Source organism: Pantoea jilinensis (genome assembly GCF_019104105.1).
GTDB lineage: Bacteria > Pseudomonadota > Gammaproteobacteria > Enterobacterales > Enterobacteriaceae > Pantoea > Pantoea eucalypti.
Map to the genome: position 1 here is coordinate 2,409,506 of NZ_CP077746.1, position 57,671 is coordinate 2,467,176.

Sequence of the window (57,671 nt, forward strand, 5' to 3'; positions counted from 1 at the left end):
ATCTTGGAGGATGTCTTTACCACTGCTATCCTGCCGACGCTGTTTGCTAGGATTTCCCAGACCAATCAGCTCCTGCGTACTCCATTCGTCCGCTACCCGCACAACCACCAGTTGCGGCGGGAGATCGTCCAGGAGGTTGGAGTGTCTTTGCTGATAAAGCTGAGCCGCCACATTACCTTTATCGCTCAGTGTTCCCCAATCCGGCAACGCGCATTTCTCCTGCGACGTCAAAGGAGAACCACCGTGCAGTTGCTGAAGACGATACGAGCAATTTCGCCGTAGTAGCCAAGCTCTGTATAGCGTATCAGGATTGATATTATCCAAAGGCTTATCACTATAATTAACGCGATTGCCCTTTCCTCGGTTATCTATCTCATACGGTCGCTTCTTACACCAATCACACCTCGCGACAAAACGCGCAATGCGCCGCTCAAGAAGCGGTAATACCGCCTGAGCAAGAGGCAACGAACCCGATAAAACCGTTGCATAGTGCCACTGCCAAACAAGATTATCTAAATGCTCATCCAGCGGAAGTATCATTTCTCCATGCCGCTGCGACCAAAGCGCAGGTTCAATTCCCAGCGCCAGAGCATGACCTAGTCTGTCTCCCTCCCGCATTTCACAAAAGCGCACCGTTTCATCGATATGACGCATCCCCGATGCCGGATGCGCGTAATCCTCCCCGGCATGGATGCTGAAATGAAAGCTTGTACTGGCGCGAAGCCCGTCGGGCACCGGATATAGCCCGCTGCGCAGCCATCGTAGCATCGGCGCAAAACCCGCAATTTTCAGGGCATTTTCATCCCCTGCAACATCCAGCCCCCGAAACCAGTTCGACGGTTGAAAATGAAAGTGCGGGTTCCGTTTTCCACCTAGAAAAACTGGGTGATTCCAGCCATTGTGGCTGTACAGCTTCTGCAGCAATTGCTCTGTTTGTGCCCAGTTATTCTGCAAATCAGCCGTTGGTCGCTTACCGCGGCTTGTGCTTTTAGATCGCGAAAAGTGTCCACAAAACTGCCAGCGCTCGAGCGCTTCAATGTAGCGCAGCGTGCGTTCGTCTGGCTTAATCTCATGTTCACCAAAAACATACGGCGGAGAAATAGGAGGCACACCGAGGGTGTTGAGCAATGTTGAGGAAAACCCTGTCATAATTTCATGGCTGAAAGCATTCGGGGTTGCCTTCACTTCAGCTACATCATCTTTGCCTGCAAACAGGTAACGCATATTGCTGCTGTCACTTTTCTTCCCCGAACGTAACGCGCTGCCAAAATAGCGTTCGGTAAAACGCGTAAGCCCCTGCCCGTCCGTAATAATGCGACGCCGTAGTGCATTAACTGTAAGCCAAAAACATAGTATTGCAGTGCGCTCAAGCGGATGGGTGTCTTTCAACTGATAAGAGTGACAAAGGTAAAGCTGCAGCCACAGCCAGCGTGAAGGATGTTTTCGGTCTGAGGCATGTGCAAGCTGACTTAATAGCCAACCAGGACTGACGTTTTCAGCTCCGCGATTTTTTTTTGCGAGGATTAGCCAATCCGGGAGATTTTGGCTTTTCTTCATCGGGTCACTTAAGGTCGCATACTTCACGGAAACTCTTTCACTATGCTCCGCAATATTTTGAGATTGTTCAGAAACTGTTTGGGGAGGACCTGAAAGTAACAATGCAAGCAAGGACTTCGCTCGATTTAACAGCGGCGTTAAATCATCATGCTCTTCATACGCCCACACCGATGTTTTATTGCTCTTTGGCAGTTCAATCTCTTCAAAAAGATAACCATCCAGGATGGTATCTCCCGCCGTCACTCCGCCCAGATGGACGTGCCCCTCCGCAAAAGGCTTGCCCGCACTGGCTGGCGGCGCGAAAAACGGATTCTGCGCCATCACCACCCGGGTGATGTCCGAGAATCGCGGAGGAGGGCTTTGCTGCAGCCAGTCGCCAAAACGCCAGCCTGCAAGGAGAGCCGGGTCCAGTTCTGCCGCTATCCGCACGTAATCCTGTACCTTATTTTCACGGTAGTAGAGCAAATCACCATTACGCAGCAGCAGCTGTTCTGCAATGACACCAAGCCAGGGCAGTTCCGGGCTGGTCAGCAAACCATTGTCACAGATGTTCCCCATTAGCTGATGCACGTCGGTCAACCGGTAAGTGCGAGGATATCGGTTGTCAATGCTCTTAACGAGCAGTTGGTAGCACTCCTCCTGCAATGATGACCACGACTCAAAATCCTTCGGCGGCGATAAAAGGATCGCCAAAAAACGCCTAGACAAGAGCTCATCGGTAAAAAAACACCCTGCTGCATGTTCACTCAGCGACCGGGTTAACATTATTGTTCACCATCGGGGTAAAGTTCTGCAAATGCTGCAAGTACGGTCTTCACCGCAGGATCGTTTTGAGGATATTGGGTTCTGATAGTATCAATAAATGAGCTAAGATCAATTTTACCTGAGAATACTTCACGGAGTTTAATTTTCACAATATTTTTAGTTAGTTTTTCGTGCTCATTTAATTTCAAGGACGATGTTATATAAATCCTAGCATCGCTGGCCTTTCGACCTATCACTTTTTTAACTATATTTTTTTCCTTTACTTCACTCATTTCAATGTCAGTGCTTAATATCTCTTCTATCCATTTTTTGAGTGGATGAGCTCCTAATATATAGCTGACCGTTCTAGTTTTCTCTCCATAAACTTTACGATTTTGATATGTTGAACGTTCTGTGTCTGCCTGTTGATTCTGACCTGGCGTAAATGGCCCCACATTCACACGGAAGTTATCATGACTATAGAAATTCTTAGCCGAATTAATATTCGTGGTAGCTACCACATCAGGCAAACCAAATAATTCACCTTTTTCAAAACTACCGAACGCTGACCATGTAGCGTAGAAAACCCTCCCTATAATATTGAGAGCAGTCTGACTACTTTGCATACCATTAGGCATATATATATTACTTGCAACTTGGCTGAATGTTTTATTAAAAACCTTATAAACTAACCAAGGTGATACATTCGTGTTTACTACATTATACAATTTTCGCCAATGATTTATTTCATCACATAGTTTTTTCCAAACCTCTTCATATTCATCCGGATTTGTGTCCATGGGATCATCAGCGACCTCCTTTTCTTGAGCGAATAAGCCGCTGAATGTCTTAGGATTTCTCTTAATCAAGTCATCTTCTAAATCTAATGTTTTCGTCGGGGCAAGTGCACTAGCAGAGTAAAAGGGTGAACGTTGTCTGATTCGCTGTAGGTCTGCAAGTTCTAAATCAGATACCAAGCTGATAATAATTAACTCAAATACCCTGCCAATATTTAGCAAAATTGATTGTTTCGTATTAGTATAAAAATTCCATTGCATTAATGTAGACACAAGAAAATTAGCTTTATTTTCTAAATCACTATCAAATCCATAGCCCTCAATTTCTTCCCAATACTTCCACTTCAAACTTGTATTAATACCCGCCTCTGCCACAGGATAGGGCAAGAGCGTTTTTTGCCCTTTAATAGCAGATAGCCAAGTCTCAGGTAGTCTTGATTTCAACTGAGACTCCCAGTCAGAAAGGTCGCCCCCTCTATCGAAGACATCATATTCTTGTGCATCTTGGTTTAAAGGTTGAAACAAAGGAGTAGCAAGCACAGATTGATTACGATTTTTTCCTTTTCTCCATTCAGCCCAGTATTTTTTGGCCTGAAGAGTTAAATATAATGCTCCTGCCTCGGGCTCAAAGCAAAAATAGTCAAGCAACCTTTTGAGCCAGACAAATTCCTTTTCTTCTTCTAGACAAACATTTTTCCCTTGTACGTGTTTATTAAGTTCATCGTTAAATAACTTATACGCTTCGCTGTAATCACGCTTAGCTTCATTACTTAGTTCACGATGCTTTTCGGTAAAATGCTCAAGCACTTCAAATGGAACATCGGGCATTTGCCATTGACGACGAACAGCCAGCGCGTCAGTAGCACTTTTGATTTCTTCTGGAAGACCAGGAATTAAATCACCGCAGTGACTAACGAATTGAGATAAGGCGCGTATCGACGGGATCGGTAGCGATAAATCACTACCTTCAAGGCCATTCACCGGACCGGTAATAAATATATTCAGCCACGCCATAAAATTACGTAGAGGAATACCATTCTTACCTAGAGTCACGTCGATATTACCTTGCATCCAATAGTTACTTACTGCTGGCATGCTCAATCTTCGCGGTAATGGTAGAATTTTACGCTGATACTCAATCGCTAAATCTCTGGCAATACCATAAGATTTGTTGCGTTCATAAGATGAGTCTTTATTCAACCGTCCATGGAAATCTCTCCAACAGACTTCGTCATACAGACGGCGATCGCCGCTCACAATCGGCAAAACATACGGAGAGGTAAGATAACGGCGTAATATTTCCAGGTTTTCAAATGCCCTATTAAGTGAGGTGTCCACATCGTCAATCGGCAGTATTAATAATTTCTTTCCTATCAAATCCAACGCTGATTTTAAAAATTCTTCGACGCAATTTGCCAAATGTTTGCTGCCATACAAGGATCGAATTTTGTCCATTCCACGTTGATTCTGCTGTAAATCAACGGATTCCAGCCCGTGTGCCAAATTCTCAAGTTTCTGAGTGAAAATCTTGGATTTATCGAGGTCTCTACCCTGCGCCGTTTTGATCTCTTTATCATGAAGCACGGCAGCAACAATAATATGCAAGAACAGTGACTCTCCATCTTCAAGCAGAGTCGGGTCGATAGGGTCAAGGATGTGAATCTCACCCGCCAACTGTTTAGCATTACTCTCCAGATAGTCGCTTAAATTCACCAGCACCGACGTCTTTCCCGTCCCCCTAGCACCATCAATTGATATAGCCTTATGGCTACGCGTTTCATTAAGCGCTTCATGTGGTTCAGGTACTTCGTTAACAGCTTTCGCAATAAATTGTGTGAGCTGTTCGTAAATATTCCGGGGAAGTAAGGTATCTGGATCCTTGAGGACCGCAGACTCTCCGCTGTCTAATGGTATGTATATCGTGTTCACAATAATCCCTTTATGGTCGTTTTTGATGTGGGAACAGATGATCAAACTGTGAATTTTGATACAAGTGTAAATAAAATCAAGATGGTAATTAGAATAATCTCAAAAACAATTCAACCTCTAATCATTTCAACCCGTGACAATAGTCAGCTCTAGAAGAGTGAATTTGGCCTGCATTTGGCTTATCACCATTAACAAACAAAAGCAATGATGTAATCAATCCTAATGCATAAGAATTGGTCGGTGCTGCAGTAACTAGCCCCAGATAACAACATCAATTAAAGTGAGTACAGTTATGAGTATAAAAACATAGGCTAAGAATTAATTCATTAAATAACATACAATTAAATCTTAAATCACAGCTCAACGTCTAAATAAGTTTTGTTGTCTTATGAGGTTTTATTGAATCTCATCAAGACGCGAACATCTTTAAAATCCACGCTTTTGCGTGGATTTTTCATTTGAGCGCTGTCTCAATAGTGTCTGTCAGCACATTCCCGCAACGCCGCAATCATGACCTAAAAGTTTACTGCTTTAGCTCCTCTCCTTCTTCTGCAAAACCCGCCAAAAGAATCTAAAGCTACCTGAGCGCACCCTCTTCCCCTTCTCTTCACCTGAAACGGCACCTGTTCAGCCACGGATAAACTGCGCCTCACACTGCCGGGCGATCTCCCACAGCCTGTTACGGATGACCTGCTTAAGTTGCAGAGTGGACTGCGACTGCGGCTGGTCACGGCGGCTGATCAGCATCACTTCAAACGGCAGAGGTTGTGCTATGGGCAGCAGCTTTAACTGTTCGGCATAGCGGCAGGCGGTGAAGAGATCCACGACGCCCGTGCCGCCGCCTGCCAGCACCATATCTGCAATGACCGAATAGGTTTTAATCGACAATGACACGGCGGGGTTCAGTTTCTTATCGCGCAGCGCACGGTGAAGTACGCGTCCAAGCGGATCCTGCGCCTGCATCATCAGTAAATTATTGTTGCACAACCACTCCAGCGTAACGGGTTCATGCCAGTGATGAGTGAGCGGTAGCAGCGCCACCATGGAGGACTGAAACAGAGGCTCGGCCAGAAGATCCGCATCGACCTGCTGACCGAAGACCAGCGCGAAATCGAGCTGATTATCCAGAATCATCTGGCATAAGGTACTGAAATGCTCGGTGACCAGTTCCACACTGACCGAGGCCATCTGTTGCCGCCAGGTGACCAGCGCGGGAGCCATCACCATCTGACCAAACGCGTGAGCGGCGCCAACGCGAACGAGTTGCCCTTCGCCACGCCTTAGCTGTTCGGTGAGCTGGGTAATGGATTGCAGACGCTGGCAGAGATCCTCTATTTCAGGCAGCAGACGTCGCCCTTCTGCCGTCACACTCATTCCCTGTAGCCGTCGCTCAAACAGCGCAAATCCCAGCTGCTGTTCAGCGTGATTCAGCACACGGCTGATATTCGGCTGCGACACATTCAGCAGGCGCGCCGCTGCGCTGATGCTGCCGGTCTGTACGATGGCCTGAAAGACTTCTATATGGCGGAGCCGCATGATGATTTACCCTGGATGGAATACCGGACACGGAGGCCTCTTCAACCAGCTGTACCGGCGGAGAGTGAGAGCAATCATTATCCTGCTGCAAAAACTGTACCGCAAAACCAGTGCAGCCCCGGCATAAAGTTGCTACGACTGCGTACTCGCCAGATAGGAGAATGCACTGAGTAAGCTGATCAACGTTTCCATTTTCTCCGCCTGATACGCCACGGTAACGGCATCAAGGCGCGTGACGCCGGGGATAAGACTGAACAGATCGGCCAGTACAGGTTTAGTGGCCTGAAGCCGCATCGTGTAAGGTGCCGTCAGGCGGGTTGTGCTCACCTGATGGAGATGTTGCAGTGCGGCACTTGCTGCGGCAGCGATCGCATGCTGTGCCGCCTGCGGACTGACCGATTCCGCGCAGGTATGCGAAATAGCGCGCTTTACACAGACGTAATCGACCGCTGGGTAATATTCCGCTATCCAGCTCTGTAACTGATCGTCACCCGTGACCAGCAGCAATGGCGTGCCCTGTTCAGCAGCGGCAGCCGCATAAATATCGGTTTCGCCCATCACCAGATCATTAATATGGATACGCCAGAATGCCCGACCGTTAATGGTATGCGCCAGTACGCCAGATTCACCTGCTGCGCTGTGAAATCCCACCAGAAACAGCCCGTCGAACGTCTGCTGTTCTATCCCCTCCACCATCGACAGGCAGCGGGGTTTGCCCTGCACCAGTCGGGCGCGGGGATCGATATTTTCCGCACGCAAATTGGTCATCTGAGCATGGCTGTCTGCAACCACCACTTCGGTTGCCCCACCCGCAAACGCACCCGCAATCGCGGCATTCACTTCCTGCTCCATCAGACCACGGGCGATCTGATGCTCCGGGTGGCCGGGTGAACATTGCTCCGGGCGCATGACCCCCGCGATACCTTCAATGTCGGCCGAGATAAAAATTTTCATGAGGTTAATTTATCCAGAATCTGCGTCAGTGAGGGACGATGATGACCGCGAAAGCCAGTAACAGCCTCTGCGCTCAACAAGGCATCGAGTACAGCCTGTTCCGTTGCATCCGCTGCGGCAGCAAACAGCGGCTCCAGCGTGTCGTCCTGTGGCGGCAGTGGCAGCGGTTGCGTGGAAAACGCCACGGCAATATCGCCCGAGCCGTGTCCCCAGTAACTGCCCAGCCTTCCAAGACCGGCACCGGCTCGCTTCGCGATGCGCTTTAGCTGCCGTGTGTCCAGCGGGGCATCTGTTGCCATGATGATGATGACAGAGCCGGCATCACGCTGCGGCGCCTCTCCGGCGAGCAGCGGCGCAATCATCTCGCCCGCCCGGACGCCATCCAGTGTGAGTGCCTCCAGCGCGCCGAAATTGGCCAATACCAGCACGCCAAGCGTGGCGTTGAGTGAAGGAATTACCCGTGAGGCGGTTCCGATGCCCCCTTTCAGACCGAAACAGCTCATCCCGCGTCCCGCGCCGACGCTGCCACGCGCGAAGTCTGCGGAGGCCGTCTGCAGCGCCGCCTTAGCCATATCCTCACTGATTGCCAGCGCCTGGATATCATTCAGCCAGCCATCGTTGCACTCCAGCACCAGTGGGTTCACCGTGGGCAACGTCCGGCCCAGTTCCGGATTATGACGGATGGCATCGCGCACCAGCGCCGTAAACAGCGTGCCAACCGCCAGCGTGTTACTGAGCAGAATCGGCGTCTGAAGCACGCCAAGTTCCTCTATCTGAACCAGTCCGACGGGTTTCGCAAAGCCGTTCAGCACCTCAGCCCCACACGGCAGCGGCGTGAGAAACAGATTATCGCCCGGCGGCAGGATAGTGGTGACGCCAGTCTGCTTTTCGCCTTCATTCAGCGTGTAATGTCCGACACGCACGCCCGCAACATCGCTGATGCGATTAGTGGGTCCGCAGGCGCTTCGTGGCTGCCCAAGCTGACGCAGGTTACGCCAGCGATCAAGCAGCAGATCGCGCTGTAGTTGTTGGTAATCCATCGTCAGCCCTTGAGTTTGGGATCGAGTGTATCGCGCAACGCGTCGCCAAGCAGATTGAATGCCAGCACGGTGATAAAAATCGCCAGCCCTGGAAATACGCTCATGTGCCAGGACCCGGCCATCATCATGCTGCGGCTCATCGCCAGAATATTTCCCCATTCCGGCACATCAGGCTCCGGACCCAGCCCGATAAAACTCAGGCCCGCCGCAGTCAGAATACTGGTACCAATGCGCATGGTAAAATAGACAATCACGCTGGAGAGCGTGCCGGGCAGAATATGCCGCAGAATAATCACGCGGTCTGGCGCACCGGCACAGCGCACAGCTTCAACATAGGCAGCCTGCTTCAGAGAGAGCGTCGACGCCCGCACGATGCGGGCAAATACCGGCACGCTGAATACCGCAACCGCGATAATGACATTATTCAGGCCCGTCCCCAGCAGCGCCACCACCGCAATGGCCAGCAACATGCCGGGAAACGCGAATAAGACGTCGGCACCGCGCATGATCAGCATATCGACCCAGCCGCCGTAATAGCCCGCCAGTAACCCGAGCATGACCCCGACCAGCATGCCGATCGTCACCGACAGCACGCCGATATAGAGCGAGATACGCGCGCCATAGATAATGCGACTGAGCAGGTCGCGTCCCAGTTCATCGGTCCCCATCCAGTGTGCCGCCGTTGGCGGCGACGACAGCGCCATCCAGTCCGGGGCCATAGGATCCCAGGGCGCCAGCCAGGGCGCAACGATCGCCACCACAATCAACAGCAGCACAAAGCCGCCTGAGACCAGTGCCAAAGGGTTACGCACGAAGGCATGCAGGAAATCGCGCCACGGCGAACGAATGATCTGAGGCGGGTTGTCAGTCAGCAATTGACTACTCATTTCGGCTCCTGTCGCAGGCGAATGGCTGGGTTAACTACCGCGTAAAGCAGATCGACCAGCAGATTAATCACAATAAATTCAAACACGAACAACATCACGAGTGCCTGAATCACCGGCTGATCCTGCGCTTTGATCGACTCAATCAATAACCAGCCTAACCCTGGCCAGTTGAAAACACTCTCGACGACGATGGAGCCACCCAGCAGAAAACCGAACTGCAGACCCAGCATGGTAATCACCGGAATGAGCGCATTGCGCATCACATGCTTCCACGTTACCAGCCGGTTACGCAGTCCTTTGGCTTTGGCGGTGCGCACGTAATCTTCCTGCGCCACCTCAAGAAAGGCCGAACGGGTGAAGCGCGCCATGACCGCCGCAACCGACGAACCCAGCGTGATGGCGGGCAGGACAATATCACTGGCCTGGTTAAAACCGCTGACCGAAAACAGCCCAAAAGGCATCGCGACGAACTGAATAAGCAACAGCCCCAGCCAGAAGGCGGGCATCGAAATACCGCCTACCGCCACGCTCATCAGCGTCCAGTCCTGCCATCTTCCCCGTTTCAGGGCCGCCATCACGCCGAATAACAACCCGAGAATAACGGACCAGGTAAAACCTGCTAAGGCCAGCCACAGCGTCGGCATAAAGCCCTGTCGAATCACCTCCCGCACCGGTTGCTGAGTGCGATAGGTGGTGCCCAGATCGCCCTGCAACAGGCTGCCGATCCAGTGGAGATACTGTTGCGGCAGCGGATCGTTAAGCCCGAGATGCTGACGCGCCGCCTCGATGGCCTCGATGGGCGCATCCGGTCCGGCATATGCGCGCGCCGGGTCGCCCGGCATGAGCTTGATAAAACCGAATACCAGCAACGAGACCACCAGCAAAACCGGGATCATCTCCAGTAATCGGCGAATGATGTATGCAAACATGCCATTCCCTGAAATGAGGTGTGACTGGCCTCCTCACGTCTCCGCCCCTTTCGGGAGGGGTGACGAGAGAAGAACCGTCTTATTTAAAGGACGCCTGAGTGAACAGGAAATTGCCATCAGGCAGCATTGAAACGCCGCTCAGGGTGCTACGCTTGCCCACCAGGTTGTCTGGCGTACCAAGGAACGCCACCGGCGCTTCTTTCCACAAGACCTTTTGCGCCTGTGCATAGGCAATGCCGCGCTTTGCCGGATCGGCCGTCGCCAGCCCGGCTGCAATCGCTTTGTCTGCGTCAGGATTACTGAAGTAGGAGACGTTATAGGAGGTCGGCACCCAGGATTCGGTGGCAAACAGCGGACGCAGCGCCCAGTCGGCATCGCCTGTTGAGGTCGACCAGCCACCATAATAGAGGTCAAACTCGGCCTTTTTCGGGTCCTGTACACCCCACAACTTAGCGTTGCGCGTGCCGGAATCCATCGGCGTCACCGTGGCCCGAATGCCTGCCGTGGCCAGTTGCGCTTTCAGCACCTGAGCGGCACGGACGCTGGCCGTGGCATTGGTCACCCAGAGCTTAAGATCCAGACCATTCGGATAGCCCGCCGCTTTCAGCAAGGCTTTGGCCTTATCCGGCGCATAACTGTACTCAGGATCGGTTTGTTTCTGGTAGAACTGTACGCCTTCCGGTATAGCGGATGTGGCAGGTTTACCCAGACCGGCAAACGCCACTTTCAGCCACAGATTACGGTCAATCGCATAGTTGATGGCCTGACGCACCCGAACATCCGCCAGCGGCTTGTGCTGCGTGTTGATCGCCATGTAATAGAGATAAATGCTCGGATCGCGCTGAATGGAGAGATGGCTGTCCTGTTTCACGGCGGCGATCAGGTCTGAAGGCAGTGGCCAGATGGCATCCACCTGCCCCGATTTTAATGCGGCGACGCGTGTCGCATCTTCCGGACTCGGCGAGAAGATGACATGGTCAACTTTAGGCCATCCCTTCTGCCAGTAACCGTCATACTTCGCCAGCGTGACCGCTTTGCCCGGTGTCCAGTTAACAAATTTAAACGGACCGGTGCCGACCGGATGCAGTCGCAACTGCGCTTCGTCCGGGTATTGCTTAAGAATGGATGGACTCCACATCACCGCCGAAGGATGCGCCAGCGTGTTGATAAAGGCCCCGAACGACTGATTCAGATCGATTTTTACCTGGTCGGGTGCCATTACCGTGACCTTATCGATCATTTTGTAGAGGCTATTACGCTTCAGCCCTTTTTTCTGATCTGCCAGACGATCAAGGTTTGCTTTGACCGCATCGGCATCAAACGGGGTACCGTCCTGGAAAGTGACACCTTTGCGCAGCGTCAGCGTAAATTCGGTGGCACTGTCATTAGAGGTATAACCGGTCGCCAGCCAGGGCTGCAGCTTCATCGCGGGATCAAACTGGAACAACCGCTCAAAGATGCCGCTCTGCACCGAGTAGCTGACATTATCTGAGGTGTCATGTGGATCCAGCCCCGTGATATCGGCATACATTGAAATGCGCAGATCCTGTGCCTGCGCAGTCATGACCAGCGTCGTCGTCAATGCGAGGGTTAGCGAAGTACGGCGAAACAGCGTTTTCATAGATTCTCCTGGTCGTTGAGGATAATTACAATGCAATGCCGTCAGCGACCCAATGCTGGGGCGCAACCTGGCGATAACGGGGTTTAGTGACCGTTTCACCCACCTTACGCAGCGGCGAGGGAATTTCGCTGTCATCGAAAAGACGGGGCTGACGGTTCTCTGGATCGGCGACTGGCACGGAAGCCAGCAGACGTTGGGTATAGGGATGTTGCGGCTGATTAAAGACCGACTGACGTGGTCCAAGCTCCACAATCTGGCCGAGGTACATCACCGCGACGCGATTCGCAATACGCTCGACGACCGCCATATCGTGAGAGATGAAAATCCATGCCACGCCCGTTTGCTGCTGCAGGTCCATCATCAGATTGACCACCTGTGCCTGAATTGAGACATCCAGCGCCGATACCGCCTCATCCGCAATAATGACTTTCGGTTTCAGCGCCATAGCGCGGGCAATGGCAATACGCTGACGCTGACCACCCGAAAATTCGTGCGGATAACGACGCGCATGCTCTGGCAGGAGACCGACGCTCTTCAGCAGCTCATCAATCTGTGGGGAAGCCTGTTCCAGTGAAGAGACCATGCCATGTAATAGCAATGGCTCGGCAATGGTAAAACCCACTGTCAGGCGGGGATTCAGTGAGGCATAAGGATCCTGAAACACCATCTGGATTTCACGGCGCAGCGGCTGGAACGCGGCCTCTTTCAGGTCAGAAATTTCCTTTCCTTCAAAATGAATGCTTTCAGCGTCACTGTTGATGAGGCGCATCAGCGCCCGTCCGGTGGTCGATTTGCCGCAGCCGCTTTCACCCACGATGGCCAGGGTTTCACCCGGCCACAGACTGAAATCAATCTGTTCCACTGCATGCACATGATGCGTAAGGCTTGAAAAGATACCGCTGCGGATCGGGTAATAGACTTTCAGGCCGCGCACATCCAGCAGCGGCGCGACATCATAGCGAGCGGTTTGCTGTTCGCTTTGCTCAGCCTCGCCCGCACCCGGCAGAGGAAAGCGTTGTGGCCACGCGTGTTCCCGCATATCGCCGAGTTTTGGCACTGCCGCCAGTAACGCCTGGGTATAAGCGTGCTTCGGGGCGGCAAAAATCTCAGATACGGTTCCCTGCTCGACCACTTCGCCTCGCAGCATGACCACCACGCGATCGGCGATTTCCGCTACCACGCCCATATCATGGGTGATAAACAGCACCGCCATCTGTTTCTCGCGTTGCAGGTCACGCAGAATATGGAGAATGCGCGCCTGAACGGTGACATCCAGCGCAGTGGTCGGCTCATCAGCAATCAGGAGTTGCGGGTCACAGGCAAGGGCCTGCGCAATCATCACACGCTGCCGCATGCCGCCTGACAGCGAGTGCGGATAGCTTTTCATGACGCGATCCACATCGGCGATTCGCACCTGTCGCAGCAGTTCACGCACGCGCGCATGGGCCTGCTTTTTGTCACACAGATGGTGATCGCGTAATGCCTCCGTAAGCTGATCATCAACGCGCAGCACCGGATTCAGCGACGTCATGGGCTCCTGAAAGATCATCGCCATTTCACGGCCACGCAGTGTGCGGCGCTGAGCGTCATCCAGCGTTTCTAACGCATGCACGTTTCCGCTCCGGTCGCAAAACTGCATACTGCCGTGATCGATACAGCCGTTATTTGCCAGCAGGCCCATCACAGCCAGCGACGTGACCGATTTACCGGAGCCGCTTTCGCCCACGACAGCGACAATTTCACCGGGATGAATGGCAAAACTGATGCCTTTGAGCGCCTGATTTTCACCGCTGCGTCCATGAAACGAGACGCTGAGATCCTGAATCGCCAGCACGGGGGATGACGAGGCAGCACCGGTTGCAGGGGAAGTACGTTCTGTGTCCGTCATCGTCGCCTCGCAGAGTTATAGCCAGATGCGGCCTTCGGAGTAGCTCAAAAAAGGAGAACTGTCGGCGGCAAGCCAGATGGGGCCATCCAGATCGACGAACTCTGCGTTAACCGCGACGGGCAATGCCGCATCCATGGCCAGTGACGAGCCCAGCATGCAACCGACCATGATGCGCATATTCAGCGTCCGGGCTTCATCCGCCATCGCCAGCGCTTCCGTCAGGCCACCGCACTTATCCAGCTTGATGTTGATCATTTCGTAACGATCGCGTAATCCGGCAATATCCACCCGTGTATGGCAGCTCTCATCGGCACAGACCGGTATGGGATGCTTAAAGCGTTGCAGGTCATGATCCTGTCCGGCGGGAAGCGGTTGCTCGACCATCGCAATATTGAAGGCCTTCAATGCCACCAGCAGGCTTTCAAGGTCCAGCCCCGACCACGCTTCATTGGCATCGATAATGAGCGTGGCATGCGGTGCCGCCGCACGAATCGCCGCCACTTTTTCCAGAATCTCACTGCGGTCGAGCTTAATTTTGAGCAGGATGGCGCCACGTAACACGGCATCCGCCGCCGCGAGAGCCATATTTTCCTGCGTATCCAGGCTAAGGGTTTCTGCCGTAATGACTGACTCATGCTGAGAGCACGCACTCATTTGCCACAGCGTCTGATTCGCCCGGGCGGCATCCAGTCGCCACAGCGCACAGTCCAGCACGTTGCGCGCAGAACCGGCGGGTAAACGCTGTTGCAGATCATGACGGCTCAGGCCCGACTCTACCTCAGTACGAACGGCTTCGAGCATAGTCTGAACGCTCTCCGGCGACTCATCGTAACGCGCCGTCGGGGTACATTCGCCCTGCCCGATGAAACCCTCCTGCTCCAGTGTGACCCGGATGACCGTCACGGCGGTACGTGTACCACGTGCGATAGCAAAGGGGCGGGCCAGCGGCAGCTCCACCACATCAATCTGCAACTGTCGCATTTCAGCCACGCTCCTGAAGCAGTGCGGCGATCCCATCAATACCAAAACGCACCGGATCCGTGGCCGGTAAGCCGAACTCAGCGCTGATTTCGGCGCAAAAAGCGAGCGCCTCTTCTTCACTGTAATTGGAGGTGTTGATAGCAAAGCCAGCAAGCTGAACGGACTCACTGGTCACCTGCGCGGCACGCAGATTGGCTTCCACGCACGCCTGCAGGCTGACCATGGGCTGGTGTGGCAAATGACGCATATGAGGACGTCCCATTTCGTGACACATCACCAGCCAGTGCGGTTGGGCACCGTGCATCAGGCCCATACTCACGCCCGCATAGGAGGGATGGAACAATGAGCCCTGCCCTTCAACGATATCCCAGTGGTCCTCGTCATTTGCCGGTGAGAGCGCCTCTGCTGCACCGGCAATAAAGTCAGCGATAACCGCATCCACAGCGATGCCCTCCCCTGCGACCAGAATGCCGGTCTGTCCCGTGGCACGAAAATCAGCTTTCATGCCGCGCGCACGCATCGCAGCTTCCAGCGCCAGAGAGGTGTACATCTTGCCCACAGAGCAGTCCGTACCCACGGTCAGGATGCGCTTACCTGAGCGCTTCTTACCGCTGCCCACACTGAGCGCCGGACGCATATGACGCAGGTCGAACAGCTCAACGCCAGCAACCTGCGCAAGCGCGACCAGTTCCGGTTCGTCCACCAGCCGGTGGTGCAGACCACTGGCCACATTCATACCTGCCTGAATGGCACTTTTAATCGTTTCCAGCCAGTGCGCTGGCAGATAGCCGCCGGCATTCGCCGTGCCCAGCACCAGCGTTTTTGCGCCGCGCACTTTAGCGCCGGGAATATCCAGTTCATCCAGACCCAGACTGACCGTGCAGCCCGGCAGTTTAATTTCGCCAACGCACTGGTCCGGCCGCCAGATATGAATACCGCGCGCCGTTTTTGCCGCGAGGGGATCGGTAACATCGCCAAGAAAGAGTAAATAGGGTTGTGGGATTAGCATGTTGTCTCTCGTTTCAGCCAAAAGATCAGGTTCTGAAACCACTATTTCATGCGTTCTGAAAGGTGACGAATGCTTGTTTAGCAGGAGGGTATAACGGCAGGTTATAGCCAGAGGGAATAGTGATGACAGGTGGGTTTTTCAGGGGGTTTGGCACAGGGAATGGGTTCAAGCAAGGGGTGGGTCATAGGAAAAAGATTGCGTTCGGGCAGGCAGGATGAATATGGGCAAGGGGAGGAAATGGCTTACGGAGTATCTAACGCCGGGCCGCTGGTGAGAGCATTCATAACGAATGCCAGCGACCCTTCCGGGTTATATCAGCGCAACAAAAGAATCCCCTACCTGAAATTAATCCGTTTCTTCCGGTGCAAGGTGAAACAGCTTTTCTGCCATCGAAAGGATTCTGTCTTTATCGACTATTTTATCAACCCATTCTGCAGGGATGCCTGACAGTCCATACAAAGCGCCTGCTAACTGGCCTGCGGTGGCTGCCACGCTATCAGCGTCATCAGCAAGATTTGCCGCCAGCAAAATGGCATCTTTGAAATTGTTTGTATGCCAGACAGCCCATAATGCTGCTTCCAGTGTGTCGATAACGTAACCGGAGGAGCGGATTTGGTCACGATGCTTTTCTTTATATTCACCGGCATTGATGATCAGAGGTCTTACCATTAAAGACATTTTATGAGGCGCGAAGGCTTCATTTTTACCTAAACCGTTTAAAAGGTAATGTAAAATGGAGTTTAAGTACTGACAGCTATTTATTGACTCTGGTGCTCGATGTGTTGCTGTACTTTGTCTTTTGGCATCACGCCAGCCATCAATGAATGATTTTCGCCTAAAAATTGCTACGGGTGCATGACGAATCAACGAGGCGTTCCCTGCTGTATCAGGGGCGGTGTTACCAATCCAATCAGTACCATGTTTAATTACTTGTTCGAGAGCATAGCGGGTCGCATTACCGATATCGAAACAAACTCCATTCGCGCTATTATGCCCCGTTTTGTACCACTGAATTAACTTTTTCCTGAATAAATCAGTGTCACAGCTTTCCTTTTCAATATACGTTTCTGCCAGACACAGTGCCATTGAGGTGTCATCGGTCCACTCTCCGGCCTTGAGATTGAAAGGACCACCGCCCACCATATCGTAAATGTGAGAACTGTCGCGAGTCTGGAATTCCAGAGTGGTCCCCACTGCATCACCAACAGCCAGTCCAATGAGTAAACCTTTGGCTTTATCTAAGGCTTCAACGTCAGAAATACTTTTTTTCAGCGTATGCATCCACTCAGGTTTCACTGGCTTTTCATCAGGCATTGGCTGATGTTCGTAAGCCATCCGGTTGATGAGTTGAGGCGATAGCTCAGGGAGTAGATGTGCATATTTTCTGGCGTATGTTCTGAGTTCAGACTCTGACAATCTTAGATCTATCATATAAATTCCTTTTCAATTGCGTGGTGGTAAAGCGCTACAACGTTTCTTAGTCGTGTCTCTTCGTTGTTCAGCAAACGCTAAGGACCAAAATAGTGCATTAACGTATCCATATCATGCCAGTCATCTTGTGTAAGTGGCTGTTTCTCCATGCTGTCAAATTTGTACCTGATGCCCTTCATTGGAATTGAGTACTCATTTTTTGTTGCTAAATCCATTAACAAGAATATATCATCCTTCATATTAAGCTCAGCCTGAACGATAGTGACAATTGATTGTAGCCGTTCTGTTATAAACATCATAAGCTACATCAATGCTGCCCCAGGCACCGCTTAAAGGTAATGAAGTTCTCGCCTGTTCCTTAAACCAACGTTTTAATCTTTGAGTTACGTCCCTAGTCAGGCTTTTCTGCTCACCCATCAACAATTTTTCTGGTGCAAAACTCCAGTGCGATATTAAAGCGGCTGAGTTCCCGGGCTCAATAAAATTGACAACCAAATAAATATCGCCACTGTTATTGCTTTTAAGTGGGAAAATACTTCTATATGAAACTGTGTCCCCGCCATTATCTGGCCATGGCTCCCAGATAAACCCAGGAATTACCATTAACTCATGCTTAGTTATTTTTGGGGTTACAATCAACGAGTCATTAAAAACCAGTTCTCCCGCTGCGTATTTTAAGCTCATATTTAAAAGATCGTCCTTGTTATTACAGATTGAGACACGATCATAACTCTGCCCTTACCTCTTCAACGACAGTCCACTAAAGAGATCCATCATAAAATCACTCTCCGTTTTAAATGAACCAGCTTCAGTTGCAGCAGGACCAGACAGTCTTCCATCACTGACCTGGTGTTGGTGTGGAATCCGGTCATCATCATGCAGCCGATTTCGCTCCAATACGTCTATAAAAAATAAGTCGCTGAAACGCACGATCTTTGCCGCTTTTTAGCAAAAATTAAAATAAATCTCTCTTAATAAATCTCCATCTTTTTCATCCATAGTGACATCTTTTACCCTGTTCAGGTCTGCAAGAATCCCTTTTACAGGAACATCATCTTTTAGAATACTTTCGAAGAAATCACTTCTATTGCTTTCCGGAACATATTTATTAATTAAATAAAACAGGTGCTCCCTTAACGCTTGCTGAGTCATCGTATCTACACCTAAGTGATAAATGAAATTCATAATGATAAACACGGCCTGTCTGATTCTTTATCTGATCTTGTAAGCATCATTTTCTATGGCGTTGAACATTTATAAGCATTGATTGCTGAAAGAGGTTTTGGCGGATTAATTAAGAGCAGAAGCACATAAAATGTTCCTGGCAAAACTCACATAATCAGGCCCGTATAGTACGCTTAAAATTTAGCAATGTTAATTCCATCTCTGATCTGGGTTAACAAAATGACTTCATTAGCATCAGCCGGGCTATGTTGAGCTTTGAGTGCTTCGTCCTTACTTATTTCAGACTCAATCTCTTTACTGACTAAACCGCCATCATCATATTGAATATAGAAAACTCCATCTCTTACTACGATATCAATCCCATAGTCACTAAATAGCATCTCGGTCATATAGTTCTCTTAAAATATTTATGTTCGAAGAATTAGGAAATGCCGCATTCAGCCCAGGCATTAGAAACAAACCGCGCTGCCTTAGAGGTTTTGGACTGGACGAGACCGAGCCATTACCCGGTGTAGCCGCTGTGAGGCTGTACGCTTCTGAAACGTATGGTGCTAAGCGTCATTATGCTGCAATTACTATCGTGCTGAATCGGAAATATGTTCAACATCACCAGCTTCACTCTTTAGCCGTGATGATCACTTTACTCAGGCAATCTGGATTTTTGACAGCAAAAGAAAATGTGATTACCTGACCATCCATATCCGGGGGAGATGAGTAGCTAGTTACTTCATTTTCAGATTGGCCACGAGGATAGTCACTCAACTTAACCTCCGGATAGTGTTTTCTGACATCATTAAGGGTTGTGCATTTACCATCGGGAGAAAAGCTCAGAAAAGGGGCGACGTCGCCGGATGATTTACTGACACGCAACTCAATATCAGTAATTTTCGCATCATCTTCCAGTTTTATCGAATTAGCCTGATAAATGTTGATGTAATCATTTTGGGTTTCTAATGTCAGTGCCAGCGGAAACTGAGTGAGATCTTTCACAGAGAGAGATTTAAGTGAAGCACTCAACTGAGGGATAAAGCTCCACATATCTTTATTTTGCATCTTCGCTTCTGCGAACCTGCTAAACAAAAAGAAACTCAGTATTAACAGAACACTTTTTCTTCGATGTGACGTTTTTTTCATACTAATCCGTATATTGATCATCATAATAGCTCCCGGTATCACACTCTCCAGCAGGGATAAGGGATTGATAACCTCTTCACGTTCTTGCCATCTTAATGGGGTTAACCGGGCTGGCGGAGGATCATCGTCCTTAAAGGCTGGTGTTGGTGCTAACACAGCAACATCATAGATGAGCCTGCATCAGTAGATAACAAGTCTCCCGGAAGGCCATTGCCCTTCCTATCCACAGGGTATGTATCCATTTTCATAAATCATCATCAGCCGACCAAAAAATTGCGAGTTAGGTAAATATGATTTATAAGCATCTTCAGCAAGAAAACTGACTAAATCCCACTTCACATTATTGAACAGGATATCATCATCTAATGAAGTGGGATTCTTCATGAAGGGTATGATTTCAATATCAATAATCTCTTTTGCTTCTTTGACAAGATCATTCCAGTTCTGATATTTCAAGCTTTGCTTTATGGCCAGATACCCGGTTATCGCATTACCCGCCTGAAGCGATACATTTTCCCAGTCGTCGCTAGTTATACGGCTGATAAAATCTGATTCAGCAGTTATCTTTTTTATGTTGTTCAAATAACCGCCTTTACCTGTATTAGTAAACCACGGAATATTCTGAAGACGCTTCACAGCTGTTCTGGAGATTTTCATTTAACCTCTATTTTGCATTGAGCGGAATAGGAATGCCTTAATAGTGGGTTAAGAGATCTGCAAAATTTAGATAGTCCGGCAATTGAATTTTTAAAAAACATATCATCATGTATGCTTCTGAAACCCGCTCTTTACTCTCTTCTGATGCGATAAATCGAGTGCCGAATCAGCAGGTCTTAATTTACCCTGACGTATTCAAATGAGTTTAGGAAAAATAATGCATCACAGATTAGATTTACTTGCTCTGGACTGAGAAATTAACATTATTTCATAGGCACCCTGTCCACTACAGCAAGCTTCTACAGCCTCCTTTTCATTTATTTCATATCTGACATCCTTATTTACAACGCCACCTTCATCAAAATTTATGTAATACTTACCATTCTCTTCAGTGATGAACATGCCATAACCACTAAATATCATTTTTTCCATCATCACTACCTTAGCGACACGTGATATTATTAAACTGACCTGATTATACTGTTATAATAAAATAAATGAAGCATCTTAAACAAAAACTTCTCATATGTTGGAATAAAACTTATGATAGAAACATGTAAACACTTCATGTTTTCTGGTGGTCTTTTTTAATCCTGTCACCTAATGACATTATAACTTCATAGGCATCCTGTTGGCTTTTTTTGATTTTTATCGCTTCATCCATGCTGATTTCAGCTTCAAGATATTCAGTAACAAGCTTGCCCGAATCAAACAAAGCAATAAGAATCCCATCCCTGTCTACAAGGGTTATCCCATAGCCGGAAAAGATCTTATTTTGCATATATAACACCTATTAATGATTAAAGAGGTCTGATATAAAAGTCAGGAATCTGATTGCATTTCTCCTTGCCTGTGCAAAACGCCTGATTGAAGAGCTTATCGCAACCTGACTTATTTTCAACAACGTTGTTCACATAACGCATAGGTCATAATGTAAGGTTGCCATATGATTCTCCATAAGCTTTCCTGTGTATGCACGGCGCTAGTGTTGCTTGTCTGCATGGCACTTTTAGAAAACGCAACAGAGTGGAAACGTTTTCCATCGCATTATGAAATGATAGATAAAAAAGTTTAGAACTGATAATATCCAGATAAGTACTTTACTATTTTCCCTCTGAATCGAGTATCTTAGCGATATTACATTTTATTGAATCGAGTGGAATATTACGTTTAACCCTCTCATTGTAATCATCATGCCAGAGATGATAATCAGAGAAAGAACCATTTCCGCTAAACATTAACCTCCATGCATCGCAGGCCTCCTTACAATAAGTAGCTGATTCAACTCCCTGAGAGTGGATAGAAATCCTGAGTTTTTCTATTATTGATAAAACGCCTCTAATCCAGTTACACTCGCCATCATTGATCAGAATATTTTTTAGATTCAGAAATTCAATTAATAACTTTTGAGCTATTTCTTTACAATACACTACCCACCTCACAGGCTATACTTCTGATACATCCACACCCTCATCCGACTGCATTAACTGGCCTTTTAATCATTAGTATAACACGGGCGTTACAGGTGCAGAGGGCCAGCATCATTCTGTGGGACCATCATGATTAATATTTACTTCTTCAGCATCAGTAAGCCCGTGATAACCGCACCAGTTGATCAGTTCTCTGATGGAAAGAGAAATACCAGTCACTCCAGCCATCAATTTTTCCATTAAAAACGCAGACTATTAAGACCTCTTTTTTTGAATCCACCGTCATGTAGTAAAATCCTCCACCATCGGGCGGTGAAAAAGATGATAAGATTTTTCCTTGCGCATTTATTATAATGAGTCTTTCAGGCAAACTTCTCTTCTGATCAAGAACAAATATTAAATCTCTGCTTTCATCAACCAACACCTGATCGACCTCGGATAAAGCCAATGACAATGCTTCACCCTTAAATTTCCACTTAAGAGTAGCTTGATCAGCCAGTAAAATTAAATCATTAATAGCATACATTTAAACCTATCTCTCTTAGCTGATCAATTAATTGCGGCAAACGGGACAGCTTTGCCATAAGCAAAAAACCCTTAATCACCATTTTCTTTCAACATTATTAAATACAGCTTAGTCATGATTTTGCTCTGACCGTAACCGGGCAACGGGGGCTAGAACAGATGATAAAATCTCTGGGATTCATTGGAGATCTCACTACCGAAAGATGTCTTCCGAATCATCATTAGTGATTAAGACATAAGGGAACTATTTGTGCGAATGATGAGCTATGTCCTCACATGCATTACATTTCCCTGGACAACTTAGTCTTAAAACTATAAATAAGATTAGTCCAAGTTGCTTGCTGGTTTTACTGATGCGACACACTTGTGCATTGTAGTGGAGGTTAACCTTCTTGCATGGCTTATTGTGGTCCCGCCGCTCGCTGAAAAAGTCAGTCAAACGGTGCTCACCCTCGTAACGGAAGTGCCAGTGGGTCTGACCGTCATCCTTCCCGGGTGTGATAACCATGGATATCATTTTTCCAGCGGATATAGTTCACGGCGGTTATGCATGATGTCTGAACCCGTATGGGGCAATCCAATGGGTTGCCTGCATTGTCCCGTCGCAACTGCTCAAAACCTGGCTGCAAGTCATTATAAGGCAACAAACAACCTGCATTATCGTAGTTACATGATGTCTGCTGAAAAGATATCGTCGCACTCTTCAGGGTTGAGGTTGTTACCTAAATCGAAATCAAGCCAGGGAAACCTGAATATCGCAGAGCTATTCTCATCATCAATACTCACCAGGGAGTAACTTACATCTGGCTTTTAGTTTCAGGCCTAAGGTTTGAGAGAAAAGTGGATGGTATGACGAGAGTCGCGGAATGGATATTCCGCGATAACAGCACTACAGACCCGTATGGGTTATTTCATGCGACGCTGCCGGGCGACGCTGGCAAGGCGTTGTGTCCGGCAGTAAATGGCAAACAGGACGAAACCCTGCCCATTCAGTACCCAGCGAGCACCCACTAAAGCAGCGAGTGCCAGAATCAGCCACAGGCCCGAGTGGCTAGCAGTAACAACGCTGTAGCTCAGGAGTAAAACAGTCGATATAAGCAATATTGCACAGACATAAGCCAGTCCCGCCACACCCGCTGTATGGCCTCGCGCAAGCAGGTAACTGGACGTGAGTATCGCGCCAATAACAACAATGGAGGGAACAAAAAAACTTAACGCATGCATCTGTGGACTCAGAGGAGGTAAAGCGTGCAGAAATGTCAGCAGATTAAATGCAAATGCAACCAGTAACAGCATCAGCACAATTGCAACGGGGAAGCCATTTTGCCGGGGCAGCGCCTCAGAAGGCTGTTTAAAATAGCGCTCAAGCTCTGAAGTAGATCGGGCAAGTATGGAATCATCCTGCCGTGCGATTGCCTGATCTATTTCGCGCCCCTGTTGCAGGAGTTCAGTGATATTACGTCCAATAAGCCATGATAAAAATTGCATTAAATTACCGCCAGTGACTGGATTGTTCCCACGATGTAGCGTCCGGTACGCGGGACGTTACCTGGAGCAGCAATGATACCACTGACAGCACTGCCAGCCACAGCCGCTGCACTGGTGACGACCTGTGCGAGTTGCTTAACAAGTTCTTTTTGCACCGGCTCTACAGGGAAACGTTTTGGATAAAGTCCTGCACGGATGGCGGCTTTGAGCTCTTTATTAGTTATACCCGGGTTTTGTGCTTTGATGATTAATTCAGTAAGCCGCGCCCTGTCCTGCCTTGGATAGTTCCTGAGCCACTCCGTAGCTTTTAAAGAAGAGACCGATTTCATCGCTCGCCATGTTGCCAGGGCTTCTTTTAATGCACCGCCCACACTGGCAAGTGAAATAAGGTCAAGAGACGTTGAAGTGGCAACGTACCACTCCTGAGAGTCCAGCCACGCGACGTTTTCACCACCGTTTTCGACGAGATCATAAACCCGGTAGATACCATTAATACACTGCACACCTGTTGCCGCAGCACCGGCATAACCAATGGCGACAAGCACGCCGCTACTGCCAGCCGTTATCGGCGTTGCTGAAGCACCGATAACCGCCACGCCAGCGGTGATAATCATGGCACCACAGGAAAGAACGGTCGAGGCAATCTCCGTGCCCATTGAGGTCGCGCTGACTGCTTCACTCAGTGACTTGCCCGTATCAGACGCTGTGGCTTGCTTAGGCGTTTTGGTCACAATAAGATGTGTGACGATACCACTTTGGCCATTAGGATGACGCTGACCAGGCCGGACAAGATAACGCTGTGCGCCATCTGCATAGATGATGCCAGCCTGATAAAACTCCCGGGTACAATCCATTGCTGCACCCAGCGCTTTGAAATCAAAATCAGGTGCCCCATAACCGGTCAGTCTCGCGATGTCATAACCCGGTAAGTTATTTTCGGGATTCATTCCTGGCAGGTTCATTTTATCTCCTTATAGGCTCAACAGGGTAAAAAGAGAGTTTTTAGATATTGAAATGCGAAATGGAAAAACCATTATTGCTGCCCCAAAACCATATATCAACATGCAGGCAATATAAAAACAAGCTTACCGTTTTTTGATTGCAGAAAAATAGTTACCCCACCCCTCGCTTCTTGACTCAACAGCCCTAATATAGGGTTTACATGTCACATGAAAAAACTTTAAAAACAATCACTTTCTAAACACGGCAGTAAGATTGCCACTGTGAAGTGAAGCAAAGCATAACCCAAAAATTATTTGAATTAATTCAAGCATCACTGCCAAACATTAAATAACTGCTTCCAAATTTCCATCTCATCATCTGTAGAAAGACTATTGTCACCCGTAACCTTATGATAATTCATGAAACAAACATCTATGGCCCGTATTGAAAGTTTTTATTCTTGCGACTTCCATCAATTATTGCATTTTTAATATGTAAATTACTTCAATTTAACCAACCTAACTATTTGCAATTATAAATTTATTTTATAACCCTGCATCCCAAATTATATATATACCATGGTTAAATGATCTTGTCTCGTATGAAACTGACACATTCCCCCAAGGAAAGCCCCATCTAACCACTTCAGTTTCAATAAAATCAGGATATCCTAGTTCCAGAGATGAGCTAAGCCATTTAGACAAGTCTCTTACTGATTCATTTAACATTTCAATGTCAGTTCGCCTATTCCAATCATTTAAAGAATGATAATATTCACTTCCTTTATCCACAAGTTGAACCATGAATGGAAAATTAAAACATATTGGCCTAATACGAAGTTCAAATTCTTTATTATGGAAAATTATTGAGTCGATAAGATAATGATGAGGCATAAGGCTTTTTATAGAACCTGACCTTTGTAAGCTTTTGTAAAGCTCGCTTTTACAAAAAAGCTCTTCACTTGTAATTTCCAAATATTTTTCATCTATGACTAATGCGCCTGTAGTTGGTTTAAATTTTAACTTTTTCATATATCAATGATTTTTCCTGGGGTTAGCAAATGTCTAAATTCTTCTGGTATAAAGAACTGAAGTCCCCCACCATCGCCATAAATTTTATTTGCTGCTGCTCTACCATAGGCAACATCAATATCTTCACTTACATAAAATGCTCTTAATTTTGTACGAACAGGCCAGTCTGGATCTAATTTAACTTGCAAAGCTTGGTGATAACCTAACGGATTATTTCTGTATTGTCTAACAGTAGGGAATGTCACTACATATGCAGGTTTTTGGTCGCCGTTAGGATAAAGAGCATAGAGAATTGTACCTTTTTTAAGCTTCCTGTTCTTGTAAACATCAATTCCTGGATAATCGGGATTTTCTGGTCCCTGCCACTTCGTTGCTTCTTTCGCAGGGTTTTTACACTTCATCAACCCCCACGGATCCACCCATCCCAGCGCATTCGGCGCATACTGGTAAAGGTTAATCCCGCCCGCCAGCCCTATCGGGTCCTGCTGGGTGAACCGGCCGCTATCCGGGTCATAATAACGAAACAGATTGTAGTGCAGTCCGGTTGATTCGGCCCCTCCGGTGCCTCACCCCCTTGAGGCCATCGCTGAAGCGATGTTCAAATTTGCTTATGCAAATTAGTCCCGGTCCAGGTACTGGCCCTGCATACGCAGATTCTGCTGAACGACCGGCATCCGCTGGCTGGACTCGCGCAGCAGCTTGCCCCACGGGCTGTTGATGCCTTCCCAGGCTTTTTGCCCTTCAGCGTCAGTCAGCAGTTCCGGCATCCCGTTGGCCGCGTTATGGAACCAGTAAATCTCCGGGCTTTCCACACCATCAATACGGGCCAGCGGTTCATAGCTCTGGCTGTCGCTGTAAACGTAGGTCAGCGGTGTACCGTCGTGGATCTCCTGCAACAGGCGATAGCCTTCCCAGACGAAGCGCGTCGTGACGGCGTTCCCGGACGGCCTGCCCTGTAGCAGCGGCTGGCTGGTTTTACTGATACGGCGTCCCAGCGGATCGTAGCGGAAACTCACCTTAGTGCGCGGCTTATTACGGTCCCGTGGCTCGCTGATGACGTCCGTCAGGCGATGCTCACCATCGTAGCGATATCGCCAGCGGGTATGCCCGTCATCCTACTCAGTGGTACGGCCATGAATGTCATATTGCCAGCGGATACCGTTCAGTTCTGTGACACGGTTATGCATCACGTGCGCGGCACTATGGCGATCCAGCGGATTGCCTGCGCCATCCCAGCGCCACTGTTCATTGCCCGGCTGTGCGCCCTCCTGGGACAAGAGCCGGCCGGCGTTATCGTAGTTCCATAACGTCTGGCTGAACGGATTATCGTCACGCTCTTCACGGATCAGGTTGTTGCCGTAATCGAAGTCGCGGCGACGGGACCAGACGCGCGGCGCAGGACGCTGTGCGTCTCCCCTGAACACGTCACGGCGGCGCAGCCTGCCTAACCGATCATACTCACTGCGCATGGTCAGGCCGCCCTGCGTCCGGCTCAGTTCCCGGTGCAGCGTGTCACGGGTAAACTCGGTGACCGGCAGGTTGTCTAACGCGATGCTCAGTAAATGACCGCTGCCGTAGTAAAGCTGCCTGAGATTGCGACCATCCGGCAGTGTTAAGGCTGTGCAGTTACCCAGCGCGTCATACTCCCACGCCAGTTCGCCCTGCTCTCCCTGTTCAGCAACGATGCGGCCCAGCGCATCATATTTAAATGTGATCTCCTGCTCGGCCTGCTGGCTCCACTCCGCGTCAGACAGCGGCAGATGCTGCGACACTTTACCCAGCTGACCGCCGCCACTGTAGTGATAGCGCGTCTGGCCTTCCGGCGTGGTCCGCGCCAGCAGTTGTCCCGCACGGCTCCAGTGATAGCGATGGGTGATGGACTGAGGATGCCCGGCGGCAAAGGTACGTGATACCGTGCGGCCCGCTGCGTCATAATCATATCGCGTGGCAACGCCAGCCAGCCCGACCTGAGCCAGCAACAGAGAATCCGCGCCCCACTCGAACTGATACTGTTCTCCGTTTTCGTTTTGCAGCGCCGTCAACCGGCCACGGCTGTCCCAGCTTCGCTGAACCGTCTCACCCTCTGCATTGCGGTTGGCAATCAATCGCCCGACGTTGTCGTAACGGAATTCACTGCGCTTGCCATCAGACGACTCATAGGCCAGCGGCGGTCCGTTCTCACTCCAGTGCAACCGCTCTTGCCATCCTTCTGCGCGTTCCATCTGAAGAGGACGGCCTGCTAGGTTATAGTGATAAGTACGTGAGATTAAACAAATCAGGCAGCATGACCTGGCATGTTGTATCTGGTAGAGAGATGAACTAAAGCCGGAAGGATCGTGGGATAACTTGCGGCCTTAAAAATTACGAACCAGACTTATATGATGAACATATATTATAAAGATCTCTCCTTAGAGCCTCTAGCTTATTATTATCTTCAATAAGTGGCACCCCCTCCTTGCTTAAAACAATGTCATTTAAACTTCCCATTCCACCAAGTAACATTTTAGCCCCTCTGACAAAATCGTCAGTGTTGTAATCAGCTACTTTGAGCAATTTATCCAGATTATTAGCAATATCATCGCCCCCATTTTTACGTAACAACATAGCTATATCTTTTAATGTTATTTTTATTTCTACAATCATAATAATAGCCATTTATCAGCAATTTTAAAACCAGGCACACCCCATAGTTTGTGAATTGTTATTTGCTAAGTGCCTCCCAAATAAAAACCATTATGGGCCCCGACCTCACCAACATAAACTTTTTTTCAGCAGGAACTCTTACCGGGTCCATCTACCTCAAAAGACCGTCAGCGAGGTGATAATAGCATAAAAGATTATCGTGGACACCCGTGTGTATATCCAGAAGGACTAATGGTTCAAGGAGCAGACAGAGTTTAAAGCCTCATTACATTTCCCTTTTACAATAAAAAGGATTAAATTTCATTACTTAATGACGAAAACCACTTTGCTTCATATTCATCCTGCTCTGATGGGTCGAAGGCTAATCCCTCATTTGCATAATCAAATATATTAACTAAATATCCTTTACGAGCCGGAACTCCTAAACTCGTTTCATAGGCACTCAGCCCTTTAGACATTTGTCTTGTCATTCGTGAGGGGAGTACATTAACTTTAGCGCCTTTGCAATAATAAACTATATTTTTATCCAACTCCCTTATTCTTTTGAAGCACTCAAAAAAATCATCACCTTCAGCATTCAATTGATATTTACTTTCAATATTAACCTTCATGATACATTTGACACCACTTATTAGGTGAACCTCTACATCACGCACTGCACCATCAAACATGCAGGTTAAATTTATTTTGTTTAAATTCAATCTATCCTCCGAAGAAATTTATAAAACTGATTCCTAAAAAACTGCCATTTCCTTTAACCGAGGTAACACACAAAATAACTATATTTTATGTAGCGCTAAGAGATACGACACTGAAAAAAACCTGACGGTGCGACCAGCAGCGCGATGCCTGAATCCAAAACTCACCGTCGTTTACGTCTCCTCGGATTGCCTGCTCGCTCCTGTCTGCAATTAAACGACCGAAATTTTTTTGATGAGAACGATATCCTTTAACAATAAGTATTTATGTAGTTGTGAATTAAAAAGGCAATAATAAATGACGGTTACTCAAGTGGCTTGGCCGCTTAAAAAGCTATTGCTGGATAGAAAACGATAAATCATCATTGCCATGCATTGAGTAAACTTTTCCAGACTTCCTCTTCTTCAGTAGTAGGTACAGTGTAATCCTCAAACTTTTTCCTGTAATTCATAAAAAATCGATCTATGGCCCTGATTGTGACTGTTTTATGTTCCCGGCACAATTGTAACATTAGCAACATTTCTTTTAAGCTGGCAGGATCTTTTATTTCCTTTTTAAAGCAAACTTCAAGATAATATAAAACTTCATTATACGAAAAATAATCCATCACTCCCCCGACAATATGTTTACTTCCTCGAAATGTACCATTCTATTGTCTGCACACATTTTTCGACTCCACCCTTACCAAATTTGGGCTTACATCTTGATGTCACTTTTATTAAGGGAATTGGTTAATTTCGCCCACCAGCGCAAACATTTCATCAAGGGAAAATCTTGCGCTAGACTGAGCAAGTTATAATGACAAATTCATTCCTGATTATTGCCAGCAACCTAAAAGATCTCTCCACAGTTCTTTTTCTTCTTCAATAGTGGCAACGTTATAGTCATTATATTTTTTTACATAATCCCAAAAAAGTATCTGCATGGGTCTGATAGTTACAGTTTTTTGTCTTCTAGACCCCTCTACTAACTCTCTCAGTTCACGTAGATAACTCTCATCTTTAACTCTTAATGTGAAATATTCATTAAGGTAGTCTAACACTTCATTATAAGAATCAAGATTCATTTTTGTTCTCTGGATGAATTTTAATGTCATCAAATATTACTGTTTTTTTATCAACAATAAGTTGTGGAACCCCATTCTTTCCCTATTCTGGGTAAGCTTAGGTAAATGGTTCAAGAGGAGCCCACTCTTTATTACCAAACATTCCAGGAACTTCAGACTGAAGCAGGCCATTTTCATAAAGTTGTAAGGTGTCAAACATGACTCTTGATCTGCCATCACTCCATGAAATATCTTAAGGATCATTCGGATCACGACCTTTAATTTGGAAAGCATCACGAGTAGCACTTCCACTTTCGAATTTTTTGAAACCAAAATAGTTAATTCGCGCAGACTTAGTCTAAAGGGTTGATTCTAAAAATCTCTCTGGTGTCCCATCATCATTTAAATACCTCATGTACCTATAACCTGTTGAAGGAAGTGTTGCACATGGCCCTTCTGACCCAACATAGAAATGCGATTTATCCTTATTTCCACTACTACACCGACTCAACCCCCCATGGATCCACCCAACTCAGCGCATTCGGCGCATACTGGTAAAGGTTGATACCGCCCGCCAGCCCTATCGGGTCCTGCTGAGTGAACCGTCCACTGTCCGGATCATAATAACGAAACAGATTATAGTGCAGTCCGGTTGATTCGGCCCCTGAGGTGCCTCACCCGGTGGGGCCGTCACTGAAGCGATGTTCAAAATTGCTGAAGCAAAATTACTCCAGGTACTAGCCCTGCATCCACAGGTTCAGCTGAACGACTGGCATTCGCTGGCTGGACTCGCGCAGCAGTATTGTCGTGGATCTCCTGCAGCAGACGGTAGCCTTCCCATACAAAGCGCGTCGTGACGGCATTGGCCGACGGTCTCCCCTGTAACAGCGGCTGACTGGTTTTTTATTGATGCGATGCCCAAGCGGATCGTAGCGAAAAATCACCTTTGTGCGCGGCTTGTTACGGTCACGCGGCTCGCTGATGACATTCTTCAGGCGATGCTCCCCATCATAGCGATAAGGCCAGCGGATATGCCCGTCATCTTTCTCCGGGGTACGGCCATGGATATCGTATTGCCAGCGAATACCATTCAGCTCGGTGACGCGGTTATGCATGACATGCGCGGCAGATTATCTAATGCGATGCTCAGTAGATGGCCGCTACCGTAGTAAAGCTGCTTCAAGTTGCTGCCATCCGGCAGTGTCAGTGCAGTATAATTTCCCAGTTCGTCATACTCTTAAGCCAGTTCGCCCCGCTCCCCTGTTCAGCAACAATGCGACCCAGAGCATCATATTTAAATGTAATCTACTGCTCGGCCTGCTGGCTCAAAGCTAAAACAGCCTTACAATTTGATTATTATGTCTATTTTAAAAAAATCTAAACAAATGAGATTTTATTTTTCTAAAAAACTGATCAATTGCAATACTTTTTGATACTCTTCATCATCAAATTCACCATGAGCCAAATACCCACAAAAATTCCTATATAAAAGCTCTAAATCAATGATTGAAGAATTTTCGTCTTTTAAGATATCAATTGCTGTTTTGTAAAGCTTCTTTCCTTGTAATTTGTTCTTTCTCTCTACTAAGACATTCAGCTCGATTAAAACCTCAATAGCTTTATATATATTCATTTTATTATAAACTCACTTAATCTGTTCTGATTTTTGTGGATTTTGATAACTTCTTGATACTTATCAGTCCCTGACAGTCTCCCCTTTTCAAAAATTCCAGCCGGTTAGTACTTATTTGCGGAGCAGCAGCACCTTCAGTAATCCATTTCATTTTTGAGGCTTAAAAGTAGTAACCTTATCTATTTTGACGCCCCATTATTTTAGAATGGCTAGATATTTCCTTAATTCTGTCTCAGAAGTATATTTCTTATTGGTGACGTAATCAAAATCACTACCTAATCTATTTTTTCCGTGGTATTTATAAAAAATTGCATCGCCACTAACCTGTCTATAGCTGCATATAACGCCCCCAGCACGATCATAGTACCGGAAAATGTTATATTGAAGACCCGTTTCGCACTCAAGGCCGCTGCTTTCCCGCTTTTTGGGACCGCAGGTGGCAAATGTGTCCTGCCAAGCGGTGTCATTCTGTGCATCCATCACCCTGTCCGGCAGATTGTTGATCTCTGTGTAATACTCATATACCTCTGCCTGCTGCTGATAGCTGTCGACCTGCGCCAGCGGTTCATAACGTTTTCCGCATACACATATTCCCCCACATCATCGGCTTTGCTGTCGATGTACTGCCCCCACCATTTGCATCACGAACCTCGCGTAAGTTGGAAGCAGTCGGGTAAAGTGACTAAGAAGAACAGATGACCATGACGTCGATCCTTGACGCAATGTACTGCAGTACCAGGCAAAGCGCGTGCTGGGCTAAGTCGATTTTAGCTCGGTAATAAAAGGCGGGCACCCTTTATTACCGCTCAGTACAGCATCGCGGGTAGGTGGCTGGCCGAGACAGGGCTTTAGACCGGCCAGGCTGTTATCGTCCGGGAGGAGGCGGGCTGTCTTACCCTGACGACGGGTAACTGACGTAAATGCCGACAGTATCATTTAGACCAATTCCGGCTTTTTTAACTATATTTCCTTATAAGCTTGTTCTGCATCGATAATTATATTTCCCAACTCAAGATAAAAAGGCCATTGATCAACTATAATTCTTGATATACTTATAATCCTTTCATTTTTAGGGGGGATATTATCCGATTTGATTGTTTCTAATATAACAAAAAAAGCTTCCTTAAATTTGGAAAGTTGAGATACGGAACTTACGGATAATACTTTTGTATCTTTAGTGATAATAGCTTTATCAAGCTCACCTATAGCTTTTTGTATCTTTGCAACTGCCTTATTTACTTTTGTCATTTTCATAAATCTAATAAGTTATTGAGATCGGTTATATATTTTTGCATCTTCCCGCCGGGCAAACCGATTCCCTGAGATGATGCCCTTCCTTTAAGAATGACAGAACCCGGCTTAACTTTAAACAGAGACACGTTAGTCATCTGATTCCATTCTGTTTTCACTGCCAGGCTTTTTGGAGTAGCAGGGAATGTCTCAAAAATATATGTACGTCTCGCCTTAGCATCGACACCATCATAATATCTTAACCCGTATTGTGAGTCAGTCGCTTTACGAAATCTGATTGAATCTATTTTGAAAGACTCCAACGTTTTCTTTCTTAATTTTCTCGGAGTGCGACTTTTTTAAATACGCTGACGCATCCTTTATATGGATCTGACTTGCTTTGGCCTATACATTTACTCAACCCCAGCGGATCAATCCAGCTGAACGCATTCGGCGCATACTGGTAAAGGTTGATCCCGCCCGCCAGCCCTATCGGGTCCTGCTGGGTGAACCGTCCGCTGTCCGGATCATTATAACGAAACAGATTGTAGTGCAGTCCGGTTGATTCGGCCCCTGAGGTGCCTCACCCCGAGGGGCCATCGCTGAAGCAGTGTTCAAATTTGCTGAAGCAAATTAGTCCAGGTACTGGCCCTGCATACGCAGGTTCTGCTGAACAACTGGCATCCGCTGGCTGGACTCGCGCAGCAGTTTGCCCCACGGGCTGTTGATGCCTCCCAGGCTTTTTGACCTTCACGGTCAGTCAGCAGCTCCGGCATCCAGTTGGCCGCATTATGGAATCAGTAAATCTCCGGGCTTTCCACTCCATCCATTTGCGCCAGCGGCTCATAGCTCTGGCTGTCGCTGTAAACGTAGGTCAGCGGAAAGCCGTCGGAGATTTCCTACAGCAGGTGAGAACCATCTAGCATAAAGCACGGGATTATGTAGCTGCCCGAAGGTATTTTCTAAATCAAATTTAGGTTGTTTTACTTATGCGACAACAGAGCTGATCTGTAGCAATAAAACCAGCGGTTAAAACCATTAATATTTTCAGATGGAGCAGTAATGAAAACCTTATTGCCAGCGGCTACAACTCCATTCTGAGTCACGTTTAACCTTCAAATATTAGTGCATCATCATGATGATTTTACACAAATATTTTACATTGAAATATAAGCAAGACATGAAGATTTAAATTAAGCTCCATTTAATGTATATCCCGCATTCAAATGCGTTTGTATCTGACTGCACTGTTATTTCTCCCCATGTAAAACTCCAAACATGACCATAAGGAGGGTTTTCTATTGTACCTTTATAATTACTAGGGTATCTATTTAGCACCCATGCAAACAATCTACTCTCTTCTCCCTTTAAAATATTTAAGTTTGCTCTTTTTTCCCAATCATTCATATTCTTAAAAAATTCACCAGTTTTGCTGGTAAGAAAAACACTACCCTTAATTGAAAAAACGGATGGTCTGAACTCCACAAAAAATGGTTCATTATGCCAAAGGACATCTTTTGAAAAAAAATAATATTTCCCAAAAGGTGTCAAATCATCAGCACATTTAAAAAATGAAGAATTAGTAAAGGCACTGTAAGAGGAAAGATCTATTTCATTTCCATCAATAAGTAAAGCTCCATTTGACTCGTCTAAATTCATTTTTTTCATATGTCAATTACTTTCCCAGGTTTCAGTTTAAGTCGGGCTTCTTCCGGAATATAGAACTGCAGCCCCCCTCCCTTACCATGTTGAGGATTAGCTTCAGCACGTCCTCTGGCTACATATATATCTTCTGTAACAGAATATGCTCTTACCTTTGAACGCATTGGATATTTTGGGTCCAATTTAACCTGCAAAGCCTCATGATAGCCAAGTGGATTACCTTTATATTGTCTGACAGTAGGATGACTCACAGTATAAGCAGGTAACTGATCTCCATTCGGATGAAGCGCATAAAGTATCGTCCCTTTTTTTATAACTGTATTCTCATAAACATCTATGAATGGATAGTTATCGTTATGTGGCCCCTGCCACTTCGTTGCTTCTTTCGCAGGGTTTTTACACTTCATCAACCCCCAAGGATCCACCCATCCCAGCGCATTCGGCGCATACTGGTAAAGGTTAATCCCGCCCGCCAGCCCTATCGGGTCCTGCTGGGTGAACCGTCCGCTGTCCGGGTCATAATAACGAAACAGATTGTAGTGCAGTCCGGTTTCCCGGTCCAGGTACTGGCCCTGCATACGCAGGTTCTGATCGTAGCCCGGCATCCGCTGGCTGGACTCGCGCAGCAGCTTGCCCCACGGGCTGTTGATCCCTTCCCACGCTTTTTGCCCTTCCCTGTCGGTCAGCAGCTCCGGCATCCCGTTGGCCGCATTATGGAACCAGTAAATCTCCGGGCTTTCAACACCATCAATACGGGCCAGCGGTTCATAGCTCTGGCTGTCGCTGTAAACGTAGGTCAGCGGAATGCCGTCGTGGATCTCCTGCAGCAGGCGGTAACCTTCCCACACAAAGCGCGTCGTGACGGCGTTGCCAGACGGTCTTCCCTGTAACAGCGGCTGGCTGGTTTTACTGATGCGGCGTCCTAGCGGATCGTATCGAAAACTCACCTTAGTGCGCGGCTTATTACGGTCCCGTGGCTCGCTGATGACGTCCGTCAGGCGATGCTCACCATCGTAGCGATATCGCCAGCGGGTCTGACCATCATCCTTCTCAGTGGTACGGCCATGAATGTCATATTGCCAGCGGATACCGTTCAGTTCGGTGACACGGTTATGCATCACGTGCGCGGCACTATGGCGATCCAGCGGGTTGCCTGCGCCATCCCAGCGCCACTGTTCATTGCCCGGCTGTGCGCCGTCCTGGGACAACAGCCGGCCGGCGTTATCGTAGTTCCATAACGTCTGGCTGAACGGATTATCGTCACGCTCTTCACGGATCAGGTTGTTGCCGTAATCGAAGTCGCGGCGACGGGACCAGACGCGCGGCGCAGGACGCTGCGCGTCTCCCCTGAACACGTCACGGCGGCGCAGTCTGCCTAACCGATCATATTCACTGCGCATGGTCAGGCCGCCCTGTGTCCGGCTCAGTTCCCGATGCAGCGTGTCACGGGTAAACTCGGTGACCGGCAGGTTGTCTAATGCGATGCTCAGTAAATGACCGCTGCCGTAGTAAAGCTGCCTGAGATTGCGACCATCCGGCAGGGTTAAGGCTGTGCAGTTACCCAGCGCGTCATACTCCCACGCCAGTTCGCCCTGCTCTCCCTGTTCAGCAACGATGCGGCCCAGCGCATCATATTTAAAGGTGATCTCCTGCTCGGCCTGCTGGCTCCACTCAGTGTCTGAAAGCGGCAGATGCTGCGACACTTTACCCAGCTGGCCGCCACCGCTGTAGTGATAACGCGTCTGGCCTTCCGGCGTGGTCCGCGCCAGCAGTTGTCCCGCACGGCTCCAGTGGTAGCGATGGGTGATGGACTGAGGGTGCCCGGCGGCAAAGGTACGTGATACCGTGCGGCCCGCTGCGTCATAATCATATCGCGTGGCAACGCCATCCAGCCCGATCTGAGCCAGCAACAGAGAATCCGCGCCCCACTCGAACTGATACTGCTCGCCGTTCTCGTTTTGCAGCGCCGTCAATCGGCCACGGCTGTCCCAGCTTCGCTGAACCGTCTCACCCTCTGCATTGCGGCTGGCAATCAATCGCCCGACGTTGTCGTAACGGAACTCACTGCGCTTGCCATCAGCCGACTCATAGGCCAGCGGCAGTCCGCTTTCACTCCAGTGCAACCGCTCTTCCCAACCCTCTGCACGTTCCAGCTGAAGAGGACGGCCTGCTGCGTCATAGTGATAACGGGTTTCTTCACCATCCGGCGCGATGACAGAGCTGAGCCATCCCAGGGGATGATAACGGTAGCGCGTGGTCAATCCTGAACAGTCGGTTTCACGGATAACCTGGCCGGCATCGTTAAACTCCCGGCGGTAGCTGTTACCCGCTGCGTCAATCTCCTCGACAACCAGTCCGAATTCATCCCGTTTATAGAGCGTGCTTTGCCCGAGCGCATCAACGACGCGCTCAAGGCCATGATGGGGATCGTAATAGTACTTCGTGGTGGAACCATCTGCTCCGGCAACCACTGTCGGCAGCGAACGGTGGGACAGCCATTGCACAGCCTGCACACCGCCGTCAGCATCTTTCTCTTCAATGCGGTTGCCCAGATCGTCATAGGTGAAACTCACCGCGTTGCCCAGCGGATCGATGCGGCGCGTCAGGAGTTCGTTTTCATCCCACTCATAACGCCACTTCTCGCCCCGCTCGTCGATAAAACAGGTGATGAGGCCCGCAGCATTCCAGTGATGTTCGCGCTGCTGACAGTCATAGGTTGAAACCCGCGTGATGCCCGCCTCAAGGTCGTAATGCATGTGGCAGCCATCACCGGTATTGGTGCGGTTCTCAACCACGCGCCAGTGATCCAGCTTCTGCCAGCGATATTCGCTTTCCAGCCCGCCGGGCAGCTGATGCCAGACCATTAACCCGTCGTCGTTGTAACGGAAGCGCCGCGACACAACGCCAGCGGCATCAGTGACGCTGGCAAGCTGGCCCTGTTCAGTGTATGTCCAGCGCGTCAGGGACCAGTGCTGATTGCCATCAAAATGGCTGGCTGATGTCGGGCGCCGCGCGTGCTGTTTGTCGTCGTAGTGCAGCGTAACGTCAATCGCCAGCGGCGCGTCATGAATACGCACCAGACGAGCCTGTTCATCCCACCCCATCTCCAGGGCGTTGCCGTACTCATCACTCAGTGAAGCCAGACGCAGCACCTGCGGGTCAGCAGCCGTGCGCCGGTACAGACGCCAGACCGCACCGTCGTCATCGGCAATGGCGATATCGCCAGAATCATTGCGCCGCACCATCAACCCTTCGCTGATGCTGTAGAGCACCTCTTTTTCACCAGGAACGTCAAAGCTCAGCTCGCGCCCGTTGTCATCAAACCAGGTCGCCCGATTCCCTTCCAGCGTCAGGTAACTGTCAAACACCGTGGCCCAGCCCTGACCGAACAGGCCGGCGCGCTGAGTCAGGCTGTTATAGCTGCGCTGAAAACTAAGCGGGAAACGTCCGGGAAGGGAAAAATCGCGCTCGGCATCATCATTCAGGACTTTGACGCCGGTCGCCGCATGAACCGGGAACAGCGACGAGAAAGCCGCGTTGATGGCCATGTCTGCTGCCATACCGCCCACGGCACCGGCCAGCGCGCAGGGCATGTTTTTGAGGATCTGACTGGGGCGACCACGGATCAGAGAAAGGCCGATCATCATCACAGCCAGGCCTGGCACCTTGCCGCTTTTGATCTCTCTGACCGTGACCGTTTCACCACCAATGATGACATTGGGGGACACATCGTCGCTTACAGTTGCATCGCAGGTGGTTTTATCCTTTGCGCGCACCGCAGGCTGGCCATTGATAAAGACGCTTTTGGATCCCTGCGCCAGATATTGCGGTCCACTGTGTTTTTCACAGGCCACTTTGTCCTGCTCCAGCGGAGAGGTGCCCGCATCGGCGGAGGCGACCGTAGGTTGCCACATTGCACTGCCAAACTGGCCCACCGCAGAGAGCAGCATGCCGCCGTAGTCGGCAAAGCTCTTCGGTGATTGCGGTTCCGGTGGCGGTGTCTCGCCGGGCGTGAGCATCCCGGCCGCGCGCACGGCTAAAAGACCATTTACGTAAACGTTGTCTGAACCGCTGGATATCACACCGGCGGGTGACGGCGGGAATATCATGTTTCCCAGGCCATCGGCCGCTTTGCTGATCTCCTGTGACAGACCCACGGCATTGGCCAGTATACCGCCAAGAATACCGCTGAGCAGGCAACTGTTACCCACGGCAGCGACACTCGCCGCTGCCGCCCCTGTACCCAGCAGTGGCGCTGCCGAGACGATAGCAGCACCCACTGCGGCACCAATGACGGCATACGCCGCACCTTCTGCCACAATGCTGGTGATATCAGCAAAAATGCTGGAGTGAATGATCTCATCGCCCACGCGGGCCGCAGGATTATCCATAAGTTATGCTTTCCGTGGCGTGTTCAGAGTCAGGCTTTGTTTAAAAGCACTCCAGCGCTGTCCGTCTTCTTCATTGAATGGACGCATCGCGGAGAGCGTAAAAATCATTAAGGTGTTCGAGTCCGGCACCTGCGTAGCCAGCTGTTTCTGCCACACGGCCTGCCCATTACGGTCAAACATAGTTTCAACTTCAATTGCGTGTAAGGTGTTATCTACACCCGCCATCACGCGTACAAACTCACTCTGCTGGATGTGACCCATCTGACTCCGCAACGTGTCCCACTGACGCTGGAATTCTTTTTCCGCATCACTGCCCTCAGAAATAACACCACGGCTTACAACCCATGCCAGCCCACTGGCTTCGTCGCGGAGAATATTCATGGTGGTGTCCTGCCAGACAGCAGGAAAAAGCGCAAAGGCGCCCTCATTGAATTGGTAATTCATATTGGAGGTCCGTTTTATTAATGGTTTGTGGCGGGTGGAATCAGGCTATGGAATTCGCCATCAACGTTATCGGCATTAGTGAGTAGCTGTGTATTATCACGCGCAACTTTAATATCAAAAAGTCGATGCGTAATATCAGGATCTCCACCACAACTGCTGTCGTGATGATCTTCACGAACCGTGATGACAAAGAAACGTTTATCACTGCCGTCGTCGAGATCGTACCGCAGGCATTTATCATCGAGGCTGGTCAGGTGCCAGGTATGAATTGCTTCGGTTGCGGCGCTAATAGCCTGGTCAGCGCTGATTTCGTTTTGCTCTGCACCCAGGTCTATTTTCAACATGATGGAGCTGACCTTCCCCTGATCAATCTGGAACATTAACTGTTTCCCGCCCGACGGGTAGACAAGCCAGTGCTGATTATCACTGTTATCTTCTTTTCCGGGTCCATAGGCTTGCTGGACCTGTTCCAGGCTATCGCCTACCACGATATTCCGGGCCGTCGGCACGCTGGCACTTCCCAGAAGGATCTCAGCCAGAACCGTGTGCCTGGCATCTCCAGCCGCCGCCGCGCTGAACAACTCAAAGCCGTCATAACTATGCTGGAAGTAGTTGTAAGGCTGGTTGTTGATGACTACTTCTCCGGCCAGAACTGAACTCAGGGCCTTGCCTACCCGTACGAAGCTTTCATTGCTCCAGGTGTCTCCGGGAGTGAAAGCATAGTCGTTCAGCAGAACGGAAAAATCGCCCCCGCTAAGAGCAGAAACGGACGATTCAGTGCTGGATTCTGCCCTGACAATGCAGGATAAAACCATGAGGACAGACACAAGTATAAGGCTGGAGAAAAAACGATTTCTAATCATTTTTTTATCAGGGTTAATAATAAAAATAAGAGAAAATTTGTATTTATTCAATAATGCAGTGCAATTAACTCCACTCAACATTAATTAAAAATTAACGATTGAATTATACGTGGGGGACGAGACAAAACACAACAGCATCAATTAACTTCATGCTTATCATTCGAGGCATAGAAAAAATGTCACTTTGGGAAAAATCATCACTCCCACTTACCACCTTGCTTTACAAGTGTTTTATTTCCCTGTATCACTTTCAACTCAAGTGGGTGAAACCTCACAATATAATCTACGCCGCTATTATTGAAGGTCATTCCGTCAGCTTTATTTGAGTTGGCAGGCTGCGTGGTTTTACCTTCAAGAGTGATCTCTTTTCCATCTTTATTTCTGAGGCCAAAGTATTTAACTTTATCACATACAGTATAAAAACCTCCGCAACCATTAACTAAAGTAATGGTGAAATCAGATGTTGAAAAAACTTTCATCTTCGATTTTAGATCCACATGATTTATTTCTTTATCGAGCGAATAAGCTTCTGGCGCATAAAACTCGCCATTTTCAGGATCTTTGATTAAATTCCATAAAATTTTATTATCTTTAATTTCTAAATTTGCTTTACCCTTCGCCCCGCCAAATGAAGAATCAAATTCAATCAAAGCTTTCTTACCATTTGCAGTGCCTTTGAGATTACTGCCATTACTCTCAGGGCAATCTATTTTGTTCCCGCCTCTGGTAACATAACAATAACTACCCGTTACGTTATTATTATTCTGTTTTAATTTTAATGTTAGCGTCGAGTATAATGACCCATTATCATTTTTTTGCTGCCCACTCCACTGACCGGTAAAGTCATCAGAAGCAAACAAGGATAATGAAGAGATTAACGACAAAACGGCTATGCTAAATCCAACTTTGTTCATTTAATTAACCTTGAAAATCAGATGATAATTAACCCTGTTCATCCAGCTGTTGATATTAAGCTAATTAATAACTACAACTCAAAGCAGCAAGATTACAAATCATTATTATTTTTAATGGTATGACATTTACATGTGATGTGCAAACATCCCGTGTAATAGTGCGCATACATGACACACCATCACGCAAGAATTTTATTACTCGGAAACACCCATCCACTTTCCGTCTTCAGACAGCACGATTTTATTATTAACGACAACCGTAAGGTTACTAATTACATTGTTGATAATATAGGTTGCATCATGATTGCGGAATTTATAACTCAGCACCGCACAGGATGCTTGACCACAATCACTTTTCGTGGCTTTACCTTTTAACCTGACAACTGCACCATCTGATTTTCTTACACCCTCATAACTAACGTCATTATACTCCGCCCCAGCAGCACAGAGCGAAGTTATTTTAATTTTAAATTTTGCCGTCTCAAAAACTTTCTCACTATTGCTTTGAATTACTTTTTGATTTTTAGCGGGAGTAACAGACTGTTCTTTATCAAAACGTTTTGCCCAACTCGCAATATCCTCCTGGATTTTATTATTTGCACGATCATTGCTTACATAATGAATTTTATCATCCTCAGGCAGCATCCATGCAGCGTAGACTTTACCGTCAGGCTGTATAACAAATGCAGAAGCCTGCTCAAGATAAAGATCTTTTAACCAGCCCTCAACGAATATACCGCCGTTATCTGTTTTATGGGGTTCGCCAAAAACATCAAAGTTTTGGCTGAAATCACTATACTCGCTGCCTAAAACAGACTTTAAACTGGAGACAACATTCTGGTCACTGAAGATGTTTGAAACCTTGTCTAAACTATTGTACTGAGAAAAAACCACCTGTCCTTCTGAAGCTTTCGCAACTCCTATCGGGCAAACTATAATTATTACCAAGAGCATCATGTTAACAAATAATTTCATAGTCTTACCTGAGGAGTAAACTAAATTGCGCTGTTTTACCATACTGATTAGTTTATTTTTTTAATTAATTATTAAACTCGCCAGATGGCATTATGTTGTATACAATTAACCAAGTCTTGAGTGAATGCGGTATTGATTTTCTTTACTCACTTACTTTTAGGGTAAGAATTTAAAACTATTCAGCTCATTTTAAACTCTTCAATTGGAAAATAAGATTAAAAATTAATTTAACCCTGCGTGACGTATCACGCAGGGTTGTTGTTATTCATCAGTATTAATCGTCATCATAATATGACTGATTTTTTTATGCTCCAGCTGAAATGATATGCGTTTGTTATCAGCGTTATAATATAACCAGTGCTGATTATCACTATCATCCACTGTGCCCTGACCATATTTGCTGACCAAAACATCCTCACTGTCACCTGGTCCTACACCTCTGGCTGTTTTGATCGCAGGCGTATTGATGGTGATCTGTGCAATAAGATAGCTGTCGATATCACGCTGCTCTTTTTGCCAGAACAGGTTCGCAGTGTAGATTTCAAAACCATCATATTTGTGCTGGTAGTATTTATAACTGGTGTCGCCACCAGGCACATCGCCAACGAAGTTTTCACTTATCTGTGCGCCCACCTGCTTCTGAGTTTCATCGCTCCACTTATCACCTAAGGAAAAAAGATGATTATTTATATTCACAGTAAAATCAGTTGATTTTAATTCAGCACCTGAAAACTCCGCCACCGCGAGATGGGAGTAGATGGATAAAGTAAATATTAGAAAATGTCGCAGGTACATATTAACTTTATTAAAAAATGACATTTAAAATATAATACCCAGCAACTTTATTTTGAGAAAAAAACAAAGGTGACATTAATAAAATAAATTAATGCCACCACGAAACCTCATCTATCTGTCAGTAAGCCAAATAATCACATCAAAAAATACACAAACTATTTTTTCGAATCATAATCTGGTGCTATACCAGTGTGCGTTTCAACTAGCCTGTCTTTTTTAACCCACCCATCGACCTGGTTTCCATCGTTAGTTACATACATCACACTGTAATAGTCTTTGTACTCAACATAAGCATATAATTCATTACCGGGGACAACAAAAACCTCTCTTTTTATGCATTTTTCGTCTGGAGCAGAATAGAAATATAATCTTCCTTTGCCACCGACTTTGTATACATTATCTGTATTGTCGAAATTCACGCCTTTGTTATTAGCCTTACTACTCAAATTCTGGCAGAAATCATTGGCGGTAGCCATTAGTGGTAATGAAAACGCTAATGCGCATAAAAGTTTAATCATAGTAATCCTCTCCCTTTCATTACGGAAATCAAACTGTTGGCATAGTCAGGATCGGTTGCATACCCTTTAGCCTGTAAGCCTTTAGCCCATTCTACCGGATCGGATGAGTTGAACAAACTGCTATACCTCTGATTTTTAATCAAAAACTGGGAGTGCTGCTCAATACTCTCGTCAATTGAATCATAACTGGCAAATTTATCCAGTACAGCAACACGTTTTCCGTTGATATTCTCATGAGTCCAGTCTTCCACAAAGTTTGGCGAGCCATGTGCCTTGACCCCAAAAATGTTGTTGCTCACTTTGTCAGTGTTGACATCAGTGGGCATTTTTTTGCCCCAGTTAGATTCAAGAATTGCCTGAGCCGTGGTGATTTTAGCGGGTACACCAGTTTTCTTTTCATCTTCCTGAGCAGCAGCATACACTTTATCGAAGAATGCTTGTTTTTCGGGGGGTAAAGGGCGTACTTTTCTTACCTGGTTGTTTGCCAACGGCGCAGCCGCCCCTTTCGCCGCAGCCTTTGGTGCAGCGGGCGCGGCCTGGCCTTTTTGCTTCGGCGGGAACAGGTTCTCCACCGCCTGGCTGATGTTCTGTTTATGACTGGAGCCCGGTGCGCTAGTGCCTGGCTTCGCACCATCTGTGTTCAGGTTCAGTTTGCCGCCAGAGGTGGTGATATGACCATCGCCCTGCACGAAAATATTGAAGCCTTTACCCACAATATTAATCTGGCCATTCGCATTGAGTTCGATAGCGCTCTCTCCGCATTCAAGGCGAAGTTTAGTGCCCGAACCCACAACATAGGTATCGACTACCGCATCAAGCTTGCCTTTACCGGTCAGCCGCTCTTCGCCCCCTTTTACGCCGTGGACGCGGTTGGTTTCGACCCGATACAACTCATTGCCGCCCGCATAATGGCTGTGATTGTTGGCGACGGAATGGCTGGCGTCATTTTTAACATGGGTATCCATGTTCTTCTGCGCCTGGATCCACAGGTGTTCCTCACCCGCCTTATCCTCAAACCTCAGCGCGTTCGCCGTATCCGCCGTGCCATCCTTCGACCGGCTTAAAAAGCCCATCTGCGTCGCCGCAGCAGGCAGCGCCCACGGCGGCATGCTTGCCTCGTTATACACGCGGCCGATAATCAGCGGACGGTCCGGATCGCCGTTGATGAAGTCCACCACCACTTCGTCGTTAACGCGCGGGATCTGCACCCCGCCGAACCCCTGACCCGCCCAGGCGCTGGAGACGCGCACCCAGCAGGAGCTGGTGTCGTCGCCCTTCGCCAGACGGTCCCAGTGAAACTTCACTTTCACCCGGCCGTAGCGATCGGTCCAGATCGACTCGCCTTTCGGCCCCACCACCTTCGCCGTCTGCGGACCGTGCGTTTTTGGCCACGGCGTCTCCGGCGGCGTGCGGTACGTCACCGACGACGGCAGCACCGTGAAGCTGATATTGTGCCGGCTCTCGCCGGTGTCGCCGCTGGCGTAACTGTTCTCGGCGAAGTCATAGGTCGCCGAGGTCACCAGATATTCGCCGTTGTCGCTGAAGTGCGGCGCGTTGATGATGGCGAAGGTGAAGCCCGGCGCGATGCCGGTGGCGGTGCCCGACCCGCTGACGCTGTGGTGCTCGCCCTGCCACACCTCCTGACGGATGCGCGCGTAGGACTCGCCGTGGCTGTGGTCGACAAAGTGACCTGGCCAGTCGTAGACGTCCACCGAGCCCGGCACCGGCGACGCCGGGTTCTGCCGCGCCTGCAGCATCCACGCGTTCGGCTTGCGGAAGTCGTAGTCGTCGGTGCTGTAGATGCCCGGCGTCACGCTCTCCGCCAGCGACCACTGGCTGATGCCCTCTTCCGTCACCACGCCGCCCGACGGGGTGACGTGATAGGCGATGGTCTCATAGCCCGGAAACGCCTGATGCTGGTCCGGCGCGTCGCACAGCACCAGCGTATGTTTGTCCGCCTCGTGGCGGAAGAAGTAGTAAATCCCCTCCAGCTCCATCAGGCGGCTGATGAAGTCCAGGCTGCTCTCCTGATACTGCACGCAGTACTCCCACACCCGGTAGTTGCCCGCCAGGCGCGTCTCCACGCTGACCGCGTACTCCTTCAGCAGCGTCTGCACAATCTGCGGCACCGTCTGGCTCTGGAAGATGCGCAGGTTGCGGTCGCGCCGCATCGGCCACAGGTCCGGCTCAACCGTCAGCTGGTAGACCGCGTAGCGGGTGCCGCTCAGCTCCTGGCTGCGCACCGCCACCCGGGTGATTTTGCCGTTGAGGTAGCGCGGGCTCAGCACGTTCATCAGGCCGTCGGTCGGCAGCGTAAAGGTCACCGGCTTGCCCAGCAGGGCGTGACGGTCGATGCGCGCGTCGGTGGCCAGCAGTTCGGCGGTGAGCACAAAGGGACGGGACAGCGTCTCGGTGCCGGTGAGCGTGTGGAACAGCAGGCCGTCCGCCGGCAGCTGTGCAGTAATGCGTGAGAACATGGTTTTCATCCCTGTCTGAAGAAGGTGCGGCAAAAAGTAATGTCTTAAGGTGCAAGCATCAGCACTTTGAACTGACTTGGCACGATACGCATGCCAACCGCATTGGTAGAGTTTTGCAGGCTCATGCTGGTCAAACGCGTTGCCGGCGTGCCTTTCAATAATACGGTGAATGAACCGGTGAGGTGACGTGAGGGTCCCATTACCGTGCCCGATGCAACACCCGTTGCGACACCGGGATTATCACCATTTGTCAGTGGCGTGATGGTCGCCATATTATGCGCTGGCATACCCATGAACAGGATATTGAGTGCATTCGGAATGGCCGTAGGTCCAAGTGCGATGTCCGGATAAGGTATAGGCACTGGCGCGGGCGTTGGTGTCAGGCAGACATCCGGAAAGGCTAAGTCCACGCCAAACAGCTGACAGTTTGCGAACATTCTTGCTCCTTAACCCATGTGAATCTGTTCTGAGTCGACTTTAGTAATTGCTTTGGAGGTAATTACCGTATTGCTGGCATGCAGGCGTACGTAATCCTCTGCTTTCATATCAATCTGACCGGCCCGAACCTGTTCAGTATTACGTGTGGTACGCAGCAGGTTGTGGCTAATCTGCGTTACGGTTTGCCACACTGATTCCGCACGCTTGCCAACGATTCGCGAGAGGCTAACCCAGGCAGAAATCTTCTCGCCGCTGTAATTCATATCGTTGATATGACAATCACCCTGTTCAGCGCTGATGCGCAGCGCGCCACTGCTTAAACTTAATTCACCCACACTGCTAATATGCAGATCACCCGGCACACTGAGTTCTGCTTTATGCTCATCAGCCCGCTCTAAAACAGCCAGTAGCCAAATCTGGTGTTCAACGCTGGTTACTAAAACTGTGTCGCCTATTTGCGGGACAATCACGCAGCTTGCAGCGCGGCGACAATGCCAGCCTCGTCCTTCACATTCAATAGTCAGGCTGCCATCGGCGAAGCTGTGCGTGACAATGCCCGCGGTCTGCACTGGGGGTAGAATGGCGTTTGTCAGCGTATGGTTGACATTATGATGCATTACTTAATCTCCTTAGCTGCGGCTCTGGCGCTGTGCGCTCCATGCTTCAGCTGCCAGTAGTTCTTCATCAAATTCCAGAATGCCCCGACGACCAGAGAACTGCGCGTTCTCCTGGCGCGCCCGGTGCATTCGCGTACGTGAAAACGTTGCTGCACGGAAATCCGCCCCGCGCAGATCTGCGCCGGAGAAGTCGCTGTATGTAAGATCGCATCGCATAAAAAGGGCCTGTGAAGCCCTCGTTTGTTGCAGAATACTTTGGAAGAATCGGCTACCCGAAAAATCAGCTCTCTCCAGCACTGCACCCACCAGGATAGCCTGATCGAACAGACTTCCTTTACACTCAGCTTCCGTCAGGTCTGCTTCCATGAATAGAGCCTGACTGGCATTGACCTGATTAAACAGTGCGTCTTTAAGTGAAGCGCCTTTGAAATTACATTGTGTAAGATGCGCACCATTAAACTGCACTTTATCCATGACACAGTCAGTGAACTGGCAACCTGTAAATCGCTGATGATCGTAATTCTTACTGCGTTGATCGCAGTTAAAAAAGACGGTGCGGTCAAACTCACCCGGCGTCAGGAATACCTTACGTAAATCAATATTGTAGAAAGTAGTAAGCAGACATTTGCAACCGTCAAAATGTGCCTCGTCCAGCGTTGATTCAAAAAATACGCAGCGATCAAACTGTGCTTGTTTAAACTGACCTTGCGTGAGCGGACATTGCATAAATTGCGTGCTGAGCAAAACGCTACGCGCAAAATTGCTGTTGGTAAGCACGCACTGGTTGAATACCGTTTCGCTCAGGTTTGTCTCATCTGCCGTTAAACCTGACATTTCGCACTGGTTAAAGATGACCTGTTCAATTTTTGCCTGACGTATATCAGCCCGATCAAGCTGACATTCAGTAAAAACGGTTTCTTTTAAATTGGCCCCTTGCAGATTTGCCCCTATTAAGGACACGTCCTGAAAGATCCCTCCGGAAAGATCAAATCCCTGCAAATTGATACCATCCAGATTCAATTCGCTGATGACCTCACCCTGTTTGATTAGCCGATGAATATCCGTTGCAGTGAGTGCAGTCATACAATTTCTCCATCTCGCTTTGGCAACGTTTTAATGCGTTTCGTAAAAGCCCCGTCAAGCTCGGTGGTTTCGCTGGTGAAAGCCTGTGAGAGGTCAGCACGAAAAAGATTAGCGCCCCGGAAACATGCGCCAGCCAACTGACTTTTCGGTAATAACGCCCCCATCAAATTGGCATCCGTAAAGTCTGCATCGCGAAAATCAGTGCGCACGAACAGACTGCCTGCCAGGTTTGCTTGCTGAAAATTTACACCTCTACAACTTGCCTCGCTTAAATCACTATTCTCAACTTTTGCCAGGGTGAAGAGTGCAGCATCCAGTGGTATCCCACGCAGATTACTTTGTCGAAGTGTAGCGTGAGTAAAATCCGCTTCGTTAAGTGTAGTGCCTGACGTCACCGCGCAGGTGGTCAAGGTTGCGCCAATAAAACCTGCACCATTTGATACTGTGTCGACCCATGAGCAACTCTCAAGTTCGGCGCGATTAAAAACAGCCTGCTCGAGCCTGGATTTAAGAAAGGTCGTTTTAGTGAGTTTTGCCTCTGTAAAATCAAGGTCTGGCAAATCGAGTTCCATAAATACACATGACTGGAGGTTTGCGCGTTGAAAACAGCATTGTGTAAACCAGGTTTCCCTGAACAGTAACCCGCTGAACGTTGTCCCGTTGAACGTGCAATTGTCAAATAACGTCTCTTGCAGTTGCGTATCTTTGAAATGAGCACCGGAAAAATCGCTTTTGCAGCACTGCGCCAGAGCAAAACTTGCGTTCTCAAAATTACAGTTGCGTAGGGAACTGTGGTGAAGTTCGGTTCGCGCCAGCATTGCGCTATGAAAATTAGCGCCGTCGAGTTTGCAATGGCTTAAATCCGCACATTCCAGCAACGTTTTGCTGAAGTTGGCTCCGCGAAGATCCATGCCAGAAAAGTCAGCGCCCGTCAGATCCATGCCGCTAAAGTTTCCATCCTGAGCAAGTGTTCTTTCAGCACGTTGACGAATAATTTTGGCCAGATCACCTTTCAGACGTAATGCTGGTGGCTGGCTTTTTACAGATGTGAGATACATTTGATGGAGAGCATCACGCATCTGTACCAGCTTCTTCTCACCCAAGCTATCATTGTTGCGTTGAAGCATTTCTTGCATATGAAACAGCGTTTCCGGACCTCGGGGCTGATGCTCATCACCTTCTCTTTGCGGATATCGGGCTTCTATCTCGCGTTGACGCAGCTCTGCCTGCACCTTCATTTCTCCGGCCTGACGCTCCATTTTTTCGATAAATTCCGGCAAGTCTTCCAGTCTGGGAAGCTCTGGTTCCGGGGGTTCTTTCAGCAAGTCACCCACTTCCCCGCCGGATGCTTCAATGCGCGCACGATGTTGTTCCCGAAGATGTTTCGCTCGCGCTTTCATGTTGTCCCGCATCGGACTGGGCGTTTGCTCGACCTGATTATCTATCCAGGGGCCAATGACCTCATCAGGCAGGAGATCTTTTTCGCGAAATGAAAACAGTGCGCCGTTTTCTTTATCCAGCCGTTGCGTAAGTACCTTACGGTAGTGATTCACTGAGCGTGGCGAACCACGTTTTTCCAGTGCGGGCATCAACTGCAAAACATCAGCCGAATCGTCTTCATTAATGCGCGTGTTTCCTTGCCACAACAAAATCATTTGCTCAAGGTGAGGAAAGAACCATACCGTGGTCGCCCTCAGTGAAATTTCCTCGAACAGCGTTTCATCTTCGCGCTGACGATTGATAAAGCAGCGTGCCTGCCAGGGGGGGAGTTTGCCCTCCTGCATCGGCTTTTGTGGATGCATATTCCAGATTCGCCAGGCGGCTTGCTCTGGTAAGGCATCGCGATCTGTCCACCATTGATCAGGACTACCGGCATTAAACACTTTCCAGTCGATATCTCGAGCGAAACCGGGGAAATCATTTTGTAACCAGTTGGAATCGTATTTTCTCCCCATACGGTTAAAACGTTGTGGCCAGCTGATATCCAGTGGGCCAAATCCCGCCGGTTCTGGCTTTTTCCCAGGTTGATTCAGTCGATTACTCATCGCTTCAATATTGGGCAAGCGAACAAATTCATGTCCCTGATGCATCTCAGGGTGAATGCCTATCCCATAGGGATTTTCATTATGCCCTTCACCGCCAAAAGCACGACTCCAGTCAAGCCGCATCTGCTCGAACGTTTGCGGCGCAGTGATGTTATTACCGACCCGGTAGCGATCGCCGAATACAGCCAGCGACTTGCTTAACGTATTGACTTCAATCCGCACCGCGCAGGCGGTTTTATCGCTTTGATGATTTGTATAAGCATGGCCAGTGGCCAGAAATTCGGCACATACTTTTGGGATGGCCATATCAAGAACACCGCCACTGGTCTGTAGCTCACTGGCAGCCAGTTGCCAGAGTTCCATTTCAGGACGAAGTTGCGGCTTTTCCCCCATGTCAGTCAGTGCAAGCACCGTTACGCCCAGATGATTTTTACCCTGCCAGCGAAACGGGCGATTAAGTACACTCAGTCGCAGAGGCTTAATGATTTTCATGCCCGGGATTCCTTCTAAAACGACAGATAAAACAAATACCGGGCCTGACCCCGACCCGGTATTGATAATGATGTGGATAGTTATTTCAAATTTTAATGAACATGCGACTGTATTAATATTGAAAAATAAGCTTCATTTAATGATGAATAATAATTGCATTGCGCATGTGAAGTATAAAATTTCAGCACCACTCTTTTTCGCAAGATATATGCTATTCACAAGCCTATATATCGTAGGATTTGCTATTCTGATAACGCCACCACTTTTGACCCCATAAAATTGGCCGCCCTCGGCATGGGGAATTAACGCATCTAATTAATTAACTAATCTGCTGCGCAATGAAAAAATCACTAATACAAAACATCAATTACAGCGACTTTTGTCGGAATATCATCACTGTACTTAACAATAACTTTAATACCTTTTTTTAATTTATGAATGTCATTTGGCCTTACTAATCCTTTAGCGGTAAGTATATTCTCTTTTCCAGCAATCGTAAGTGGCACCTTAAAATTATAGAAAAAATCATTACCATATTTGGTGTCTGTCTGCGACCAGCTTTTGGGTTCAGTAGTTATTACTTCACCCTGCCATTCCTCTCTGGTTTTCCAGTTTTTTATTTCAAACAACTCATTTTTATTAGGCTTGAAGATTGAAAACATTACAAACAAACCAAGGACAGTCATGATGATACCGACAATAAATGGTGTTTCAGTTAAAAAATTCATTTTCACCTTCATATAAATAAATGTATCGCGCTAATTACTACATTTTGCAGAGTATCTTCAATTTTAGTTAGTGAACGCTTATTGTCAATACCTTTCGTTGAATAGCTAACTAATGAACTGGAGTTACTCAATGCTGTGACGCTATTACTTACTGTCGTAAATGAAGAACTCATTCCAGTACCACTCATGCTATTACCCGTTAATGAAATACTATTCCCCGTTACACTTTCATTAAAACCGGTCATTGAAAAAGAGTGCACAGCAGTCTTAACCCAACTGGAAGGCGCTTCAATGCTTACTTTCGTGCTGCTTTTAATACTTATTTCGTTTGGGCTAAATATATTAACCGTACCTGTCATTACATTTTGATTCCAGCTGCCATTAATATCCACACTTACATCACCGTTAACTTTCTCCGACAGGTTTCCGGTAATCTCTCGATTTTCATTGCCATTTATATGGGAATTTTTATTACCGACAATTGAAACTTCATCTCCATTACTAATTTTCAACACCCTGCCATTTTCAATGGTAGTCTTTTCACCGTTATTGAAAATTTTAGTCTCAGCATCATCAACCGTCGTTGTGCGCTTCTGCTTGTAATGGAAAGTTGAGTCACCAGTGATCTCGTCAATTTGATCTTTGCCGATCTTTGTCGTACGGCATCCGTCTATTGAAACGGTCTTGTCATTCTCTACCGAAATATTCATATCTTTTTCGGCATGCATATTCAGCAGTTCACTGCCTGGCTTATCTTCAAAAAAAAGATAGCTGGCATTTGCCTGATGTCCATCTTTACTCCGCGTCATAAAGCCCATTCGTGTTGCATCACCAGGTAGATCCCACGGCGGCATGCTCGCCTCGTTGTAAACACGCCCGGTGATGATTGGCCGATCCGGATCGCCGTTAATGAAGTCCACCACCACTTCATCCCCTACGCGCGGGATCTGCACGCCGCCGAATCCCTGGCCCGCCCAGGCGCTGGAGACGCGCACCCAGCAGGAGCTGGTGTCGTCGCCCTTCGCCAGACGGTCCCAGTGAAACTTCACCTTTACCCGGCCGTAGCGGTCGGTCCAGATCGACTCGCCTTTCGGCCCCACCACTTTCGCGGTCTGCGGGCCGTGTGTTTTCGGCCACGTCGTCGTGGGCGGCGTGCGGTACGTCACCGACGACGGCAGCACCGTGAAGCTGATGTTGTGACGGCTCTCGCCGGTGTCGCCGCTGGCGTAACTGTTCTCGGCGAAGTCATAGGTCGCCGAGGTCACCAGATATTCGCCGTTGTCGCTGAAGTGCGGCGCGTTGATGATGGCGAAGGTGAAGCCCGGCGCGATGCCGGTGGCGGTGCCCGACCCGCTGACGCTGTGGTGCTCGGCCTGCCACACCTCCTGACGGATGCGCGCGTAGGACTCGCCGTGGCTGTGGTCGACAAAGTGACCTGGCCAGTCGTAAACGTCCACCGAGCCCGGCACCGGCGACGCCGGGTTCTGCCGCGCCTGCAGCATCCACGCGTTCGGCTTGCGGAAGTCGTAGTCGTCGGTGCTGTAGATGCCCGGCGTCACGCTCTCCGCCAGCGACCACTGGCTGATGCCCTCTTCCGTCACCACGCCGCCCGACGGGGTCACGTGATAGGCGATGGTCTCATAGCCCGGAAACGCCTGATGCTGGTCCGGCGCGTCGCACAGCACCAGCGTATGCTTGTCCGCCTCGTGGCGGAAGAAGTAGTAAATCCCCTCCAGCTCCATCAGGCGGCTGATGAAGTCCAGGCTGCTCTCCTGATACTGCACGCAGTACTCCCACACCCGGTAGCTGCCCGCCAGGCGCGTCTCCACGCTGACCGCGTACTCCTTCAGCAGCGTCTGCACAATCTGCGGCACCGTCTGGCTCTGGAAGATGCGCAGGTTGCGGTCGCGCCGCATCGGCCACAGGTCCGGCTCCACCGTCAGCTGATAGACCGCGTAGCGGGTGCCGCTCAGCTCCTGGCTGCGCACCGCCACGCGGGTGATTTTGCCGTTGAGGTAGCGCGGGCTCAGCGCGTTCATCAGGCCGTCGGTCGGCAGCGTAAAAGTGACCGGCTTGCCCAGCAGGGCGTGGCGGTCGATGCGCGCGTCGGTGGCCAGCAGTTCGGCGGTGAGCACAAACGGACGGGACAGCGTCTCGGTGCCCGTGAGCGTGTGGAACAGCAGGCCGTCCGCCGGCAGCTGTGCAGTAATGCGTGAGAACATAAGTAATCCCTGACTATTAACTGTGTGGATCGAGCAACCAGACGCCTTCTTCGCTGATGTTCAGCGTCTGCTGGCGGGTGCCACTCTGGCCGCTAATGGCAAAGGTATAGTTGCCCGGTGCCAGCTGCAGCGTCGCGAAGCCATTCACCGCCGGCACCAGCGCCTGCGGCTGACCGTTTACCTGAACGCGTTCCCCCTGCTGCAACCGGATATAAACCTGGGCGACAGGCGCGGGTGGCGGTGCGGGTTGTGGATCGGGTTCACGTGCGGCGGTCTGCACCGGCTCAGAGGTCTGCGCCGGTGCGCTGACAACGGTGTCCGGCGGAGTCTCAGACTGGGTCGGTGGCGCAGCCACCGGCTGGTTGACCGGTGCGACGGTGACGGCAGGCGCGCTGTTTTGCGCGACCTCAGCCGGCGATGACTCATTACCACGTGACATCAGCAGACCGGCGCACAGGCCGACCAGCACACCCGCAGCCACCAGGCCAGGCAGTGCAAACCGGTGTCCCAGCAGCGTTTTCAGCGGCGAGGCGGGTTTGACCTCCTCCTCTTCTTCTGTGATCGGCACCAGCATCGTACCTGGCCCGCTCATTTTTGCGCTGAGCAGCGGTTCTGACTCGCGTTCCGGCAGCGCCATCAGCACAGCAAAATCATCAATGCTCTGCGGGCGATCTTCCGGCTTCAGCGCCAGTGCGCGATCCACCGCACTGAGCAGCGCCGTGGAAAATCCTCCCAGACGACGCTGCACCAGCGGCTGATAATTATCTTCGATGCTCCGCACCACGCTGACCGGTGGCGGTGCACCGGTAATCAGCGTATGCAGCACCGCGCCCAGCGCGTAGATATCGGTCCACGCGCCCTGCTCGCTCTCGTCGTTGTCGCTGTATTGCTCAATCGGCGCATAGCCAGGACGCAGCATGGTCTCGCTCTCATCCGACAGGTTGCCGATGGTTTTGCGCGCCGACCCGAAGTCCAGCAGGATCGGCTCGCCGCTGCTCTGAATCTGGATGTTATCCAGCGAGATATCACGATGCAGGTAACCCGCTTCATGGATGGTTTTAATCGCGCCCAGCAGCGGCGGCAGCATGCGACGGATCCAGGTTTCATCTACCGACTGCGGATTGCGTTCGCGGAAGTTTGAGAGCGTGGTGCCGCTGTAGAACACCGTGCCCATGTAGGCAGTGTCGTTCTGCACCCAGAAACGCAGCACGTGCAGCAGGTTCGGATGGTTAAAGCGCGCCAGCAGACGCGCCTCCTGAATAAAGCTGTTCAGTCCGGCGTGAAAAGTTTTGCTGAAACGTTCGCTGCGCAGCACCAGATTAAGGTCATCGCTGCGCACCGCCAGTGACGCGGGCATAAACTCTTTGATGGCGATATCACGTTCCAGCTGGTGATCCCAGGCGCGATAGACGATACCAAAGCCACCACCGCCGATAACCTCTTTGATTTCAAACTCATTAAAGCGGTAACCCAGCGGCAGCGCGTTGGGGACATTCAGGGGTTGATCATGTTCCGACATATTCGAAAACTCTCTGATAACTAAGCTTTAAACAGCGAACTGGCAGACAAATTCGCCCTGCTCACAACGCACTTCGACGCGGCGATAGCGTTCATCGCGGGCGTGCGCACTCAGCAATATCTGGCTCATCTGCGGCAACAGCGTGTTAGTGAGGATGGCATCCACCATGCGACCGCCCGACTCTACCTCGGTGCAGCGCTGGACAATCTGGCTCACCACCGACTCGTCGATCTGCGCCTCAATCCCATGGTTGTCGGCCAGACGACGCACAATGCGCGCAAGCTGCAGCCGCACAATCTCCGCCAGCATTTCATCGCTGAGCGGGTAATACGGTACCACCAGCAGACGGCCCAGCAGCGCAGGCGGGAACACCTCCAGCAGCGGTTTACGCAGCGCGGTGCTCAGGGCATCGGGATCGGGCATCAGTTCAGGATCGGCACACATTGCGCTGATTAGCTGCGTGCCGACATTCGAGGTCAGAATGATGATGGTGTTGCGGAAATCGATGTGGCGACCTTCGCCATCCTCCATCCAGCCCTTATCAAACACCTGGAAGAACAGCTCATGCACATCCGGATGGGCTTTCTCAATCTCATCCAGCAACACCACGCTGTAGGGACGACGGCGAACGGCTTCGGTCAGCACGCCGCCTTCGCCGTAGCCGACGTAGCCCGGCGGAGCACCTTTCAGCGTCGAGACGGTGTGCGCCTCCTGAAACTCACTCATGTTGATGGTGATAATGTTCTGCTCGCCGCCATACAGCGACTCGGCCAGCGCCAGCGCGGTCTCGGTTTTACCGACACCGGACGGGCCGCACAGCATAAAGACACCTGCGGGCTTGTTGGGGTTATCCAGGCGGGCGCGCGTAGTGCGAACCCGTTTGGCGATCAGCTCCAGACCGTGACGCTGGCCGATAACGCGCTGGTTCAGGGTGTCAGCCAGATTCAGGACGGCGTCGATCTCATTCTTCACCATCCGGCCCAGTGGAATACCGGTCCAGTCCGAGACCACGGCAGCCACCACGCCTGCATCGACAGCGGCAAACAGCAGCGGCGAGTCGCCCTGCAGCGCCGTGAGTTGCTGCTGCGTTGCATCGCGCTGTTCACGCAGCGCCGGATCCTCTTCGGTTACACAGCGGGCGCGCAGCGTAATCAGCGTCTCAACCAGTTCGCGCTCATGCAGCCAGCGCTGTTGCAGTGCATCACGTTCAGTTTCCAGGGCCGTGCGCTCTGCAGCAATCGCCTGCTGGCGGGTCACATCGCCAAGGCCGACGCGGATTTCACGTTCAATGATCTCCGCTTCAATCTCCAGCGCGGCCAGACGATGCAGACAATCTTCCAGCGCCGCAGGCTGTGCGCCCTGACTGACCGCCACGCGGGCGCAGGCGGTATCCAGCAGCGCCACCGCTTTATCGGGCAGCTGACGCGCCGGAATGTAGCGATGGGATAGTTTCACTGCTGCAGTGACTGCATCATCCAGCAACAGCACCCGATGGTGTTTCTCCAGCGCGCTGACGGTGCTGCGCAGCATCAGAATCGCTTTGGCTTCATCGGGCTCCTGCACCTGCACGGTCTGGAAGCGGCGGGTCAGCGCCGGATCTTTCTCGATGTACTTTTTGTATTCGGCCCAGGTGGTCGCGCCGATAGTGCGAAGCTGGCCGCGCGCCAGCGCCGGTTTCAGAAGGTTGGCGGCATCGCCGGTGCCCTGCTGACCACCCGCGCCGACCAGAGTGTGGATCTCATCGACAAACAGCACGATCGGCGTCGGGCTGGACTGCACCTCATTGATTAGCGCCTGCAGTCGCGCTTCGAACTCTCCTTTCATCCCCGCACCCGCCTGCAGCAGGCCGATATCCAGCAGCCAGAGCTGCACATCGCGCAGCGGCGCAGGCACATCTCCCGCAGCAATACGCAGCGCGAGGCCTTCGACCACCGCGGTTTTGCCGACGCCCGCTTCACCGGTCAGCAACGGGTTGTTCTGACGACGACGCATCAGGATATCGACCATCTGGCGGATCTCATCGTCACGCCCGGTTACCGGATCGATGCGGCCTTCACGGGCGCGCGCGGTCAGATCCTGTCCATACTGCTCCAGCGAACTGCCACTGGCCGCAGGCGCTGTACCAGCAGCATCTGCCGGCGCGCTCATCGCCTGCTGCGCTTCTTTGCTGTTGCTGAGCAGCGTGTCGAAATCCGCCAGCAGCGCATCGGCATTAACCCGGCTGAACTGGCCGGAGATGCCTTTCAGTACGCTGGCCAGGTTGAAGGTTTTCAGCATACCAATCAGCAGATGACCGCCGCGAATGCGGGTCGCGCCATATTTCAGCGAGGCATAAACCCACGCCCGCTCAACGGCGCTGTCGATATGCTCAGAGAGGTCGGAGACCGCACTGGCACCGCGAGGCAGGCGATCCAGCGCGGCAACGATGTCCTGAGTCAGGGCCTTTTCATCCAGTGAAAAATGTGTGATGACCTGCTGTAAGTCGCCATCCTGCTGCTGCATCAGTTGATGCAGCCAGTGCACCAGTTCGACATAGGGATTGC

General features: G+C 49.5%; 49 protein-coding genes and 2 pseudogenes (2 of these 51 running past the window's edge). All 51 read right to left on the minus strand.

Features of this window, described 5'->3' with window-relative positions; translation table 11 throughout:
- Window positions 1-2,322: the 5' portion of an amidohydrolase family protein gene (rdrB, locus tag KTJ90_RS11350; protein ID WP_499024634.1), read on the minus strand. It extends 423 nt beyond the left edge of the window; the window shows 2,322 of its 2,745 coding nt (coding positions 1-2,322); its start codon is at window positions 2,320-2,322; the stop codon falls past the left edge of the window.
- Complete coding sequence (gene rdrA, locus KTJ90_RS11355; RefSeq protein ID WP_499024637.1) at window positions 2,322-5,027, minus strand: P-loop NTPase fold protein; 2,706 nt, start codon at window positions 5,025-5,027, stop codon at window positions 2,322-2,324. Before rdrA ends, rdrB begins: the two co-directional genes overlap by 1 nt.
- 627 nt (window positions 5,028-5,654) lie before the next feature.
- The gene (locus KTJ90_RS11360) at window positions 5,655-6,563 is read right to left on the minus strand and encodes a LysR family transcriptional regulator (protein ID WP_140033501.1); all 909 of its coding nucleotides are present in this window, start codon (window positions 6,561-6,563) and stop codon (window positions 5,655-5,657) included.
- A 132-nt stretch (window positions 6,564-6,695) separates the two neighbouring features.
- Window positions 6,696-7,517 carry a M55 family metallopeptidase gene (locus tag KTJ90_RS11365; protein WP_039660403.1) on the minus strand — a complete coding sequence of 274 codons (822 nt, stop codon included), beginning with the start codon at window positions 7,515-7,517 and terminating at the stop codon, window positions 6,696-6,698.
- A complete protein-coding gene (locus tag KTJ90_RS11370) occupies window positions 7,514-8,557 on the minus strand; it encodes a DmpA family aminopeptidase (RefSeq protein ID WP_499024640.1) in 1,044 nt (347 codons plus the stop codon). The genes KTJ90_RS11365 and KTJ90_RS11370 overlap by 4 nt, the downstream gene beginning before the upstream one ends.
- A gap of 2 nt (window positions 8,558-8,559) precedes the next feature.
- On the minus strand, window positions 8,560-9,444 hold the full coding sequence (locus tag KTJ90_RS11375; protein ID WP_499024642.1) for an ABC transporter permease family protein: 885 nt from the start codon (window positions 9,442-9,444) through the stop codon (window positions 8,560-8,562).
- Window positions 9,441-10,373: an ABC transporter permease gene (locus KTJ90_RS11380; protein WP_003850806.1), complete on the minus strand. Its 933-nt coding sequence runs from the start codon at window positions 10,371-10,373 to the stop codon at window positions 9,441-9,443. The genes KTJ90_RS11375 and KTJ90_RS11380 overlap by 4 nt, the downstream gene beginning before the upstream one ends.
- A 79-nt stretch (window positions 10,374-10,452) precedes the next feature.
- Window positions 10,453-11,994, minus strand: a complete 1,542-nt coding sequence (locus KTJ90_RS11385) for a glutathione ABC transporter substrate-binding protein (RefSeq protein ID WP_039660406.1) — start codon at window positions 11,992-11,994, stop codon at window positions 10,453-10,455.
- Between the two features lie 25 nt (window positions 11,995-12,019).
- Window positions 12,020-13,882, minus strand: a complete 1,863-nt coding sequence (locus KTJ90_RS11390) for an ABC transporter ATP-binding protein (protein ID WP_182629721.1) — start codon at window positions 13,880-13,882, stop codon at window positions 12,020-12,022.
- A gap of 15 nt (window positions 13,883-13,897) precedes the next feature.
- Window positions 13,898-14,863 (minus strand): N-acetyl-D-Glu racemase DgcA, encoded by a 966-nt coding sequence (gene dgcA / locus KTJ90_RS11395; protein ID WP_182629720.1) that lies wholly within the window; start codon window positions 14,861-14,863, stop codon window positions 13,898-13,900.
- Window position 14,864: 1 nt separating this feature from the next.
- Window positions 14,865-15,872: an N-acetyltransferase DgcN gene (dgcN, locus tag KTJ90_RS11400; RefSeq protein ID WP_182629719.1), complete on the minus strand. Its 1,008-nt coding sequence runs from the start codon at window positions 15,870-15,872 to the stop codon at window positions 14,865-14,867.
- A 345-nt stretch (window positions 15,873-16,217) separates the two neighbouring features.
- On the minus strand, window positions 16,218-17,303 hold the full coding sequence (gene tri1 / locus KTJ90_RS11405; protein WP_182629718.1) for an ADP-ribosylarginine hydrolase Tri1: 1,086 nt from the start codon (window positions 17,301-17,303) through the stop codon (window positions 16,218-16,220).
- 246 nt (window positions 17,304-17,549) lie between these two features.
- Complete coding sequence (locus tag KTJ90_RS11410; protein ID WP_499024645.1) at window positions 17,550-17,987, minus strand: hypothetical protein; 438 nt, start codon at window positions 17,985-17,987, stop codon at window positions 17,550-17,552.
- Window positions 17,988-18,248: 261 nt separating this feature from the next.
- Window positions 18,249-18,455 carry a hypothetical protein gene (locus KTJ90_RS11415; RefSeq protein WP_039660502.1) on the minus strand — a complete coding sequence of 69 codons (207 nt, stop codon included), beginning with the start codon at window positions 18,453-18,455 and terminating at the stop codon, window positions 18,249-18,251.
- A 206-nt stretch (window positions 18,456-18,661) separates the two neighbouring features.
- Window positions 18,662-18,877 (minus strand): hypothetical protein, encoded by a 216-nt coding sequence (locus tag KTJ90_RS11420; protein ID WP_182629716.1) that lies wholly within the window; start codon window positions 18,875-18,877, stop codon window positions 18,662-18,664.
- Between the two features lie 226 nt (window positions 18,878-19,103).
- Window positions 19,104-19,778: a hypothetical protein gene (locus tag KTJ90_RS11425; protein WP_259400636.1), complete on the minus strand. Its 675-nt coding sequence runs from the start codon at window positions 19,776-19,778 to the stop codon at window positions 19,104-19,106.
- 63 nt (window positions 19,779-19,841) lie between these two features.
- The gene (locus tag KTJ90_RS11430) at window positions 19,842-20,279 is read right to left on the minus strand and encodes a hypothetical protein (protein WP_485523097.1); all 438 of its coding nucleotides are present in this window, start codon (window positions 20,277-20,279) and stop codon (window positions 19,842-19,844) included.
- A 222-nt stretch (window positions 20,280-20,501) separates the two neighbouring features.
- Window positions 20,502-20,714 (minus strand): hypothetical protein, encoded by a 213-nt coding sequence (locus KTJ90_RS11435; RefSeq protein WP_259400635.1) that lies wholly within the window; start codon window positions 20,712-20,714, stop codon window positions 20,502-20,504.
- 130 nt (window positions 20,715-20,844) lie between these two features.
- On the minus strand, window positions 20,845-21,060 hold the full coding sequence (locus KTJ90_RS11440) for a hypothetical protein (RefSeq protein ID WP_182629715.1): 216 nt from the start codon (window positions 21,058-21,060) through the stop codon (window positions 20,845-20,847).
- Between the two features lie 803 nt (window positions 21,061-21,863).
- Entirely contained in the window at window positions 21,864-22,235 is a 372-nt protein-coding gene (locus KTJ90_RS11445) for a hypothetical protein (protein WP_182629714.1), read from the minus strand.
- A gap of 905 nt (window positions 22,236-23,140) precedes the next feature.
- A complete protein-coding gene (ssi4, locus tag KTJ90_RS11450) occupies window positions 23,141-23,722 on the minus strand; it encodes an immunity protein Sip4 (protein WP_499024650.1) in 582 nt (193 codons plus the stop codon).
- Window positions 23,722-24,684, minus strand: a complete 963-nt coding sequence (gene ssp4 / locus KTJ90_RS11455) for an Ssp4 family T6SS effector (RefSeq protein ID WP_008926140.1) — start codon at window positions 24,682-24,684, stop codon at window positions 23,722-23,724. Before ssp4 ends, ssi4 begins: the two co-directional genes overlap by 1 nt.
- Before the next feature lie 525 nt (window positions 24,685-25,209).
- Entirely contained in the window at window positions 25,210-25,695 is a 486-nt protein-coding gene (locus KTJ90_RS11460) for a hypothetical protein (protein WP_499024653.1), read from the minus strand.
- Window positions 25,692-27,950, minus strand: a pseudogene (locus KTJ90_RS11465) (RHS repeat-associated core domain-containing protein); the annotation flags it as partial. The pseudogene KTJ90_RS11465 and the gene KTJ90_RS11460, both read right to left, overlap by 4 nt.
- Window positions 27,951-28,056: 106 nt before the next feature.
- Window positions 28,057-28,350: a DUF6966 domain-containing protein gene (locus KTJ90_RS11470; protein ID WP_105099272.1), complete on the minus strand. Its 294-nt coding sequence runs from the start codon at window positions 28,348-28,350 to the stop codon at window positions 28,057-28,059.
- Window positions 28,351-28,631: 281 nt separating this feature from the next.
- On the minus strand, window positions 28,632-29,039 hold the full coding sequence (locus KTJ90_RS11475) for a hypothetical protein (RefSeq protein WP_146257618.1): 408 nt from the start codon (window positions 29,037-29,039) through the stop codon (window positions 28,632-28,634).
- A 359-nt stretch (window positions 29,040-29,398) separates the two neighbouring features.
- Window positions 29,399-29,644 (minus strand): hypothetical protein, encoded by a 246-nt coding sequence (locus tag KTJ90_RS11480; RefSeq protein ID WP_499024657.1) that lies wholly within the window; start codon window positions 29,642-29,644, stop codon window positions 29,399-29,401.
- A gap of 210 nt (window positions 29,645-29,854) precedes the next feature.
- On the minus strand, window positions 29,855-30,103 hold the full coding sequence (locus KTJ90_RS11485; RefSeq protein WP_033762812.1) for a hypothetical protein: 249 nt from the start codon (window positions 30,101-30,103) through the stop codon (window positions 29,855-29,857).
- A 476-nt stretch (window positions 30,104-30,579) separates the two neighbouring features.
- Window positions 30,580-30,729: an RHS repeat-associated core domain-containing protein gene (locus KTJ90_RS11490; protein WP_370640810.1), complete on the minus strand. Its 150-nt coding sequence runs from the start codon at window positions 30,727-30,729 to the stop codon at window positions 30,580-30,582.
- A 90-nt stretch (window positions 30,730-30,819) separates the two neighbouring features.
- Complete coding sequence (locus tag KTJ90_RS11495) at window positions 30,820-31,197, minus strand: hypothetical protein (protein WP_003852829.1); 378 nt, start codon at window positions 31,195-31,197, stop codon at window positions 30,820-30,822.
- Between the two features lie 278 nt (window positions 31,198-31,475).
- The gene (locus tag KTJ90_RS11500) at window positions 31,476-31,715 is read right to left on the minus strand and encodes a hypothetical protein (RefSeq protein ID WP_499024661.1); all 240 of its coding nucleotides are present in this window, start codon (window positions 31,713-31,715) and stop codon (window positions 31,476-31,478) included.
- A 195-nt stretch (window positions 31,716-31,910) separates the two neighbouring features.
- Window positions 31,911-32,195 carry a hypothetical protein gene (locus KTJ90_RS11505; RefSeq protein ID WP_499024663.1) on the minus strand — a complete coding sequence of 95 codons (285 nt, stop codon included), beginning with the start codon at window positions 32,193-32,195 and terminating at the stop codon, window positions 31,911-31,913.
- A 480-nt stretch (window positions 32,196-32,675) separates the two neighbouring features.
- Window positions 32,676-32,963 carry a hypothetical protein gene (locus tag KTJ90_RS11510; RefSeq protein WP_033762819.1) on the minus strand — a complete coding sequence of 96 codons (288 nt, stop codon included), beginning with the start codon at window positions 32,961-32,963 and terminating at the stop codon, window positions 32,676-32,678.
- Between the two features lie 316 nt (window positions 32,964-33,279).
- Window positions 33,280-33,742: pseudogene (locus KTJ90_RS11515) on the minus strand (RHS repeat domain-containing protein); the annotation flags it as partial.
- A 391-nt stretch (window positions 33,743-34,133) separates the two neighbouring features.
- Window positions 34,134-34,613, minus strand: coding sequence for a hypothetical protein (locus tag KTJ90_RS11520; protein ID WP_071591708.1), 480 nt, complete (start codon window positions 34,611-34,613; stop codon window positions 34,134-34,136).
- Window positions 34,610-38,998 (minus strand): RHS repeat-associated core domain-containing protein, encoded by a 4,389-nt coding sequence (locus KTJ90_RS11525; protein WP_499024666.1) that lies wholly within the window; start codon window positions 38,996-38,998, stop codon window positions 34,610-34,612. The genes KTJ90_RS11520 and KTJ90_RS11525 overlap by 4 nt, the downstream gene beginning before the upstream one ends.
- A 3-nt stretch (window positions 38,999-39,001) precedes the next feature.
- Window positions 39,002-39,442, minus strand: a complete 441-nt coding sequence (locus KTJ90_RS11530; protein WP_140915788.1) for a DcrB-related protein — start codon at window positions 39,440-39,442, stop codon at window positions 39,002-39,004.
- A 17-nt stretch (window positions 39,443-39,459) separates the two neighbouring features.
- Window positions 39,460-40,356 carry a hypothetical protein gene (locus KTJ90_RS11535; RefSeq protein WP_499024669.1) on the minus strand — a complete coding sequence of 299 codons (897 nt, stop codon included), beginning with the start codon at window positions 40,354-40,356 and terminating at the stop codon, window positions 39,460-39,462.
- A 146-nt stretch (window positions 40,357-40,502) separates the two neighbouring features.
- Window positions 40,503-41,219 carry a hypothetical protein gene (locus tag KTJ90_RS11540; protein ID WP_375151095.1) on the minus strand — a complete coding sequence of 239 codons (717 nt, stop codon included), beginning with the start codon at window positions 41,217-41,219 and terminating at the stop codon, window positions 40,503-40,505.
- Between the two features lie 195 nt (window positions 41,220-41,414).
- Window positions 41,415-42,194: an Ivy family c-type lysozyme inhibitor gene (locus tag KTJ90_RS11545; RefSeq protein ID WP_078804326.1), complete on the minus strand. Its 780-nt coding sequence runs from the start codon at window positions 42,192-42,194 to the stop codon at window positions 41,415-41,417.
- Between the two features lie 261 nt (window positions 42,195-42,455).
- The gene (locus KTJ90_RS11550; protein ID WP_260805110.1) at window positions 42,456-43,013 is read right to left on the minus strand and encodes a hypothetical protein; all 558 of its coding nucleotides are present in this window, start codon (window positions 43,011-43,013) and stop codon (window positions 42,456-42,458) included.
- 131 nt (window positions 43,014-43,144) lie between these two features.
- Window positions 43,145-43,507, minus strand: coding sequence for a hypothetical protein (locus KTJ90_RS11555; RefSeq protein ID WP_078804325.1), 363 nt, complete (start codon window positions 43,505-43,507; stop codon window positions 43,145-43,147).
- Window positions 43,504-45,984, minus strand: coding sequence for a type VI secretion system tip protein TssI/VgrG (tssI, locus tag KTJ90_RS11560; RefSeq protein WP_499024673.1), 2,481 nt, complete (start codon window positions 45,982-45,984; stop codon window positions 43,504-43,506). Before tssI ends, KTJ90_RS11555 begins: the two co-directional genes overlap by 4 nt.
- 44 nt (window positions 45,985-46,028) lie before the next feature.
- A complete protein-coding gene (locus KTJ90_RS11565; RefSeq protein ID WP_078804323.1) occupies window positions 46,029-46,421 on the minus strand; it encodes a DUF4150 domain-containing protein in 393 nt (130 codons plus the stop codon).
- Window positions 46,422-46,430: 9 nt separating this feature from the next.
- The gene (locus tag KTJ90_RS11570) at window positions 46,431-47,039 is read right to left on the minus strand and encodes a DUF3540 domain-containing protein (protein WP_039661317.1); all 609 of its coding nucleotides are present in this window, start codon (window positions 47,037-47,039) and stop codon (window positions 46,431-46,433) included.
- 12 nt (window positions 47,040-47,051) lie between these two features.
- A complete protein-coding gene (locus tag KTJ90_RS11575; protein ID WP_039661318.1) occupies window positions 47,052-48,122 on the minus strand; it encodes a pentapeptide repeat-containing protein in 1,071 nt (356 codons plus the stop codon).
- Window positions 48,119-50,659 carry a DUF2169 family type VI secretion system accessory protein gene (locus KTJ90_RS11580; RefSeq protein ID WP_499024677.1) on the minus strand — a complete coding sequence of 847 codons (2,541 nt, stop codon included), beginning with the start codon at window positions 50,657-50,659 and terminating at the stop codon, window positions 48,119-48,121. The genes KTJ90_RS11575 and KTJ90_RS11580 overlap by 4 nt, the downstream gene beginning before the upstream one ends.
- A 350-nt stretch (window positions 50,660-51,009) precedes the next feature.
- Window positions 51,010-51,387, minus strand: coding sequence for a hypothetical protein (locus KTJ90_RS11585; protein ID WP_078804505.1), 378 nt, complete (start codon window positions 51,385-51,387; stop codon window positions 51,010-51,012).
- A gap of 8 nt (window positions 51,388-51,395) precedes the next feature.
- Window positions 51,396-53,609 (minus strand): type VI secretion system Vgr family protein, encoded by a 2,214-nt coding sequence (locus KTJ90_RS11590; protein ID WP_499024681.1) that lies wholly within the window; start codon window positions 53,607-53,609, stop codon window positions 51,396-51,398.
- A 16-nt stretch (window positions 53,610-53,625) separates the two neighbouring features.
- Complete coding sequence (locus KTJ90_RS11595; RefSeq protein ID WP_110411541.1) at window positions 53,626-55,128, minus strand: serine/threonine protein kinase; 1,503 nt, start codon at window positions 55,126-55,128, stop codon at window positions 53,626-53,628.
- 27 nt (window positions 55,129-55,155) lie between these two features.
- A protein-coding gene (gene tssH, locus KTJ90_RS11600) for a type VI secretion system ATPase TssH (RefSeq protein ID WP_499024684.1) crosses the window boundary here: on the minus strand, window positions 55,156-57,671 show its 3' portion. The gene runs 94 nt beyond the window's last position; only the last 2,516 of its 2,610 coding nucleotides appear in the window; its start codon lies off the right edge, out of view; the stop codon is at window positions 55,156-55,158.

What these genes read in the sequence shown, in the direction of transcription:
- KTJ90_RS11360 (WP_140033501.1), bottom strand. Translation starts at nt 6,563, where the DNA reads ATGCGGCTCCGCCATATAGAAGTCTTTCAGGCCATCGTACAGACCGGC.
- KTJ90_RS11365 (WP_039660403.1), bottom strand. Translation starts at nt 7,517, where the DNA reads ATGAAAATTTTTATCTCGGCCGACATTGAAGGTATCGCGGGGGTCATG.
- KTJ90_RS11370 (WP_499024640.1), bottom strand. Translation starts at nt 8,557, where the DNA reads ATGGATTACCAACAACTACAGCGCGATCTGCTGCTTGATCGCTGGCGT.
- KTJ90_RS11375 (WP_499024642.1), bottom strand. Translation starts at nt 9,444, where the DNA reads ATGAGTAGTCAATTGCTGACTGACAACCCGCCTCAGATCATTCGTTCG.
- KTJ90_RS11380 (WP_003850806.1), bottom strand. Translation starts at nt 10,373, where the DNA reads ATGTTTGCATACATCATTCGCCGATTACTGGAGATGATCCCGGTTTTG.
- KTJ90_RS11385 (WP_039660406.1), bottom strand. Translation starts at nt 11,994, where the DNA reads ATGAAAACGCTGTTTCGCCGTACTTCGCTAACCCTCGCATTGACGACG.
- KTJ90_RS11390 (WP_182629721.1), bottom strand. Translation starts at nt 13,882, where the DNA reads ATGACGGACACAGAACGTACTTCCCCTGCAACCGGTGCTGCCTCGTCA.
- dgcA (WP_182629720.1), bottom strand. Translation starts at nt 14,863, where the DNA reads ATGCGACAGTTGCAGATTGATGTGGTGGAGCTGCCGCTGGCCCGCCCC.
- dgcN (WP_182629719.1), bottom strand. Translation starts at nt 15,872, where the DNA reads ATGCTAATCCCACAACCCTATTTACTCTTTCTTGGCGATGTTACCGAT.
- tri1 (WP_182629718.1), bottom strand. Translation starts at nt 17,303, where the DNA reads ATGATAGATCTAAGATTGTCAGAGTCTGAACTCAGAACATACGCCAGA.
- KTJ90_RS11410 (WP_499024645.1), bottom strand. Translation starts at nt 17,987, where the DNA reads ATGAGCTTAAAATACGCAGCGGGAGAACTGGTTTTTAATGACTCGTTG.
- KTJ90_RS11415 (WP_039660502.1), bottom strand. Translation starts at nt 18,455, where the DNA reads ATGACTCAGCAAGCGTTAAGGGAGCACCTGTTTTATTTAATTAATAAA.
- KTJ90_RS11420 (WP_182629716.1), bottom strand. Translation starts at nt 18,877, where the DNA reads ATGACCGAGATGCTATTTAGTGACTATGGGATTGATATCGTAGTAAGA.
- KTJ90_RS11430 (WP_485523097.1), bottom strand. Translation starts at nt 20,279, where the DNA reads ATGAAAATCTCCAGAACAGCTGTGAAGCGTCTTCAGAATATTCCGTGG.
- KTJ90_RS11435 (WP_259400635.1), bottom strand. Translation starts at nt 20,714, where the DNA reads ATGATGGAAAAAATGATATTTAGTGGTTATGGCATGTTCATCACTGAA.
- KTJ90_RS11440 (WP_182629715.1), bottom strand. Translation starts at nt 21,060, where the DNA reads ATGCAAAATAAGATCTTTTCCGGCTATGGGATAACCCTTGTAGACAGG.
- KTJ90_RS11445 (WP_182629714.1), bottom strand. Translation starts at nt 22,235, where the DNA reads ATGTATGCTATTAATGATTTAATTTTACTGGCTGATCAAGCTACTCTT.
- ssi4 (WP_499024650.1), bottom strand. Translation starts at nt 23,722, where the DNA reads ATGCAATTTTTATCATGGCTTATTGGACGTAATATCACTGAACTCCTG.
- ssp4 (WP_008926140.1), bottom strand. Translation starts at nt 24,684, where the DNA reads ATGAACCTGCCAGGAATGAATCCCGAAAATAACTTACCGGGTTATGAC.
- KTJ90_RS11460 (WP_499024653.1), bottom strand. Translation starts at nt 25,695, where the DNA reads ATGAAAAAGTTAAAATTTAAACCAACTACAGGCGCATTAGTCATAGAT.
- KTJ90_RS11470 (WP_105099272.1), bottom strand. Translation starts at nt 28,350, where the DNA reads ATGGCTATTATTATGATTGTAGAAATAAAAATAACATTAAAAGATATA.
- KTJ90_RS11480 (WP_499024657.1), bottom strand. Translation starts at nt 29,644, where the DNA reads ATGGATTATTTTTCGTATAATGAAGTTTTATATTATCTTGAAGTTTGC.
- KTJ90_RS11485 (WP_033762812.1), bottom strand. Translation starts at nt 30,103, where the DNA reads ATGAATCTTGATTCTTATAATGAAGTGTTAGACTACCTTAATGAATAT.
- KTJ90_RS11495 (WP_003852829.1), bottom strand. Translation starts at nt 31,197, where the DNA reads ATGCATAACCGCGTCACCGAGCTGAATGGTATTCGCTGGCAATACGAT.
- KTJ90_RS11500 (WP_499024661.1), bottom strand. Translation starts at nt 31,715, where the DNA reads ATGAATATATATAAAGCTATTGAGGTTTTAATCGAGCTGAATGTCTTA.
- KTJ90_RS11505 (WP_499024663.1), bottom strand. Translation starts at nt 32,195, where the DNA reads ATGGATGCACAGAATGACACCGCTTGGCAGGACACATTTGCCACCTGC.
- KTJ90_RS11510 (WP_033762819.1), bottom strand. Translation starts at nt 32,963, where the DNA reads ATGACAAAAGTAAATAAGGCAGTTGCAAAGATACAAAAAGCTATAGGT.
- KTJ90_RS11520 (WP_071591708.1), bottom strand. Translation starts at nt 34,613, where the DNA reads ATGAAAAAAATGAATTTAGACGAGTCAAATGGAGCTTTACTTATTGAT.
- KTJ90_RS11525 (WP_499024666.1), bottom strand. Translation starts at nt 38,998, where the DNA reads ATGGATAATCCTGCGGCCCGCGTGGGCGATGAGATCATTCACTCCAGC.
- KTJ90_RS11530 (WP_140915788.1), bottom strand. Translation starts at nt 39,442, where the DNA reads ATGAATTACCAATTCAATGAGGGCGCCTTTGCGCTTTTTCCTGCTGTC.
- KTJ90_RS11540 (WP_375151095.1), bottom strand. Translation starts at nt 41,219, where the DNA reads ATGAACAAAGTTGGATTTAGCATAGCCGTTTTGTCGTTAATCTCTTCA.
- KTJ90_RS11545 (WP_078804326.1), bottom strand. Translation starts at nt 42,194, where the DNA reads ATGAAATTATTTGTTAACATGATGCTCTTGGTAATAATTATAGTTTGC.
- KTJ90_RS11550 (WP_260805110.1), bottom strand. Translation starts at nt 43,013, where the DNA reads ATGTCATTTTTTAATAAAGTTAATATGTACCTGCGACATTTTCTAATA.
- KTJ90_RS11555 (WP_078804325.1), bottom strand. Translation starts at nt 43,507, where the DNA reads ATGATTAAACTTTTATGCGCATTAGCGTTTTCATTACCACTAATGGCT.
- tssI (WP_499024673.1), bottom strand. Translation starts at nt 45,984, where the DNA reads ATGTTCTCACGCATTACTGCACAGCTGCCGGCGGACGGCCTGCTGTTC.
- KTJ90_RS11565 (WP_078804323.1), bottom strand. Translation starts at nt 46,421, where the DNA reads ATGTTCGCAAACTGTCAGCTGTTTGGCGTGGACTTAGCCTTTCCGGAT.
- KTJ90_RS11570 (WP_039661317.1), bottom strand. Translation starts at nt 47,039, where the DNA reads ATGCATCATAATGTCAACCATACGCTGACAAACGCCATTCTACCCCCA.
- KTJ90_RS11575 (WP_039661318.1), bottom strand. Translation starts at nt 48,122, where the DNA reads ATGACTGCACTCACTGCAACGGATATTCATCGGCTAATCAAACAGGGT.
- KTJ90_RS11580 (WP_499024677.1), bottom strand. Translation starts at nt 50,659, where the DNA reads ATGAAAATCATTAAGCCTCTGCGACTGAGTGTACTTAATCGCCCGTTT.
- KTJ90_RS11585 (WP_078804505.1), bottom strand. Translation starts at nt 51,387, where the DNA reads ATGAATTTTTTAACTGAAACACCATTTATTGTCGGTATCATCATGACT.
- KTJ90_RS11590 (WP_499024681.1), bottom strand. Translation starts at nt 53,609, where the DNA reads ATGTTCTCACGCATTACTGCACAGCTGCCGGCGGACGGCCTGCTGTTC.
- KTJ90_RS11595 (WP_110411541.1), bottom strand. Translation starts at nt 55,128, where the DNA reads ATGTCGGAACATGATCAACCCCTGAATGTCCCCAACGCGCTGCCGCTG.